Annotated in this window: 45 protein-coding genes, 1 tRNA gene and 5 pseudogenes (2 of these 51 running past the window's edge); 19 read left to right on the forward strand and 32 right to left on the reverse strand. The window is 70.6% G+C overall.

Features of this window, described 5'->3' with window-relative positions; genetic code table 11:
* From M2266_RS09005 to M2266_RS09015, 3 genes and pseudogenes are all read right to left on the reverse strand, one after another.
* Positions 1-196: pseudogene (locus tag M2266_RS09005) on the reverse strand (DUF3068 domain-containing protein) (its annotated part extends 749 nt beyond the left edge of the window); the annotation flags it as partial.
* Between the two features lie 56 nt (positions 197-252).
* The gene (locus M2266_RS09010) at positions 253-387 is read right to left on the reverse strand and encodes an SPW_0924 family protein (protein ID WP_269272374.1); all 135 of its coding nucleotides are present in this window, start codon (positions 385-387) and stop codon (positions 253-255) included.
* Between the two features lie 181 nt (positions 388-568).
* Positions 569-1,873: a hypothetical protein gene (locus M2266_RS09015; RefSeq protein ID WP_277437700.1), complete on the reverse strand. Its 1,305-nt coding sequence runs from the start codon at positions 1,871-1,873 to the stop codon at positions 569-571.
* A gap of 138 nt (positions 1,874-2,011) precedes the next feature.
* Here M2266_RS09015 and M2266_RS09020 point away from each other — a divergent pair, with 138 nt between their 5' ends.
* On the forward strand, positions 2,012-2,878 hold the full coding sequence (locus tag M2266_RS09020) for a DUF4184 family protein (protein WP_277437701.1): 867 nt from the start codon (positions 2,012-2,014) through the stop codon (positions 2,876-2,878).
* On the opposite strand, the gene polA is transcribed toward M2266_RS09020, so the two are convergent.
* Entirely contained in the window at positions 2,809-5,547 is a 2,739-nt protein-coding gene (gene polA / locus M2266_RS09025; protein ID WP_277437702.1) for a DNA polymerase I, read from the reverse strand. The two genes, M2266_RS09020 and polA, sit on opposite strands and share 70 nt — an antisense overlap.
* Before the next feature lie 124 nt (positions 5,548-5,671).
* Between polA and M2266_RS09030 the strand changes: the two genes are divergently transcribed.
* The 8 genes and pseudogenes from M2266_RS09030 to M2266_RS09065 all read left to right on the forward strand — a co-directional run bounded on the left by M2266_RS09030 (position 5,672) and on the right by M2266_RS09065 (position 15,321).
* Positions 5,672-7,960 (forward strand): FdhF/YdeP family oxidoreductase, encoded by a 2,289-nt coding sequence (locus M2266_RS09030; RefSeq protein WP_277437703.1) that lies wholly within the window; start codon positions 5,672-5,674, stop codon positions 7,958-7,960.
* A gap of 75 nt (positions 7,961-8,035) precedes the next feature.
* Positions 8,036-8,509, forward strand: coding sequence for a hotdog fold thioesterase (locus tag M2266_RS09035; RefSeq protein WP_277441117.1), 474 nt, complete (start codon positions 8,036-8,038; stop codon positions 8,507-8,509).
* A 198-nt stretch (positions 8,510-8,707) separates the two neighbouring features.
* On the forward strand, positions 8,708-9,340 hold the full coding sequence (locus M2266_RS09040) for a hypothetical protein (protein WP_277437704.1): 633 nt from the start codon (positions 8,708-8,710) through the stop codon (positions 9,338-9,340).
* Positions 9,341-9,613: 273 nt separating this feature from the next.
* Positions 9,614-10,846 carry a branched-chain amino acid ABC transporter substrate-binding protein gene (locus tag M2266_RS09045; RefSeq protein WP_277437705.1) on the forward strand — a complete coding sequence of 411 codons (1,233 nt, stop codon included), beginning with the start codon at positions 9,614-9,616 and terminating at the stop codon, positions 10,844-10,846.
* Positions 10,847-10,979: 133 nt separating this feature from the next.
* Positions 10,980-11,906, forward strand: a complete 927-nt coding sequence (locus M2266_RS09050) for a branched-chain amino acid ABC transporter permease (RefSeq protein ID WP_277437706.1) — start codon at positions 10,980-10,982, stop codon at positions 11,904-11,906.
* A gap of 5 nt (positions 11,907-11,911) precedes the next feature.
* Positions 11,912-13,694: pseudogene (locus M2266_RS09055) on the forward strand (branched-chain amino acid ABC transporter permease).
* An 8-nt stretch (positions 13,695-13,702) separates the two neighbouring features.
* Entirely contained in the window at positions 13,703-14,608 is a 906-nt protein-coding gene (locus M2266_RS09060; protein WP_277441118.1) for an ABC transporter ATP-binding protein, read from the forward strand.
* On the forward strand, positions 14,605-15,321 hold the full coding sequence (locus M2266_RS09065) for an ABC transporter ATP-binding protein (protein WP_277437707.1): 717 nt from the start codon (positions 14,605-14,607) through the stop codon (positions 15,319-15,321). Before M2266_RS09060 ends, M2266_RS09065 begins: the two co-directional genes overlap by 4 nt.
* A gap of 73 nt (positions 15,322-15,394) precedes the next feature.
* Here the strand turns inward: M2266_RS09065 and M2266_RS09070 are convergent.
* A pseudogene (locus M2266_RS09070) lies at positions 15,395-15,971 on the reverse strand (response regulator).
* Between the two features lie 138 nt (positions 15,972-16,109).
* On the opposite strand from M2266_RS09070, the gene M2266_RS09075 reads away from it, so the two are divergent.
* Both M2266_RS09075 and M2266_RS09080 read left to right on the forward strand, forming a co-directional pair.
* A tRNA-Leu gene (locus M2266_RS09075) sits at positions 16,110-16,192 on the forward strand.
* Positions 16,193-16,303: 111 nt separating this feature from the next.
* Positions 16,304-17,080, forward strand: coding sequence for a helix-turn-helix domain-containing protein (locus M2266_RS09080; protein WP_277437708.1), 777 nt, complete (start codon positions 16,304-16,306; stop codon positions 17,078-17,080).
* An 871-nt stretch (positions 17,081-17,951) separates the two neighbouring features.
* Here M2266_RS09080 and pyk read toward each other — a convergent pair.
* Both pyk and M2266_RS09090 read right to left on the reverse strand, forming a co-directional pair.
* Complete coding sequence (gene pyk / locus M2266_RS09085) at positions 17,952-19,385, reverse strand: pyruvate kinase (RefSeq protein WP_277437709.1); 1,434 nt, start codon at positions 19,383-19,385, stop codon at positions 17,952-17,954.
* 129 nt (positions 19,386-19,514) lie between these two features.
* Complete coding sequence (locus M2266_RS09090; RefSeq protein ID WP_277437710.1) at positions 19,515-20,225, reverse strand: SIMPL domain-containing protein; 711 nt, start codon at positions 20,223-20,225, stop codon at positions 19,515-19,517.
* Between the two features lie 131 nt (positions 20,226-20,356).
* Here M2266_RS09090 and M2266_RS09095 point away from each other — a divergent pair, with 131 nt between their 5' ends.
* On the forward strand, positions 20,357-22,183 hold the full coding sequence (locus tag M2266_RS09095; protein ID WP_277437711.1) for a 5'-nucleotidase C-terminal domain-containing protein: 1,827 nt from the start codon (positions 20,357-20,359) through the stop codon (positions 22,181-22,183).
* Here M2266_RS09095 and M2266_RS09100 read toward each other — a convergent pair.
* The 4 genes and pseudogenes from M2266_RS09100 to M2266_RS09115 all read right to left on the reverse strand — a co-directional run bounded on the left by M2266_RS09100 (position 22,155) and on the right by M2266_RS09115 (position 28,612).
* Positions 22,155-23,575, reverse strand: a pseudogene (locus M2266_RS09100) (SidA/IucD/PvdA family monooxygenase). The gene M2266_RS09095 and the pseudogene M2266_RS09100 sit on opposite strands and share 29 nt — an antisense overlap.
* Entirely contained in the window at positions 23,572-24,957 is a 1,386-nt protein-coding gene (locus tag M2266_RS09105; RefSeq protein ID WP_277437712.1) for an aminotransferase class V-fold PLP-dependent enzyme, read from the reverse strand. The pseudogene M2266_RS09100 and the gene M2266_RS09105 overlap by 4 nt, the downstream one beginning before the upstream one ends.
* Positions 24,958-25,138: 181 nt before the next feature.
* Positions 25,139-27,655 carry an aminopeptidase N gene (gene pepN / locus M2266_RS09110; RefSeq protein WP_277437713.1) on the reverse strand — a complete coding sequence of 839 codons (2,517 nt, stop codon included), beginning with the start codon at positions 27,653-27,655 and terminating at the stop codon, positions 25,139-25,141.
* Between the two features lie 63 nt (positions 27,656-27,718).
* Positions 27,719-28,612 carry an AraC family transcriptional regulator gene (locus tag M2266_RS09115; protein ID WP_277441119.1) on the reverse strand — a complete coding sequence of 298 codons (894 nt, stop codon included), beginning with the start codon at positions 28,610-28,612 and terminating at the stop codon, positions 27,719-27,721.
* Between the two features lie 204 nt (positions 28,613-28,816).
* Between M2266_RS09115 and M2266_RS09120 the strand changes: the two genes are divergently transcribed.
* Entirely contained in the window at positions 28,817-29,704 is an 888-nt protein-coding gene (locus tag M2266_RS09120) for a hypothetical protein (RefSeq protein ID WP_277437714.1), read from the forward strand.
* Between the two features lie 116 nt (positions 29,705-29,820).
* On the opposite strand, the gene M2266_RS09125 is transcribed toward M2266_RS09120, so the two are convergent.
* The 11 genes and pseudogenes from M2266_RS09125 to M2266_RS09175 all read right to left on the reverse strand — a co-directional run bounded on the left by M2266_RS09125 (position 29,821) and on the right by M2266_RS09175 (position 44,067).
* A complete protein-coding gene (locus M2266_RS09125; protein ID WP_277437715.1) occupies positions 29,821-31,281 on the reverse strand; it encodes a glutamate synthase subunit beta in 1,461 nt (486 codons plus the stop codon).
* A pseudogene (gene gltB, locus M2266_RS09130) lies at positions 31,274-35,816 on the reverse strand (glutamate synthase large subunit). Before gltB ends, M2266_RS09125 begins: the two are co-directional and overlap by 8 nt.
* A 308-nt stretch (positions 35,817-36,124) precedes the next feature.
* Positions 36,125-36,859, reverse strand: coding sequence for a VIT1/CCC1 transporter family protein (locus tag M2266_RS09135; protein ID WP_277437716.1), 735 nt, complete (start codon positions 36,857-36,859; stop codon positions 36,125-36,127).
* 172 nt (positions 36,860-37,031) lie between these two features.
* Entirely contained in the window at positions 37,032-38,021 is a 990-nt protein-coding gene (gene lgt, locus M2266_RS09140; RefSeq protein WP_277437717.1) for a prolipoprotein diacylglyceryl transferase, read from the reverse strand.
* A gap of 74 nt (positions 38,022-38,095) precedes the next feature.
* Positions 38,096-38,902 carry a thioredoxin domain-containing protein gene (locus tag M2266_RS09145; protein ID WP_277437718.1) on the reverse strand — a complete coding sequence of 269 codons (807 nt, stop codon included), beginning with the start codon at positions 38,900-38,902 and terminating at the stop codon, positions 38,096-38,098.
* A 160-nt stretch (positions 38,903-39,062) separates the two neighbouring features.
* A complete protein-coding gene (gene trpA, locus M2266_RS09150; protein WP_277437719.1) occupies positions 39,063-39,878 on the reverse strand; it encodes a tryptophan synthase subunit alpha in 816 nt (271 codons plus the stop codon).
* The gene (gene trpB, locus M2266_RS09155) at positions 39,875-41,122 is read right to left on the reverse strand and encodes a tryptophan synthase subunit beta (protein WP_277437720.1); all 1,248 of its coding nucleotides are present in this window, start codon (positions 41,120-41,122) and stop codon (positions 39,875-39,877) included. Before trpB ends, trpA begins: the two co-directional genes overlap by 4 nt.
* 205 nt (positions 41,123-41,327) lie before the next feature.
* Positions 41,328-42,137: an indole-3-glycerol phosphate synthase TrpC gene (gene trpC, locus M2266_RS09160; protein WP_277437721.1), complete on the reverse strand. Its 810-nt coding sequence runs from the start codon at positions 42,135-42,137 to the stop codon at positions 41,328-41,330.
* A gap of 189 nt (positions 42,138-42,326) precedes the next feature.
* Complete coding sequence (locus M2266_RS09165; protein WP_346780943.1) at positions 42,327-42,716, reverse strand: DUF2752 domain-containing protein; 390 nt, start codon at positions 42,714-42,716, stop codon at positions 42,327-42,329.
* Positions 42,717-42,999: 283 nt separating this feature from the next.
* Complete coding sequence (locus M2266_RS09170; RefSeq protein WP_277441121.1) at positions 43,000-43,209, reverse strand: HGxxPAAW family protein; 210 nt, start codon at positions 43,207-43,209, stop codon at positions 43,000-43,002.
* Positions 43,210-43,311: 102 nt separating this feature from the next.
* Positions 43,312-44,067, reverse strand: a complete 756-nt coding sequence (locus M2266_RS09175) for a TIGR02234 family membrane protein (RefSeq protein WP_277437722.1) — start codon at positions 44,065-44,067, stop codon at positions 43,312-43,314.
* Positions 44,068-44,353: 286 nt separating this feature from the next.
* Between M2266_RS09175 and M2266_RS09180 the strand changes: the two genes are divergently transcribed.
* On the forward strand, positions 44,354-45,655 hold the full coding sequence (locus M2266_RS09180) for a peptidase S8 (RefSeq protein ID WP_277437723.1): 1,302 nt from the start codon (positions 44,354-44,356) through the stop codon (positions 45,653-45,655).
* 47 nt (positions 45,656-45,702) lie between these two features.
* Here M2266_RS09180 and M2266_RS09185 read toward each other — a convergent pair whose 3' ends face one another.
* Entirely contained in the window at positions 45,703-47,220 is a 1,518-nt protein-coding gene (locus tag M2266_RS09185; protein WP_277437724.1) for an anthranilate synthase component I, read from the reverse strand.
* A 72-nt stretch (positions 47,221-47,292) separates the two neighbouring features.
* Positions 47,293-47,667, reverse strand: a complete 375-nt coding sequence (hisI, locus tag M2266_RS09190) for a phosphoribosyl-AMP cyclohydrolase (RefSeq protein ID WP_277437725.1) — start codon at positions 47,665-47,667, stop codon at positions 47,293-47,295.
* A gap of 135 nt (positions 47,668-47,802) precedes the next feature.
* On the opposite strand from hisI, the gene M2266_RS09195 reads away from it, so the two are divergent.
* On the forward strand, positions 47,803-48,693 hold the full coding sequence (locus tag M2266_RS09195; protein ID WP_277437726.1) for a hypothetical protein: 891 nt from the start codon (positions 47,803-47,805) through the stop codon (positions 48,691-48,693).
* Between the two features lie 33 nt (positions 48,694-48,726).
* On the forward strand, positions 48,727-49,359 hold the full coding sequence (locus M2266_RS09200; RefSeq protein WP_277437727.1) for a TIGR03085 family metal-binding protein: 633 nt from the start codon (positions 48,727-48,729) through the stop codon (positions 49,357-49,359).
* A 49-nt stretch (positions 49,360-49,408) separates the two neighbouring features.
* Here the strand turns inward: M2266_RS09200 and M2266_RS09205 are convergent, their stop codons facing one another.
* The gene (locus tag M2266_RS09205) at positions 49,409-50,296 is read right to left on the reverse strand and encodes a LysR substrate-binding domain-containing protein (protein WP_277437728.1); all 888 of its coding nucleotides are present in this window, start codon (positions 50,294-50,296) and stop codon (positions 49,409-49,411) included.
* A 95-nt stretch (positions 50,297-50,391) separates the two neighbouring features.
* Here M2266_RS09205 and M2266_RS09210 point away from each other — a divergent pair, with 95 nt between their 5' ends.
* From M2266_RS09210 to M2266_RS09220, 3 genes are read left to right on the forward strand one after another with little or no spacing between them, the layout of a single operon-like run.
* On the forward strand, positions 50,392-51,096 hold the full coding sequence (locus tag M2266_RS09210) for a succinate dehydrogenase cytochrome b subunit (RefSeq protein WP_277437729.1): 705 nt from the start codon (positions 50,392-50,394) through the stop codon (positions 51,094-51,096).
* A 1-nt stretch (position 51,097) separates the two neighbouring features.
* Positions 51,098-53,044 (forward strand): fumarate reductase/succinate dehydrogenase flavoprotein subunit, encoded by a 1,947-nt coding sequence (locus M2266_RS09215; RefSeq protein WP_277437730.1) that lies wholly within the window; start codon positions 51,098-51,100, stop codon positions 53,042-53,044.
* A complete protein-coding gene (locus tag M2266_RS09220) occupies positions 53,041-53,784 on the forward strand; it encodes a succinate dehydrogenase/fumarate reductase iron-sulfur subunit (RefSeq protein WP_277437731.1) in 744 nt (247 codons plus the stop codon). Before M2266_RS09215 ends, M2266_RS09220 begins: the two co-directional genes overlap by 4 nt.
* A gap of 46 nt (positions 53,785-53,830) precedes the next feature.
* On the opposite strand, the gene hisF is transcribed toward M2266_RS09220, so the two are convergent.
* The 7 genes in view from hisF to M2266_RS09255 are tightly spaced (at most 37 nt apart) and all read right to left on the reverse strand, a layout consistent with a single transcriptional unit that may run on beyond the window.
* Positions 53,831-54,586 carry an imidazole glycerol phosphate synthase subunit HisF gene (hisF, locus tag M2266_RS09225; RefSeq protein WP_277437732.1) on the reverse strand — a complete coding sequence of 252 codons (756 nt, stop codon included), beginning with the start codon at positions 54,584-54,586 and terminating at the stop codon, positions 53,831-53,833.
* Positions 54,583-54,990 (reverse strand): Rid family hydrolase, encoded by a 408-nt coding sequence (locus M2266_RS09230; protein WP_277437733.1) that lies wholly within the window; start codon positions 54,988-54,990, stop codon positions 54,583-54,585. The genes hisF and M2266_RS09230 overlap by 4 nt, the downstream gene beginning before the upstream one ends.
* The gene (priA, locus tag M2266_RS09235) at positions 54,987-55,712 is read right to left on the reverse strand and encodes a bifunctional 1-(5-phosphoribosyl)-5-((5-phosphoribosylamino)methylideneamino)imidazole-4-carboxamide isomerase/phosphoribosylanthranilate isomerase PriA (protein ID WP_277441122.1); all 726 of its coding nucleotides are present in this window, start codon (positions 55,710-55,712) and stop codon (positions 54,987-54,989) included. Before priA ends, M2266_RS09230 begins: the two co-directional genes overlap by 4 nt.
* A gap of 37 nt (positions 55,713-55,749) precedes the next feature.
* A complete protein-coding gene (gene hisH / locus M2266_RS09240; protein WP_269279261.1) occupies positions 55,750-56,385 on the reverse strand; it encodes an imidazole glycerol phosphate synthase subunit HisH in 636 nt (211 codons plus the stop codon).
* A 9-nt stretch (positions 56,386-56,394) separates the two neighbouring features.
* Positions 56,395-56,547 carry a hypothetical protein gene (locus M2266_RS09245; protein ID WP_277437734.1) on the reverse strand — a complete coding sequence of 51 codons (153 nt, stop codon included), beginning with the start codon at positions 56,545-56,547 and terminating at the stop codon, positions 56,395-56,397.
* Positions 56,544-57,137 carry an imidazoleglycerol-phosphate dehydratase HisB gene (hisB, locus tag M2266_RS09250; protein ID WP_277437735.1) on the reverse strand — a complete coding sequence of 198 codons (594 nt, stop codon included), beginning with the start codon at positions 57,135-57,137 and terminating at the stop codon, positions 56,544-56,546. The genes M2266_RS09245 and hisB overlap by 4 nt, the downstream gene beginning before the upstream one ends.
* On the reverse strand, positions 57,134-57,671 hold the 3' end of the coding sequence (locus M2266_RS09255) for a histidinol-phosphate transaminase (RefSeq protein ID WP_277437736.1). The gene runs 566 nt beyond the window's last position; 538 of the gene's 1,104 nt are visible here — the last part of the coding sequence; the start codon falls outside the window, past its right edge; the stop codon is at positions 57,134-57,136. Before M2266_RS09255 ends, hisB begins: the two co-directional genes overlap by 4 nt.

Raw genomic sequence — 57,671 nt, forward strand, 5'->3', positions numbered from 1 at the left:
GCTTGGGGACGATCTGCGGCTTGAGCGAGAGGTAGTCGACGAGGAGGGTGGCGTTCCTCGCCTCCAGGACCACCGACTGGTACTCGTTGGCCGGCACCTTGGCCAGCCGCGGGAAGGCGTACCAGCGCATCAGGGGCGACAGGGTCGCGAAGAAGACGGCGAAGGCGAGCAGCACCAGGCTGGACTTGCGGCGCATCGGGACGCTTCCCCTCCTTTGTGGCTGTGGGTGACGAGCTCGGGTCGCGGCCGGTGTTACGGGTGGCTCGGAATCGTGGTCAGCAGCGGCTTCGGTGAGGTCTTGCCGGCGGGAGACCCGACCAGGGTCATCCCGAAGACACACACGAGAGCAACGGCGAGTCCGATGGCTGCGGCGATCAGAGCGCGCACGGCGGACCTCCTGGTGGACGACGACGTCGGCTGGGCCGGGGCACCGTAGCAATCCGGGGATCAGATGAGAACAGGTTCTACCGATCGAATGCGGCCACGCCGGGAACGGGTGGGGTCGCGACGCGAACGAGCCCGGTCCCGCCGTGAAGGCGGGGCCGGGCTCGGGGTGTTCGCAGAACGGTCAGCCGGCCGCGGGGGCCGCCGGGCTCGTCGACGCAACCGCGCTCGGACTCGCGGCCGCCGTCGTGGGAGTCGCGGTCGGGGTGGGCGTCGGGGACGTGCTGGGTGTGGGGCAGGTGCCGTCGGTCGGCGAGGGAGTCGGCGTCGGGGTGCCGGTCGGCGTGGGCGTCGGGGAGGCGGACCCGCTCGGAGTGGGCGTCGGCGTCGGGCAGCCCGGGGTGGGGGTCCCGGTCGGTGTCGGGGTGGGCGTGCCGGTCGGCTTGGGTGTGCCGGTCGGCTTGGGCGACGGCGAGGCGGTGCCGCTCGGCGTGCCGGTGGGCGTGCCGGTGGGTGTCCCGGGGCGGGTGGTCGGCGGGGCCTGCGGGACGGTGGCGGTCGGCGACGGCGAGGCGGAGCCGGTGGCCGTGGGGGACGGACTCGTACCCGGCTTCGGCCCGGTGGTGGCGGGCGGCGGGGTTCTCGGGCCGGCGCCGGTGCCCGGTGTGCGGCCGCTGTTCGGGACCGCGACGGCCCCCTGGTCCTTGAAGTGCTGGTACCAGGCCCTGACGGTGTGCAGGTAGTCCTGGGAGTGGTTGTAGCCGAGGATCGCGCGGTCGATGTCCACGGAGACCGACAGGTCGCGGCCGTCGGCGCACAGGTAGTGGCCCGCGGCGAGGGCGGCGTCGTAGACGTTGTTCGGGTTCTTCACGCCGTCCGCGTTGCCGTCGGCTCCCCAGCTGGCCCAGGTGGACGGTATGAACTGCATGGGGCCGACCGCGCGGTCGTGGACGGTGTCCCCGTCGTAGGCGCCACCGTCGGTGTCCGAGATGTTCGCGAAGCCGACACCGTTCAGCACCGGACCGAGGATCGGCTTGTACGTGGTGCCCCGTGCGTCGACGGCTCCGCCGTCGGCCTGGCCGGACTCGACCTGCCCGATCGCGGCGAGCAGTTCCCACGGCAGCTTGCACCCGGGGTCGGAGGCCGCGACGGACAGCTGCGCCCTGCGGTAGGCGTCCAGCACCGTGCCGGGCAGGCCCGTGCCGCCGGTGTCGATGGCGGTGCCGGTGGAGCCGGTGGGTGTGGGGGCCGTGGTGCCGCCGGCGGCCAGGCCGCTGGGGTCCTCGGGCGGCAGGGCGCTGTAGAACGGCGACCCGCCGTCGATCTGCGGGCCGGGTGGCGGCTCGACCGCGGTGCGCGCGAGGCGCTCCGCCTGGGCGAAGCCGGGTGCCTGTGAGGCGCTGAGCGCCGCGACCGCCAGCGCGGCGACCGCCGTGCCCGCCGCGCCGCGGCGCATCGCGCGCAGGCGCCGTCCGTATCGCGCTGCCATGTTCGCGGTCCCTCCCACGTACGTGATGAGCGCGTCACCGCGCCGCAACCCCACGGACCCTACGGGAACTTTTCGCGCGCATCCACCGTGCGTTACTCCGCATACTGGACGGCAGGGAAGACGTCACGAGGGGGATTGATGCCGTTCACCTTGAGCCACGCGGCAGCGGTACTGCCGGTGCTGCGCCGGAACGGAACCGCCCGGGGGCCGCTGCTCGCGGGGGCGCTCGTCACGGGTTCCTTCTCCCCGGACATGCCGTACTTCGCCGCTTCTGTGGTGTCCGGAGTCTTCCGGTTCGGCCGGGTGACGCACGCGCCGGTCGCGGTCCCGACGCTCGATCCGCTGATCGCCGCGGCGCTGGTGGGCGTCTGGCTCTTCCTGCGCGACCCGCTGCTGGCACTGCTGCCCGAACGGTGGCAGGGGCGGGCCGGGACGCTGTTCGGCGGGGAGCGCCGGCCGTGGTCGGCGCGGGTGGTGGTCTGGTTCTGGCTCTCCGCGACGATCGGCGCGGCCACCCACGTCGCGTGGGACGCCTTCACCCACCACGACCGGTGGGGGGTGCGGATGCTGCCGGTGCTGGACACCGTGGTGCACGAGGAGCCGCTGTACCAGTGGCTGCAGTACGGCAGTTCGGCGGCGGCGCTGCTGGTGCTGGCCGTCTTCACCGTCCTGGCGCTGCGCGCCGCCCCCCAGGGGCCGCCGCCCGCGCGCCTGCCGCGGCTGACGGCCGGCGGACGCTGGGGCGCGGTCGCGCTGATGGCCGGCTGCGCGGTGGCGGGCTCGACCGTGCGCCTGCTGCGCGAGTACGCCCACAGGACGCCGGAGTCCCTCCCGGAGATGATCCCCACGGCGGCGTTCGGCGCGGGAGCGGGGCTGGCGGGCGGCGCGCTGCTGTACGCGGCCGCCGCCCGTCTGCGCCACCGCAGGCGGCTCCGTCAGTGGGCCGCGGACTCCCAGTCCCTGCCGACGCCCACCGAGACGTCGAGCGGAGCGCGCAGCGGGTAGGCGCCTGCCATCTCGCGGCGCACCAGCTCCTCGACGCGCGTCCGTTCGCCCGGCGCGACCTCCACCACGATTTCGTCGTGCACCTGGAGAAGCATCCGCGAGGTCAGCTTCTCCTCGGTGAGCGCCTCGCCGACCCGGAGCATCGCGAGCTTGACGATGTCGGCGGCCGAGCCCTGGATCGGCGCGTTGAGCGCCATCCGCTCGGCCATCTCGCGGCGCTGCCGGTTGTCGCTGTTGAGGTCGGGCAGGTAGCGGCGGCGGCCCAGGAGCGTCTCGGTGTAGCCGGTGCCGCGTGCCTCCTCGACGACGCGCTGCAGATAGTCCCGCACACCGCCGAACCGCTCGAAGTACGTCTCCATCAGCGCGCTCGCCTCACCCGGGGTGATGGCCAGCTGCTGCGACAGGCCGAACGCGGACAGCCCGTAGGCCAGCCCGTACGACATCGCCTTGATCTTGCGGCGCATCTCGGCGTCCACCGCGTCCTTGGGAACGCTGAAGACGTGCGAGCCGACGGTGGTGTGCAGGTCCTCGCCGGTGTTGAACGCGTCGATCAGGCCCGCGTCCTCCGACAGGTGGGCCATCACCCGCAGTTCGATCTGGCTGTAGTCCGCGGTCAGCAGCGACTCGAAGCCCTCGCCGACGACGAAGCCCCGGCGGATCTCGCGGCCCTCGTCCGTGCGGACCGGCACGTTCTGCAGGTTGGGGTCGGTGGACGACAGCCGGCCGGTGGCGGCCACGGTCTGGCTGAACGAGGTGTGGATCCGCCCGTCGGGCGCGACCGTCTTGATCAGGCCCTCGACCGTCACCCGCAGCTTGGCCTGCTCCCGGTGCCGCAGCATGATCACCGGCAGCTCGTGGTCGGTCTGCGCGGCCAGCCACGCCAGAGCGTCGGCGTCCGTGGTGAACCCGGTCTTGGTCTTCTTCGTCTTCGGCAGGCCCAGCTCCCCGAACAGCACCTCCTGGAGCTGCTTGGGCGAGCCGAGGTTGAACTCGTGGCCCACCGCCGCGTGCGCCTCGGCCACCGCCTGCTGCACGGCGTCGGCGAAGCGCTGCTCCAGCCGCTCCAGATGGGCGCGGTCGGCCGCGATCCCGGACCGCTCCATCTGGGCGAGCAGCGCCGACGTCGGCAGCTCCACGTCCCGCAGCAGCCCCGTCGCCCCGTCCTGCTCCAGCCGGCCGATGAACGCCGCGCCGAGGTCCAGGACCGTGCGCGCCTGCACCATCAGCGCGTCCAGCGCGGCGGAGTCCTCCTCCTCGTCGCCGAACGCCAACTGCCCGCTCACCGCGCCGGGGGGCGCCAGCTCACGGCCCAGGTACTCCACCGACAGCGCGTCCAGGGCGAACGAGCGGCGGCCGGGCTTGATCAGGTACGCGGCGAGCGCGGTGTCCATGCTGACGCCCGCGACCGTCCAGCCGTGCTCGGCGAAGACCCGCATCACGTTCTTCGCGTTGTGCAGCACCTTGGGGCGGGCGGCGTCCGCGATCCAGGCCGCGAACACCTGCTCGTCCGCCTCGCCGAGGCGCGCCGGGTCGAACCACAGCGCGGGACCCTCGGCCCCGGCCAGCGCGACCTGGGTGACGGTGCCGCTGCCCAGCGCCCACGTGTCGACGGTGGCCATGCCGAGCGGCTCGTCGGCGTGCCCTTCCAGCCACACGCCCAAGGCGCCGTCGACGAGCTGCGCGCCCTCCACGGCGACGCCCTCGGCGACCTCGGCCTCTTCCTCCTTGGCGCCCGGATCCGCCGCGAACAGCCGGTCGCGGAAGTTCTGGTTACGGAACTCCAGGGTCTCCAGCACGATGTTCAGCGCGTCGCGGTCGTACGCCACGCGCTCCAGCTCCGCCGGGCCGCACGGCAGCTCGACGTCACGCACCATCTCCGTCAACCGGCGGTTGAGCTTGACCGCGTCCAGGTGCGCGCGCAGGTTCTCCCCCGCCTTGCCCTTGACCTCGTCCGCCCGTTCCATCAGCGCCGCGAACGACCCGAACTGGGTGATCCACTTGGTGGCGGTCTTCTCCCCCACCCCGGGGATGCCGGGCAGGTTGTCCGACGGGTCGCCGCGCAGCGCCGCGAAGTCCGGGTACTGCGACGGCGACAGGCCGTACTTCTCCTCGACCTTCGCGGGCGTGAACCGGGTCAGCTCCGAGACGCCCTTCGTCGGGTACAGCACCGTCGTGTGCTCGCTGACGAGCTGGAACGCGTCCCGGTCGCCGGTCACGATGAGGACGTCGAACCCCGCGGCCTCCGCCTGCGTGGCCAGCGTGGCGATGATGTCGTCCGCCTCGTACTTCTCCACCGCGAAACGCTGGACGCCCATCGCGTCCAGCAGCTCGCCGATCAGCTCCACCTGGCTGCGGAACTCGTCGGGAGTCTTGGAGCGGGTCGCCTTGTACTCGGGGAACTCGTCGAACCGCCACGTCTTGCGGGAGACGTCGAAGGCGACGCCCAGGTGCGTCGGCTTCTCGTCACGCAACGTGTTGGCCAGCATCGACGTGAAGCCGTACACGGCGTTCGTCGGCTGGCCGGTGGCGGTGTTGAAGTTCTCCACCGGCAGGGCGTAGAACGCCCGGTACGCCAGGGAGTGCCCGTCGAGCAGGAGCAGCCGCGGCCGTCCTCCCGCCGCGGGTGCCGTGCCGGTCGCTTCGCTCGTCTTCGATGCCTTTGCTGCCACGTCCTCGATACTCCCACGCCCCACTGACAAGCCCCGCCAGCCCCCGCCGGCCCCCGTCACGGCCCGGCACCCGCTCCGCGACGCGCCGGCTCGCGTGTCCGCGCGGCGTGGCAGGATCGGACACATGGCAGCGAAACCCCCCGCGGGCGACCCCGTACAGGACGCACCCGACGTCACAGCGCCGCAGCACTCGGCCGCGGGCCTGCCCGCGGTCGCGCACACCCTGCGGATGGCCCGGCAGCAGATGGGGGTGCGCCGCACCGCGCTCACCCTGCTCAAGGTCAACCAGAAGGACGGCTTCGACTGCCCCGGCTGCGCCTGGCCCGAGCCCGAGCACCGCCACAAGGCCGAGTTCTGCGAGAACGGCGCCAAGGCCGTCGCCGAGGAGGCGACGCTGCGCCGGGTCACGCCCGACTTCTTCGCCGAGCACCCGGTCTCCGACCTGGCGCGGCGCAGCGGCTACTGGCTGGGCCAGCAGGGCCGCCTCACCCAGCCCATGTACCTGGCCGAGGGCGCCGACCACTACGTGCCGGTGCCCTGGGAGCGGGCCTTCGACATCGTCGCCCAGGAGCTGCACGCGCTCGGATCACCCGACGAGGCGGTGTTCTACACCTCCGGGCGCACCAGCAACGAGGCCGCCTTCCTCTACCAGCTCTTCGCCCGCCGGCTGGGCACCAACAACCTGCCGGACTGCTCCAACATGTGCCACGAGTCCTCGGGCTCCGCGCTCACCGAGACCATCGGCGTCGGCAAGGGCAGCGTGCTGCTGGAGGACCTGTACCGCGCCGACCTCATCATCGTCGCCGGGCAGAACCCGGGCACCAACCACCCCCGGATGCTCTCCGCCCTGGAGAAGGCCAAGCAGCGGGGCGCGCGGATCGTCACCGTCAACCCGCTGCCCGAGGCCGGCCTGGAGCGTTTCAAGAACCCGCAGAACGCCCGTGGCCTGGCCGGCTCCGGCACCGCGCTGACCGACCTGTTCCTGCAGATCCGGCTCGGCGGGGACCAGGCGCTCTTCCGCGCCCTGAACCGGATGATCGTCGAAGCCGGCGCCGTCGACCGCCCCTTCATCGACGAGCACACGCACGGCTACGAGGACTTTGCCGCCGCCGCGCGCACCACCGACTGGGACGAGGTGCTGCGCGCCACCGGCCTGGAACGCGCCGACATCGACCGGCTGCTCGCCATGGTGCTGGACGCGAAGAGCGTCGTCGTGTGCTGGGCGATGGGCCTGACCCAGCACAAGCACGCCGTCCCCACCATCAAGGAGGTCGTCAACTTCCTCCTGCTGCGCGGCAACATCGGCCGCCCCGGCGCCGGGGTGTGCCCGGTGCGCGGCCACAGCAACGTGCAGGGCGACCGCACCATGGGCATCTTCGAACGCCCCGCCCCCGCGTTCCTGGACGCGCTGGAGAAGGAGTTCGGCTTCGCCCCGCCCCGCGAGCACGGCCTGGACGTCGTGCGCGCCATCCGCGCGCTGCGCGACGGCACCGCGAAGGTCTTCTTCGCCATGGGCGGCAACTTCGTGTCCGCCTCCCCCGACACCGCCGTCACCGAAGCCGCGATGCGCAACGCGGCCCTGACCGTGCACGTGTCGACGAAGCTCAACCGCTCGCACGTCATCACCGGGTCGCGCGCCCTGATCCTGCCCACCCTGGGACGCACCGAGAAGGACACCCGGGCAGGCCGCGAGCAGTTCGTCACCGTCGAGGACTCCATGGGCATGGTGCACGCCTCCCACGGCTCCCTGCGGCCCGCCTCCCCGCACCTGCTGTCGGAGACCGCGATCGTCTGCCGCCTCGCCCGCGCCACCTTCGGCGACGACACCGCCGTCCCATGGGCCGCCCTCGAAACCGACTACGACCTGATACGCGAGCGAATATCCCGCGTCGTGCCGGGCTTCGACGACTTCAACACCAAGGTCCGCCACCCCGGCGGCTTCACCCTGCCGCACGCCCCGCGCGACACCCGCACCTTCCCCACCGCCACCGGCAAGGCCAACTTCACCACGTCGCCCGTCGAGTACCCGGCCGTCCCCGAGGGCCGGCTGCTGCTGCAGACGCTGCGCTCGCACGACCAGTACAACACCACGATCTACGGGCTCGACGACCGCTACCGGGGCATCAAGGGCGGCCGCCGCGTCGTCATGGTCAACCCCGCCGACGCGGACGCCCTCGGCCTGCCCGACGGCTGCTACGCCGACCTCGTCGGCGAGTGGACCGACGGCACGCAACGCCGCGCCGAGGGCTTCCGCGTCGTGCACTACCCCACCCCGCGCGGCTGCGCCGCCGCCTACTACCCGGAGACGAACGTCCTGGTGCCGCTCGACCACACGGCCGACATCAGCAACACCCCGGCGTCGAAATCGGTGGTCGTCCGCCTGGAGCGGACCGCCCCGGTGCACGGATCATGACTACCGTCAGGTAGAAAGTTGACCAGTACACCGATTGACCGACCCCACCGAACGATGACGATCGGAGCCGGCCGCATGGGCGAGCAGACGAGCACGCAGTTCCCACAGGAGATCCTGGCGCAGTGGTCCGGCCTCGGCCTCGACCTGCCCGCCCTCTTCTCGGCCGGCCACCTCGGCGACCGCATGGGCATCCAGATCACCGAGGCCTCCCCCGACCGCGTCGTCGGCACGATGCCCGTCGAGGGCAACACCCAGCCCTACGGCCTGCTGCACGGCGGCGCCTCCGCCGTCCTCGCCGAGACGCTCGGATCCGTCGGCGCGATGCTGCACGGCGGCCCCGGCAAGCTCGCCGTCGGCGTGGACCTCAACGCCACGCACCACCGCGGCATCCGCTCCGGCAACGTCACCGGCGTCGCCACCCCCGTCCACCGCGGCCGCTCCTCGGCCACCTACGAGATCGTCATCACCGACGAGAACGACAAGCGGGTCTGTACCGCCCGCCTCACCTGCATGCTGCGCCCCGCCAGCCCCGGCGCCACCACGGTCTGACCCACCGGCCGGGCCCGCACCGTTGTCGCGCGGGCCCGGAGGCCCTAGCGTTTTCTGCAGGGGGTCGGCCATGGCGGCAGCAGGGATCCGGCACGCGCCGCACCCGCGTGCGCCCGCCCGCGCCCCGGCACCGTCCGCCCCGCCACATCCGCCCGCCCCCGCACCCGGGCCGCCCGATCGCACCAGGGCCGGCGCCCGGTGAGCGGCATCGGCCCGGTGGAAGGCCCCGGCGGCGGTGCACCCAGCGTCAACCCCCCGCTCCCGTCCGGCCGTTGGGCCCATCACTGGCAAGTGCGCCGGGCGGCGCTGTCCGTCCGCGGGCGGCGTACGCTCACGGCCGCCACCGCGGCCCTGGCGGCCATCGCGGTCGTCAGCCTCGGTCACGCGCTGCGCACCCCCGAGCCGGTTCCCGACCCCGGCCCGTGGCCCGCCCAGGTCACCTACATCGCCTACGAGTCGGGCCGCCTGCAGCCCAAACCCGCCGTCGGTTCCGGGGAGTTCGGATTCGTGGTGAGCGTGCGGGACGGAACTCCGGTGACGATTCTCAGCGTTACCCCCTCATTCGAGGGACTCGGCGCCGAAATCGGCCCCTCGGTGCCTTTAACGGTGAAGCAGGGAACAAGCAGGCACATCACGATAAAGATGTTCGTTCGTAAATGTTCCGGACTACCGCTCGACGTCGATCTGCCCGTTCTGGACGTAACGCTGCGTAACACGCGCGCAATACAGAATCAGAGCTTCATCTTCGGCGGCGGCTACCCCCGCGACCTTTCCGCTTTCCTGCACCGAATCTGCCGCCCGACGCCCGCCGACGGCTCGTCCGCGCCGTAGCGGAAGTGCGGATTCTCGATATCCGAACATCGACGTGAAACATGCGGACAGGGTGACAAACCCACCCAAACACCCCACGTAACCTCAACAAAAGCTCAAGAGTTTCCATCCGGCATAACAAGACAGTCACACTCTTCCCGCACCGCTGCCCGAGTTCCCCACACAGGCCTAGAGTCACGGCCAGTCACCGCGCCACCGGATTCGCCAGTTCGGGTTCCAGCGCACGACTCGGCCTCTCACCAGAGCAGGCCGCGCCTGGGGAAAGGACTGATCGTGCGACACCGTTCCTTGCTGCTACTGACCTCCGTGCTCACCACTGGGGCCCTCACACTTACCGCCTGCGGCTCCCGCAGCGACGACAGCAAGAAGGGCGACGACGGCGCCGCCACCACCGTCGTCATCGGAGTCGACGCTCCGCTCACCGGCGACCTGTCCGCACTGGGCCAAGGCATCAAGAACTCCGTCGAGCTCGCCGCCAACACGGCGAACAAGACCAAAGAGGTGCCCGGCGTCACGTTCAAGATCCAGGCGCTGGACGACCAGGGCAAGCCCGGCCCCGGCCAGCAGAACGCCACCAAGCTCGTCGGTGACAAGACCGTCGTCGGAGTCGTCGGCCCGCTGAACTCCTCCGTCGCCCAGTCGATGCAGAAGATCTTCGACGGCGCGAACCTCGTCGAGGTCTCCCCGGCCAACACCAACCCCTCCCTGACCCAGGGCGAGAAGTGGGCGACGGGCACCAAGGCCCGCACGTTCAAGTCGTACTTCCGCACCGCGACCACGGACGCCATCCAGGGCCCGTTCGCCGCGCAGTACCTCTTCGGCGAAGCGAAGAAGTCCAAGGTCTACGTCATCGACGACCAGAAGACCTACGGGGCCGGCCTCGCCGCCACCTTCACCGGCGAGTTCACCAAGCTCGGCGGCAAGGTCGTCGGCACCGCCCACGTCAACCCCGACGACCGCGACTTCAACGCCATCGTCACCAAGGTCAAGGCCGCCGGCGCCGACGCGGTCTACTACGGCGGCGAGTACCCCGCCGCCGGTCCGCTGAGCCAGCAGCTCAAGGACAACGGCGTCAACATCCCGCTCATGGGCGGCGACGGCATGTACAGCGCCGACTACATCTCGCTGAACAAGAAGGCCGAAGGCGACCTCGCCACCTCCGTCGGCGCGCCCGTCGAGACCCTCCCGTCCGCGAAGAAGTTCGTCGCCGACTACGCGGCCGCAGGCTACAAGCAGGCCTTCGAAGCGTACGGCGGCTACTCCTACGACTCCGCCTGGGCCATCATCCAGGCCGTCAAGACGGTCATCAACGACAACGGCGGCAAGCTCCCGACGGACGCCCGCGCGAAGATCACCACGGCCATGTCCAAGGTCTCCTTCAACGGCGTGACCGGCACCGTCTCCTTCGACGAGTTCGGTGACACCACCAACAAGCAGCTCACCGTGTACCAGGTCAAGGGCGGCAAGTGGGCGCCGATCAAGAGCGGCGTGTTCAACCAGAGCTGACCACCCGCCGAACGACACCAACCCGCACCTGACCCACCGCAGTACCCCCCTGTAAGTACGCAACCGGCCGCGCGGTCCCTCATCAGAGCCCGCGCGGCCGGGCGTATCCGTCCCACTCCACGGAGGCCCTGCGGTGCACGAACTGCCGCAACAGCTGGCCAACGGCCTGATCCTCGGCGCGTTGTACGGACTGATAGCAATCGGCTACACGATGGTCTACGGCATCGTCCAGCTGATCAACTTCGCCCATGGCGAGATCTTCATGATCGGGGGGTTCGGCGCCCTCACCGCCTTCCTCGTCCTTCCCAGCGGCACCGCCCTCTGGGTCGCACTCCCCCTCATGATCGTCGGAGGCGTCGTCTGCTCCGTCGCCGTCGCCGTCGCCGCCGAACGGTTCGCCTACCGGCCACTGCGCAACGCGCCCCGGCTGGCACCCCTCATCACCGCGATCGGCCTGTCCATCGCCCTCCAGCAGGCCATCTGGAAGTGGTACCCGGACGCGAACAAGGACCACCCCTTCCCGCGCTTCGCCGGTGAACCCTTCCACCTCGGCAGCGTCACCATCCAGCGCGGCACGATCTTCCTGCTCATCGCCGCCCCGGTCTGCATGCTCGCCCTCGGCCTGTTCGTCGCCAAGACCCGCATGGGCCGCGGCATGCAGGCGACCAGCCAGGACCCCGACACCGCCAAGCTGATGGGCATCAACACCGACCGCATCATCGTCATGGCCTTCGCCATCGGTGCCGCGTTCGCAGCCGTCGCAGCCGTCGCCTACGGGCTCAAGGACGGCCAGATCAGCTACCGCATGGGCTTCCTCATGGGCCTCAAGGCCTTCACCGCGGCAGTACTCGGCGGCATCGGCAACATCTACGGCGCCATGCTCGGCGGCATCACCCTCGGCATCGCAGAAGCCCTCGCCACCGGCTACATCGACAACATCCCCGGCATGGGCGAATTCGGCTCCGCCTGGAAAGACGTCTGGGCCTTCGTCCTGCTCATTCTCGTACTGCTGATCCGGCCCCAGGGCCTGCTCGGCGAACGCGTCGCGGATCGGGCGTGATCCACATGACCACAGACACCATCCCCCGGCAGCAGGGGATCATCCCCCTCCCGGAGAAGACCGCCCGCGCACTCGTCGCCATCGGCGCCGCCGCCACCGCGGTCTCCACCTTCCTCCCCTGGACCTGGACCTCCGAATACCCCGGCGACCTCACCGTCGCCGGCTACCCCGGCGGCCTCCAGGTGCTCGCCCTCGTCGGCGCGCTCCTCACGCTGCTCTACGCCGCCGCGTCCTACGGCGTACGCGGACTGCGCTGGCTGAACCCCGCCGGCACCGACAGCCCCCTCTTCCTGCTCACCCGCGGACTGTTCGGCGTCGTCGGCTACACGGTCGTCAGCATCACCGTGGAACTCAACGGCATCGTCAACCTCGAACCCGGTGCCTACGTCGCGATCGCCGCCGCCCTCGCCACGCTCATCGGAGCCCTCGCCCTACCCAGCCGTGGCGCCGCACCCGTCAACGTCTGGAAGGCTGTCTGGGGCGCGCTCGACACGGACCCGCCCCCCAAGCCCGCCCGCACCCTCCCCTCCTGGGCGGAACTCCTCGTCATCGTGGCCGCGTTCGGCGTCGGCCTCTACGTCTTCACGTACGGCATCGACACCGCATACGCGGAACTCTTCGTCGGCTTCCTGATCGTCGTCGCCTTCAGCTTCGCCGCCCTCATCAAAAGCGGCCTGATCGCCCGACTGACCATCCTCACCACGAAGCACCGCAACGTCACCATCGCCGCCGCCTTCACCGCAGCGGCCGCCTTCCCCTTCACCCAGGACAACGACGCCTACACCTCCGTCGGCGTCAACATCCTGGTCTTCGCCACCGTCGCCCTCGGCCTCAACGTCGTCGTCGGCCTCGCAGGGCCTCCTCGACCTCGGATACGTCGCCTTCCTCGGCGTCGGCGCCTACACCGCCGCCCTGGTATCCGGCTCCACCTCCTCCGCGCTCGGCATCCAGTTCCCCTTCTGGGCCGCAGCCCTCGCGGGCGCCGCCGCCTCCCTGGTCTTCGGCGTCCTCATCGGAGCACCCACCCTGCGGCTGCGCGGCGACTACCTCGCCATCGTCACCCTCGGCTTCGGTGAAATCTTCCGCATCACCATGAACAACCTCAACGGCACCACCGGGCCCGACATCACCAACGGACCCAACGGCATCTCCAACGTCCCCGACCTCGACATGTTCGGGTTCAACTTCGGAGACAGCCACGACACCGGCATCAACAGCCTCGGCAGGTTCGGCAACTACTACCTGCTGATGCTCGTCTTCACCGCCATCGTCGTCCTCGTCTTCCGACGCGCCGGAGAATCCCGCATCGGCCGCGCCTGGGTCGCCATCCGTGAAGACGAAACCGCCGCCACCGCCATGGGCATCAACGGCTTCCGCCTCAAACTCATGGCCTTCGCACTCGGCGCCAGCCTCGCCGGACTCGCCGGAGCCGTACAGGCCCACGTGACCTACAGCGTCACGCCCGACCAGTTCGAGTTCGCCGGGACCGCACCGCCCAACTCCGCGTTCCTCCTCGCCGCCGTCATCCTCGGTGGCATGGGAACCGTCAGCGGCCCCCTCATCGGCGCCTCACTGCTCTACCTCATCCCGGTCAAACTGCAGTTCATGCACGACTACCAGCTCCTCCTCTTCGGCCTCGCGCTCATCCTCCTGATGCGCTTCCGCCCCGAAGGCCTGGTCGTCAACCGCCGGTCCAAACTCGAATACCACGAGACCGACCAGCTCTCCATCCCCGAACAACTCACGCTCTCCGACGCCAACGTCGGCACCAGCAAGACAGGGGCGTGAGCGGCACCATGACCACCGACACCACCACCCCCGAAGCCGGCCCCGCACCCACCACCGGCACCCCCCTGCTGCACGCCTCCGGCGTCACCATGCGATTCGGCGGCCTCACCGCCGTCCGATCCGTCGACCTCACCGTCAACACCGGAGAGATCGTCGGCCTCATCGGCCCCAACGGCGCCGGCAAGACCACCTTCTTCAACTGCCTCACCGGCCTGTACGTCCCCACCGAGGGCACCGTCAGCTACCGCGGCAAGGTCCTGCCACCCAAACCCCACCTCGTCACCCAGGCCGGCATCGCCCGCACCTTCCAGAACATCCGGCTCTTCGCCAACATGACCGTCCTGGAAAACGTGCTCGTCGGCCGCCACACCCGCACCAAAGAAGGCCTGTTCTCCGCACTCCTGCGCGGCCCCGGCTTCAAACGCGCCGAAACCGCCTCCCGAGACCGCGCCATGGAACTCCTCGCCTTCATCGGCCTCGAATCCAAAGCCGAACACCTGGCGCGCAACCTCCCCTACGGCGACCAGCGCAAGCTGGAGATCGCCCGCGCGCTGGCCAGCGACCCGGGCCTCCTGCTCCTCGACGAGCCCACGGCGGGTATGAACCCGCAGGAGACCCGCACCACCGAAGAACTCGTCTTCGCCATCCGCGACATGGGCATCGCCGTCCTCGTCATCGAGCACGACATGCGCTTCATCTTCAACCTCTGCGACCGCGTCTCCGTACTGGTCCAGGGCGAGAAACTCGTCGAAGGCACCAGCGAGGTCGTCCAGCGCGACGACCGCGTCATCGCCGCCTACCTCGGCGAACCCTTCGAAGGCGCCCCGGGCGACGAAGAACTCGCCGAGGTCGAGGCAGCGGAAACCGCGACCGGCAGCACCACCAGCACCACAGGTACGGAGGGCGAACGATGACCGCACTGCTCGAAGTCGAGGACCTGCGCGTCGCCTACGGCAAGATCGAGGCTGTCAAGGGCATCTCGTTCAGCGTCGAAGAAGGCCAGGTCGTCACCCTCATCGGCACCAACGGCGCGGGCAAGACCACCACCCTGCGCACGCTGTCCGGGCTCATCAAACCGCTCAGCGGCAAGATCAGCTTCGGCGGCCAGTCGCTGGACAAGGTGCCGGCACACAAGATCGTGGCACTGGGCCTGGCCCACTCCCCCGAAGGCCGCCACATCTTCCCCCGCCTCACCATCGAGAACAACCTGCAGCTCGGCGCCTACCTGCGCAACGACAAAGCAGCCATCGCCCAGGACATCAAGCGCGCCTACGACCTCTTCCCCATCCTCGGGGAACGCAGGAAGCAGGCCGCGGGAACGCTCTCCGGCGGTGAACAGCAGATGCTCGCCATGGGCCGCGCGCTGATGTCGCGACCCAAACTGCTCATGCTCGACGAGCCCTCCATGGGCCTCTCCCCGATCATGATGCAGAAGATCATGCACACGATCGCCGAGCTCAAATCCCAGGGCACCACGATCCTGCTCGTCGAACAGAACGCGCAAGCCGCGCTCTCCCTCGCCGACCAGGGCCATGTCATGGAAATCGGCAAGATCGTCCTCAAGGGAACCGGCGCGGACCTGCTCCACGACGAATCCGTGCGGAAGGCGTACCTCGGCGAGGACTGACGGCCTCGCGCCACGCCACGTCGAAGGGCCGCACCGTTGTCACGGTGCGGCCCTTCGTCACATCGCTCCCCGGCTACTTCTCCGGAACCTCGTCGATCACGGCCCTGCGCCACCTGCTGCATCGACATCCGGCGATCCATCGACGTCTTCTGGATCCAGCGGAACGCCGCCGGCTCCGACAGGCCGTACTTCGTCTGCAGCACACTCTTCGCCCGGTCCACCAGCTTCCGGGTCTCCAACCGCAACGACAGATCCGCGACCTCGAGCTCCAGCGCCCGCAACTCCTGGAACCGGCTCACGGCCATCTCTATGGCCGGCACCAGATCGCTCTTGCTGAACGGCTTCACGAGATACGCCATCGCCCCGGCATCCCGCGCCCGCTCGACCAGCTCCCGCTGGGAGAACGCGGTCAGCATCAGCACGGGCGCGATCTTCGCCTTCGCGATCTGCTCGGCGGCGGAGATCCCGTCCAGGATGGGCATCTTCACATCCAGGATCACCAGATCCGGCCGGTGCTCCTCCGCCAGCTTGACGGCGGTCTCGCCGTCGCCGCAGTCACCGACGACGGAGTAGCCCTCCTCCTCCAGCATCTCCTTGAGATCGAGCCGGATCAGCGCCTCGTCCTCGGCGATGACGACACGGGTCGTCATCGGCGGTACGTGCGACTGCTCGTCTATGGGCTCGGCGGCGCTCAACGGGACTCCTCGATCACGGCGGGGGTACTGCCCCCAGAGCCTACCTAGCGACACCTGCGCGCGCCGACCCGGTACACTGCTGACCATCACCTAGCCGGGTTGGTGGAAGGGTATACACGGAGGTCTCAAACACCTCTGCCCGAGAGGGCTTGCGGGTTCGAATCCCGCACCCGGTACATATTACGCCTTCGATTCCAAGGTAAGCGTTTCTTGCTAAAGAACGCTGAAGATGGTGAACCGTTACTTAAACGGCCCCTACCGTCCCGTACGCCGCACATGCTCGGCCTATGCACGATCTCGAGATTCGCCATCGGGCCGGCCGCCTCGTCCGCTCCAGCATAGCCAACGCCGAGGTCGGCCGACGTCTCAACGTCCCGCTGGGCAGCGTCTCCTATTGGGTGCACATGGACCGCGCCAAGCGCGGCGAGTGCCCCGGCGCGCACAATCCGCTGTGCCCACGATGCGACGGGCGCGCGCTGGACGAGGCGGCGTATTCGTACCTGCTAGGGCTCTACCTCGGGGACGGCCACATCAGCCACTACGCCAGGGTGCCAAGCCTGATGATCTCCTGCGATGACGCGTGGCCCGGCTTGATGGACGCTGCGGAAGCGGCCCTTCGTTCGGTCTTCCCGAGCAACGCCACATGCCGTGTACGGAGCAAGGGATCGCACAACGTCAAGGTGTACTCCAAGCACCTCGACTGCTTCTTCCCGCAACACGGAACCGGCAAGAAGCACGACCGCCATATCGCGCTGGCGCCTTGGCAGCATGACATCGTCGAGGAGTACCCCTGGGAATTGATTCGCGGACTCATCCATTCCGATGGATGCCGGATCATCAACTGGACCGAAAAGACGGTCGGAGGAGTGCGGAAGCGCTACGAGTACCCGCGGTACCTGTTCGCCAACAAGTCGGACGACATCCGGAAGATCCATACCAACACCCTCAACGCTGTCGGCGTTGAGTGGTCGACGCCGGCACGGGGCTGCGACCCCTTCAACGTCTCCGTGGCCCGCCGCGCCTCCGTCGCGCTCATGGACCTGCAGGTGGGGCCCACGTACTGAGTGCCCGCTCCCGGGGACAGTTTGTGATCTTCGTTTGGCTGGCTGATCCGGGTTGCGACGGGGTCCGGGGGTCGCCTGGCGCACGGGCAACAGGCGGCCACGCGCTGCGGTTTGCCCGCCCACGCCTCACGGACCCGTTTCGTCCGGCAGGCACCACGTGGCACACATCACATTGCACCCTGTTCACAGCACCATCCACAGAACCGTCCTAACCTTGCATCACAGTAATCCGCTCCTGCCACACCGAACTTCCCCTCGTTGGAGGAACGTTGAAGAAGCTCCGTGCCGCCGTTGCGGCTGTCCTGGTCTCTGGCGCCGTCGTGGCCGCCACGGCTGGCGCAGCGGCTCCCGCGTACGCTCAGGATCGCCAGCCCATAGCCACCCCAGCCAGTGCTGCGGCTGCTTGGCAATTCACTGGGAACGTTTACGCGTACAAATCAGCCTGCGTGGATGCTGGTCAGGAGTATCAGCGTGAAGGCTTTCCGTACCAATGCCGTTATCAGTGGTTTCCGCAGACCAGTCAGTACTTGTACTACCTCTACATCTGGAACTGAGGTCGGCAGGGCGTCCTTTGGTCTGGGTCAGCCGGAGGGTCGGAACCGCACCTGCTCACCCTTTGCAGTGGGTCAAGCGGCCAGTAGGTAATCACGGTCCGTCAGCGGCCTGCCGGATCACGCGTCCGGCAGGCCTCCCCCTGCGGCGTGGCGAATCGCGCCTCTATGCGCTTGAGTCCGCTGCGCCGGTGCGGGTGGGGGCCTTGCCTGTGGTGCCGCCGGCTCCGACCCACCGCACGCCGCAGGCGAGATCATCCAGTCAAACAGGGATCACGAGCAGTCGAAGCCAGACCTGAGCTCCCACGGAGTGCCTCCTGCTACTTCGGGGAGTCGTCCTCGCCGATGTGGTGGACGCGTACCAGGTTCGTGGTGCCGGGGACGCCCGGCGGGGAGCCGGCCGTGATGACGACGATGTCGCCCTTCTGGCACTTGCCGACGCGGAGCAGTTGTTCGTCGACCTGGTCGACCATTTCGTCGGTGGTCTGGACCATGGGGCCGAGGAGGGTTTCGACGCCCCAGGTGAGGTTGAGTTGGGAGCGGGTGGCGGGTTCGGGGGTGAAGGCGAGGAGGGGGATCGGGGAGCGGTAGCGGCTGAGGCGGCGGACGGTGTCGCCTGATTGAGTGAACGCGACGAGGTATTTCGCGCCGAGGAAGTCGCCCATTTCGGCGGCGGCTCGGGCGACGGCTCCGCCTTGGGTGCGGGGTTTGTTGCGTTCGGTGAGTGGGGGGAGGCCGGAGGAGAGGATCTCTTCTTCGGAGGCGCAGATGATGCGGCCCATGACTTTGACGGTTTCGATGGGGTATTTGCCGACGCTGGTTTCGCCGGAGAGCATGACGGCGTCGGTGCCGTCCATGATGGCGTTGGCGACGTCGGAGGCTTCGGCGCGGGTGGGGCGGGATGCGTCGATCATGGAGTCGAGCATCTGGGTGGCGACGATGACGGGTTTGGCGTTGCGCTTGGCGAGTTTGATGGCGCGCTTCTGGACCATGGGGACGGCTTCGAGGGGCATTTCGACGCCGAGGTCGCCGCGGGCGACCATGATGCCGTCGAAGGCGTCGACGATCTCTTCGAGGTTGTCGACGGCCTGCGGCTTTTCGATCTTGGCGATGACGGGGACGCGGCGTCCCTCTTCCTTCATGATGCGGTGGACGTCGATGACGTCCTGGGCGCTGCGGACGAAGGAGAGGGCGATGATGTCGGCGCCGATGCGCAGGGCCCAGCGGAGGTCTTGGATGTCCTTTTCGGAGAGGGCGGGGACGGAGACCGCGACGCCTGGGAGGTTGAGTCCCTTGTTGTCGGAGACCATGCCGCCTTCGATGACGATGGTGTGGACGCGGGAGCCTTGGACTTCGGTGACTTCGAGGGTGACGCGGCCGTCGTCGACGAGGATGCGTTCGCCTTTGCTGACGTCTGCGGCGAGGCCTTTGTAGGTGGTTCCGCAGGTTTGGCGGTCGCCTTCGACGTCTTCGACGGTGATGGTGAATTCGTCGCCGCGTTCAAGGAGTACGGGGCCTTCGGTGAATCGGCCGAGGCGGATCTTCGGGCCTTGGAGGTCGGCGAGGATGCCGATGCTGCGTCCGGTCTCTTCGGAGGCTTTGCGTACGTGGTGGTAGCGGCTCTCGTGGTCGGTGTAGGAGCCGTGGCTGAGGTTGAGGCGGGCGACGTCCATTCCGGCTTCGACAAGTGCTTTGATCTGGTCGTAGTTGTCGGTGGCGGGGCCCAGGGTGCAGACAATTTTTGCTCGGCGCATGTTTCGAGCCTATGACTTACTGACGGGTAGACAGATGGGCGGAGGCGACTGTCCAACGTCGGCTGGATTAACGGTTGTTGACAAGTGTCGAACGTGCATGGGAATGCTCATGTGAGCAGTGTTGCGGGGTCAGGTGAGGACGGGTGGAGTCATGGTGAAGTGTGCGGTGACTTGCGCGTGGACGTTCTGGCGTTCGGGTTCGAGGTCGAGGGACGGCGGGGCGGCTGTGTCGGCGGAGTAGCCGCCGGCGCGGGCGCTCATGACGAAGGCCGCCTGCTGGGGGTAGGGGGTCGCTTGGTGGACGCCGTCGTCGGCGAGTTCGATGAGGGCGGTGAGGGTGGCGCCGAGGGCTTCGGCGTATTCGCGGCCGCGCTGGACTGCGTCGCGAACGGCTTGCTGGCGGGCTTCGCGGTAGACGGGCGACTGGGGGCGCAGTGACCACCAGGGGCCGTCGACGGCGGTGAGTTCGAGGTCGGCGAGGCGGGTGGTGAGTTCGCCGAGTGCGGTGAAGTCGGTGAGGGTGGCGCCGATGCGGACGACGCCGTGGTAGGCGCGGATCTTCTCGCCTCGGTCGCGGCCTTTGTCGCGGAGTTCGGGGGTCAGGCCGATGGTTCCGGTTTCGAGTTTTTCGACGGCGTCGCCGTAGCTCTTGATGAGGTCGAGGGCTTGGGTGTTGCGGCGGGTGAGGTCGTCGAGGGTGTGGCGGCGGTCGGCGCCGCGGGATCGGACGGTGACGGTGATGCGGGCGAGTTCGGGTTCGACTTCGATGGTGGCTTCGCCGCGGACGCCGACGCGGGGAGCTTCGAGGGGACGGGGGGTCCTGTCCGTTTCCGGGGTCATGTGCCCCACTGTGGCAGGCGGCTCATTTCCCGGCGGGACATCTGATGGAAACGCCTGGGGGGTGTTGCGGGGTGGGGTTCCTGCGCCAGAATCTACGCGCGTTACCTCACCAGCACAGACCGGGAGCCGACATGCCGCTCAACCGAAGGACCTTCCTCAACCGTTCCGCCGCCACGGGGGCGGGCATGGCGCTCGCGGGCGCGGGGACCGTCGCGGCCGCCGCGCCGGCGCAGGCGCACGACGCGGGGCACGGGCCCGGCCCGAAGACGTACTCGCTGCGGGTGCTGGGCACGACGGATCTGCACGGGCATGTCTTCAACTGGGACTACTTCACGGACAAGGAGTACGACGACAGCACCCACAACGACGTGGGCCTGGCGAAGATCTCCACGCTGGTGGAGCAGGCGCGTGCCGAGAAGGGCTGCGACCGCACCCTGTTGATCGACGCGGGCGACATCATCCAGGGCACGCAGTTGTCGTACTACTACGCGCGGGTGGAGCCGATCACCGGCACCCCCGGCAAGCACACGAAGCCGCCCGTCCACCCGATGGCGCTGGCGATGAACCACATGCGCTACGACGCGGCGGCGCTGGGCAACCACGAGTTCAACTACGGCATCCCGGTGCTGCGCAGGTTTCAGGAGCAGTGCGACTTCCCGCTGCTGGCGGCGAACGCGGTGGACGCGAAGACGCTGAAGCCGGCGTTCCCGCCGTACACGATCAAGCGGATCAAGGTGCACGGCGGGCCGGACATCAAGGTGGGGATCCTGGGGCTGACGAACCCGGGGATCGCGATCTGGGACAAGGCGAACGTGCAGGGGAAGATGGCGTTCCCGGGTCTGGTGGAGCAGGCGAAGATCTATGTGCCGAAGTTGCGGGCGCTGGGCTGTGACGTGGTGATCTGCACGGATCACTCGGGTCTTGACGGCAGTACGTCGTACGGGGACGCGCTGCCGTATCCGGAGAACGCGTCGTCGCTGGTGGCGGAGCAGGTGCCGGGGATCGACGCGATCCTGGTGGGGCACACCCACAAGGAGGTCGCGTCGCGCACGGTCGTCAACACCGTGTCGGGGAAGAACGTGGTGCTGTCGGAGCCGTTGATGTGGGGGATGCGGCTGAGTGTCTTCGACATCGGGCTGGAGTTCCGCCGAGGCCGCTGGTCGGTGACGTCGGTGGTGGCGGAGGTCCGCAACGCGAACGCGGTGGCGGAGGACCCGCATGTGGTGAAGCTGGTGAAGGCGGAGCACGACAAGGTCGTGGCGTACGTGAACCAGGTGGTGGGCACGTGTGCGGTCGCGATGGCGGCGAAGGAGGCCCCGTACAAGGACACGCCGATCATCGACTTCATCAACGCGGTGCAGATGCAGACGGTGAAGGCGGCGTTGGCGGGGACGGAGTACGCGGCCCTGCCGGTGCTGTCGCAGGCGGCGTGTTTCTCGCGGACGGCGGCGATTCCGGCGGGTCAGGTGTCGCTGCGGGATGTGGCGGGGCTGTACGTGTACGAGAACACGCTGGACGCGCGGGTGCTCACGGGTGCGCAGGTGAAGGACTATCTGGAGTTCTCGGCGAAGTACTTCGTGCAGACGGCGCCGGACGCGGTGGTGGACGTGTCGAAGCTGACGAACGCGGACAGCACGCCGGACTACAACTACGACGTGGTGGGCGGGGTGTCGTACGAGATCGACATCGCGAAGCCGGTGGGTTCGCGGATCGTGAACCTGACGTTCCAGGGCGCGCCGCTGGATCCGGCGGCGAAGTTCGTGCTGGCGGTGAACAACTACCGGGCGAACGGGGGCGGCAACTTCCCGCATGTGGCGGCGACGCCGTCGGTCTGGGCGAACTCGGACGAGATCCGGAACACGATCATCGCGTGGGTGAAGGCGCAGGGTTCGATCGACCCGTCCGCCTTCGGTGCTGACAGCTGGAAGCTCACGCGCGACGGAGTGCCGCTGTTCTAGTCGGCACGTTGGATGCGGCCGTCCCGTCGAGGCCGAACGTGGTGAACGCGGTTCTGACCGGCAGGGGGGGTAGTGCTCCTTGCCGGTCAGTGCGTTGAGGATGACGGCGGAGCGCCAGGCGACGAGGCCCAGGTCGGGGGCGCCGACGCCGTGGGTGTGGCGGTTGGCGTTCTGGACGTGGACGGCGCCGCTGATGGAGGGGTCGAGGGCGAGGCGGTGGTCGGCGTCGATGCGGGGCCGGCCGGCGGCGTCGCGGCGCAGGTAGGGGTGGAGGGGGGCGAGGAGTTGTTCGATGGGGCGTTCGCGGTAGCCGGTGGCGAGGACGACGGCGCTGGTGTGGAGGCGGCTGCGGGTGCCTTGTTGTTCGTGTTCGAGGTGGAGTTCGATGCCGGTGCCGCCGAGGCGTCCGGCGGTGCGGACGCTGACGCCGGGGGTGAGGGTGGCGTCGGGCCAGCCGCCGTCGAGGGTGCGGCGGTAGAGCTCGTCGTGGATGGCGTTGATGGTGTCGTGATCGATGCCTTTGTGGAGTTGCCACTGCTGGGGGACGAGCTGGTCGCGGACGGGTTCGGCGAGGCCGTGGAAGTAGCGGGTGTAGTCGGGGGTGAACTGTTCGAGGCCGAGTTTGCTGTATTCCATGGGGGCGAAGGCGGGGGTACGGGCGATCCAGGTGAGGCGTTCGCGGCCGGCGGGTCGGGCGCGGAGCAGGTCGAGGAAGACCTCGGCGCCGGATTGTCCTGAGCCGACGACGGTGATGTGGTCGGCGGCCAGCAGGCGGGCGCGTTGTTCGACGTAGTCGGCGGAGTGGATGACGGGGACGGTGGGGGCGTCGGCGAGGGGGCGCAGGGGTTCGGGGACGTAGGGGCTGGTGCCGATGCCGATGACGAGGTTGCGGGCGTGGGTGCGGCCGAGGGCTTCGGCTTCGCCGTTGCGGTCGAGGTGGGTGTGGTCGACTTCGAACAGGGCGCGGGCGGGGTTCCAGCGGACGGTGTCGACCTGTTGGCCGAAGTGGGTGGTGGGGAGGGTTTCGGCGACCCAGCGGCAGTAGGTGTCGTATTCGGCGCGGTGGATGTGGAAGCGCTCGGCGAAGTAGAAGGGAAAGAGCCGGTCGCGGGTTTTGAGGTGGTTGAGGAAGGACCAGCGGCTGGTGGGGTCGGCGAGGGTGACGAGGTCGGCGAGGAAGGGGACCTGGAGGGTGGCGCCGTCGATGAGCAGACCGGGGTGCCACTGGAAGGTGGGCCGCTGGTCGTAGAAGGCGGCGGTGAGGTCGGGGATGCCGTCGGCGAGGGCGGCGAGGGAGAGGTTGAAGGGGCCGATGCCGATGCCGAGGAGGTCGAGGGGTTCTTCCGGGGGGGCGGGTTCGCCTGCGGGTGGGTTGGGGGGCGTGGTCGTCATCGGGCCGTGCCTTCCGTGGTGAGGTGCAGGAGCGCTGTGAGGTCGGCGGGCCGGGTGTGGGGGTTGAGCAGGGTCGCTTTGAGCCAGAGGCGTCCGTCGGCGTGGGCGCGGCCGAGTACGGCGTGGCCGTCGTGCAGGAGGCGGCGGCGCAATGCGGCGACCTGGGCGTCGTCTGCGTGGGTGGGGCGGAACAGGACGGTGCTGATCTCGGGGCGGCCGCGCAGGGTGAGGGCGGGGTGGGCGTCGATGAGGTCGGCGAGGTGCTGGGCCTGGTCGCAGACGGTGTCGATGAGGGCGCCGAGTCCTTCGCGGCCCAGTGCCCGCAGGGTGACGGCGATCTTGAACACGTCGGGTCGGCGGGTGGTGCGCAGGGAGCGGCCGAGGAGGTCGGGCAGGCCCGCTTCGGTGTCGTCGTCCGCGTTGAGGTAGTCGGTCTGGTGGTCCAGCGGCCGTAGTGCGGAGGTGTCGCGTACGGCGAGGAGGCCGGCGGCGACGGGTTGCCAGCCGAGTTTGTGCAGGTCCAGGGTGACGGAGTCGGCGAACGGCAGACCGTCGAGGCGGTGTGCTTCGCGGTCGCTGAACAGCAGGGGTCCGCCGTAGGCGGCGTCGATGTGGAGTTCGGCACCGTGGGCGGCGGTGAGGTGGGCGATTTCGGGGAGGGGGTCGATGGCGCCGGTGTCGGTGGTTCCGGCGGTCGCCACGACGAGTACGGGGCCGGCGTTGGTCAGCTCACCGAGAGCGGTGTGGAGGGTGGCGGGGTCGAGGATGCCGGCGGGGGTGGGCAGGACGAGGGCCGGTGGCAGGCCGAGGAGCCAACCGGCGCGTTGGATGCTGTGGTGGGCGTTGGCTCCGCACAGCACCCGCAGGGCGGGGGCGCCGGGTTGGCGTTCGCGGGCGAGCAGCAGGGCGAGGTGGTTGGACTCGGTGCCGCCGGTGGTGATCAGCGCGTCGGGGGCGCGGTGGCCGGGGTAGACGAGGGCGGCGAGCGCGGCGGTGGTCTCGGCTTCGAGGGCCGCGGCGGCGGGGGCCTGGTCCCAGGAGTCGAGGGACGGGTTGAGGGCGCCGGCGGCGAGGTCGGCGGCGACGGCGAGGGCCAGCGGTGGGCAGTGCAGATGGGCGACGCAGCGCGGATGCGCGGGGTCGGCCGCTCCGGCGGCGAAGGCGTGTACGAGGGTGCGCAGCGCGTGCTCGGCGCCCGTTCCGGTGTGCGGGATGACGGGGGTGCACGCGTCGCGTACGTGGCGGGTGACGGCGTCGGGGCCGCCGGCCGGGAGGGGGCCGCCGCGGGCGGTGGCTCCGGTGGTGAGTGCGTCGAGGACCGTGTCCAGCAGGGGGCGCAGGTGGGCGGGTCCTGTGATCCCTCCGGCGAGCTGGGGTGGCATGAGGTGGCCCCTTCGCGGTCGCTGCCTGTCGAGCGGGCGGTTCCGCCCGGTGTGCTCAACGAGGGCCACCGGTCAGGGGTATCGCGGGGTGGTACGGAGGATCGGAATCCGGCCGATGAGGACGCGGCGGGCCGCGGTCCGGGGTGCCCGCGCGGTCGTGGGCACCCCGGCTCACAAGCGGTTACGGGTAGGTCGCCCGGATCTTCAACGCGCGCTGCAGGTCGTGGAGTTGGTCGGCGAGCTGGCGGCGCAGCGCCGGCACCGGGTTGGCGTCGCGCAGGCATTCGCCGCCCAGGCGCAGGGTGGAGGGGTCGGTGGCCGTGGTGGGGAACGCGTACCGGCCGGCGGCGGTGGCGAGGGCGGGGCCGCGGCGGGCGGCGACCGCGGTGGCCGCGGCGAAGTAGAGCGGCACGTATCCGTGCAGCAGTTCGTGCTGTTCGGGCTGCCAGAAGCCCTGGGCGGTGGCGGTGAACAGGTAGGCCGACAGGGAGTCGTCCTCGAACATCGAGGTCCAGGCGGCGTGTTTGGCCCGCGGGTCGGGCAGCGCGGCGCGGCAGCGGGCGGCGCCCTCCTCGCCGGAGGCGCTGGGGTCGCGGGCGAGTTCCGCGGCGATGTCGTCGGGGGTGGCGGCGCCGAGGACGGTGAGCCGCAGCAACAGCCGCCAGCGCAGTTCGGGGTCGAGGGCGGGTCCGTCGGTGGTGCGGCCGTCGGTGGTGCGTCGGTCGGTGATGCGCCCGTCGGTGAGCCAGTCGCGCAGCCGTGCGGTGTCGGCCCCGGGGGTGGCGCAGTCGATCAGGGTGCGGGCGGCGCTGAGGTGCAGGGCGGCGGAGTCGCCGGCCAGGAAGGTGTGGCAGACCCCGGCGAGCAGGCCCAGGTCGGTGCTGCGGCGGGCGGGGTCGCGGTAGCGGTCGACGATCTGGCCGCGGGTGAAGGTGAGGACGCCCTGGACGATGGCGGGGTCCGTTTCGGCGGGGAGGTGGCGCAGGACCAGGCCGAGGTAGTCGCCGGGCGGCAGTTCGCCGTCGCGCACCAGGTCGCGGGCGGCGTTCCAGACCACGGCGCGGGAGAGCGGGTCGGGCAGGCCGCTGAGGCATTCGGTGACGGTGGTCCACGACTGGTCGTCGAAGCGGATCTTGGTGTAGCTGAGGTCGCCGTCGTTGAGCAGGACCAGGTCGGGGCGGACGGGCCGGCCTTCGGGCAGCAGCGGGACGCGGGGGGCGGCGAGGTCCACCGCGAGGCGTTCGCGCAGCACGAGCCGGCAGGTGTCGGTCACCGCGCGGTCGTACAGGCCGACGTTGATGTGGTGCGGGCGGCTGCCGGTTCTGGCGATGAACGGTGCGGCCGGGGTGTCGAAGTGCGGCTGGAGGGTGTCGACGCCGGTGGTGCGCAGCCACTGTGCGGCCCATTTGCGGACGTCGCGGCCGGTGGCGCCGCCGAGGGAGTCGATGAAGTCGTCGAGGGTGGCGTTGCCGAAGCGGTGCCGGGCGATGTGGGCGTTGACGCCCGCGAGGAATTCCTTGGTGCCGAGCCAGGCGACGAGTTGGCGCAGCGCCGAGGCGCCCTTGGCGTAGGAGATGCCGTCGAAGTTCAGCAGCGCGGAGGCGGTGTCGGGGACGGCTTCGGGGGCGACGGGGTGGGTGGAGGGGCGCTGGTCGGCGTCGTAGCCGAAGACCTTGCGGGCGATGGCGAAGTCGGTCCAGGTGGTGGTGAAGCCGGTGGCTTCGGCGAGGACCTGGTAGCCCAGGTACTCGGCGAAGGACTCGTTGAGCCAGATGTCGTCCCACCAGCGCAGGGTGACGAGGTTGCCGAACCACATGTGGGCCATCTCGTGGGCGACGACGACGGCCCGCTGCTGGCGTTCGGGGAGGGTGACGGCGGAGCGGTAGACGTACTCGTCGCGGAAGGTGACCAGGCCGGGGCTCTCCATGGCGCCCCAGTTGAACTCCGGGACGAACGCCTGGTCGTAGGAGTCGAACGGGTAGGGCTCGTCGAATATCTCGTGGTACCGGTCGAAGCAGCGGCGGGTGGTGTCGAGGAGTTCGGCCGCGTTGCCGTCGAGGTGCGGTGCCAGGCTCTTGCGGGCGTGCAGGCCGAAGGGCAGTCCGGCGTGCTCGGTGCGGATGCTGTGCCAGGGTCCGGCCGCGACCGCGAGGAGGTAGCTGCTGATGGGCGGTGTCGGGGCGATCTGCCAGTGCCCTTCGCCGGTGCGCTGCGCCGTGCCGTTGCCGAGGACCTTCCAGGCGGGCGGGGCGGTGACGGTGACGTCGAAGACGGCCTTGAGGTCGGGCTGGTCGAAGGTGGCGGTGAGCGCGGGGCAGATGTCGAGGCCGAGCTGGGTGTACGTGTAGACCTCGCCGTCGGCGGGGTCGGTGAAGCGGTGCATGCCTTCGCCGGTGCGGGAGTAGCGCATGTCCGCGTCGATCCGCAGTTCGTTGTCGGTGCGCAGCCCGGGGAGCGGGAGCCGGCCGTCGTCGAGGGTGCCGGGGTCGAGCGGGCGGCCGTTGAGTTCGGCGCTGTGCAGGGCGGCGGGCCGTAGCTCGATGAAGGTGGCGGCGCCGTCTTCGCGGGCGGTGAAGCGGATCACCGAGGTGGAGCGGAAGGTCGCGTCCCCGCAGGTGAGGTCCAGATGGATCGCGTAGTGGTCGACGTCGATCAGGCGGGCGCGGGTCTCGGCCTCGGCGCGAGTCAGGGCTGGCATGCCGGACATGCTGCCGTACGGCGGAGCGTCGTCAAAGTGCCGGCCTCGTGTCCGGCGCGCCGGTCACGTGCCGGGGTGGTCCGCCGACTGCCGGATGATGCGGCGGGGGTCCAGCTGGTCGGTGGAGAAGCCGCCGGGCACGGTGCGGTACTGCTGTTCGCGGAAGCGCACGGGGGCGGCGCCGACCCGGCGGGTGAACAGCCGGCTGAAGTAGGCGGGGTCCTCGTAGCCGACGCGGCGGGCGACGGCGGCGACCGGCAGGTCGGTGGCGGCGAGGAGTTCCTTGGCGCGGCCGAGCCGGATGCCGAGCAGGTAGTCCTTGGGGCTGCAGCCGGCGCTGCTGCGGACCGCGGCACGCAGTTCGGCCAGGGTCATGCCGTGCCGGGTGGCGTGTTCCGCGATGGTCAGTGACAGGAACGCGTCGCGGGCGAGGGCGTCGAGCACCCGGTCGCCGTCGCCGGTGGTGTCGGCGCGGGCCCGGCGCAGGGCGACGAGGAGTTCGTGGACGGCGGCGGAGCTCTCGACTTCCAGCAGGGGGTTTCCCGGGCGGGCGGCGCGGGCTATGCGGGCGATGACGGCGCGCGGTCCTGTGGTGTCGCTGAGCGGGACGATGGGCCGGTCGGGCTCGATGTAGCCGAGTTCGGTGTAGGTGGCGGCGGCCGGTCCGGTGAAGTCGACGAAGCTCTCGTCCCAGCCGCTGCCGGGGTGCGGCGCGTAGTGGTGTTCGGCGTCGGGGGTGAGCCAGAGCAGGGTGGGCGCGGTGATCTCGACGGCGTCGCCGCCGCGGTGCCGGAACCAGCCGGTGCCGGCGCTGATGACGACGGCGACGTGGTGGTCGATGGTGCGCGGCCCGACGGTGGGCAGCGCCCCGTGCTGCATGCCGACGCCGAGGCATACCAGGCCGAGCCGGTGGTGGACCGGGTTCGGGGTGAAGTAGCGCATCCATGTATGGAACATCGAGGACCGATCTTCGCTCATGGAGTGCGGTGGTGGCCAGGGGGCGGGGGCCCGCCCGCGCGCTGTGGGGGCGGCCGGTGTGGTCCCGCGATCCCGGGGTCCTCCTATGGAGGCACCACCAGTGGTTTTGGCGTCCAACCGGGTGTTGACGCGTAATCTCGAAAGGTCACCGGTCCGCACGGGTGGCCGGCGGGGGAGGTGGTTGTGACCGAGATCGAGCACGGGTTCCCGCACCTCGCCACGGTCCGGAGGTCGCTCACCGCGCTGTACCGGCGGCTGTCGGCCGACACGGTCGGGCAGTACGCGGCGAGCGTGCGTCCGGAGTCGGTGGAGTTCCCGCCGGACGAGGACCCGTATCTGGGGGCGCAGCGCGTGGCGCGCGTCATGCTGCAGCACTTCCGGCTGCCGGACGCCCGGATGGTGGTGGGGTTCCGCGACATGGTGCACGCGGGCAATGTCGAGCTGACGGCGGGTCCCGAGTACTTCGTCGAGCTGCACTCGCGGTTCAAGACGGACCGCCGTGACGTGGGCGCCGCGCTGGCGCACGAGGTGATGCACGTCTACCTGCACCGTCTGGGACTGGAGCTGCCCGGCACCCGGGACAACGAGATCCTGACCGACACCGCGACCGCGTTCCTGGGGGCGGGGTGGCTGCTGCTGGACTCGTACCGGGAGGAGCCGGCGATCCGGGAGGACCGGTTGATGATGTCGGCGTACAAGCTGGGGTATCTGACGCCGGAGGAGTACGGCTATGTGCTCGCGAAGCGGGCGCTGGTCTTCGGGGACGACATCGAGCCGTGGTTCAGCAGTCCGCTGGCGCGCGACGCCTACCGGGCCGGGCTGGTCCTCGCCGAGCAGGAGCGGCGGCAGCCGCCGCTGCTCGCGGCGGGGTGGGCGGCCCGGCGGCGCTACGCCAAGGACCGGCGGGCGGGTACCCCCTCCCCCGAAGCGGGCTACGCGTTCGAGACGGCCGCCCCACGGCGCGTCTCGTTCCCGTGCCCGACCTGCCACCAGCGCATCCGGGTGCCGGTGCGGGGACGTGTCACCGTGCGCTGCGCGCTGTGCCGGACGCTCCTGGAGTGCGACACCTGACCGTCTCCGTGAGGTGCGCGGAAAGGGCGACGCGACGCCTGCCCCCGTGGTCGGGGTGGGCAGGCGCCGCGTCTTGTTCCGCACTTCGTTGTACGGGACAGCTGGGGTGGTGCGGGTCAGACGGTGAGCGGGCGGTCCGTCGGCCGGACCGGGGCGTGCAGGGTGCTGTGGCCGGTCAGGAAGCGGTCCACCGCGCTGGCGGCCGAACGGCCTTCGGCGATGGCCCACACGATGAGCGACTGGCCGCGGCCCGCGTCTCCGGCGACGAACACGCCGTTGACGTTGGTCGCGTACTGCTGGTCGCGGGCGATGTTGCCGCGCGCGTCCAGGGCCAGGCCGAGCTGGTCGATCAGGCCGTTCTTCTGGTCGGTGCCGGTGAAGCCCATGGCCAGCGTGACGAGCTGGGCCGGGATGGTGCGCTCGGTGCCCGGCTGCTGCACGAACTTCCCGTCCTGGAACGCCACCTCGACCAGGTGCAGCGACTGGACGTTGCCGTCCTCGTCGCCCTCGAACTTCATCGTGTTGACGGCGTAGACCCGCTCGCCGCCCTCCTCGTGCGCCGAGGTGACCTTGTACGTCATCGGCATCGTCGGCCAGGGCTGGTTGTCCGGGCGGTCCTCGGTCGGCCGCGGCATGATCTCCAGCTGGGTGACCGAGGCCGCGCCCTGGCGGTGGGCGGTGCCGACGCAGTCGGCGCCGGTGTCGCCGCCGCCGATGACGACCACGTGCTTGCCCGCGGCGGTGATCGGAGGGGCGACGAAGTCGCCCTCCTGCACCTTGTTGGCGAGCGGCAGGTACTCCATCGCCTGGTGGATGCCGCCGAGCTCGCGGCCCGGCACCGGCAGGTCGCGGGCCTGGGTGGCGCCGGCGGCGATGACGACCGCGTCATAGCGCTTCTTGAGCTTGTCGCCCAGCAGGTCGGTGCCGATCTGGACACCGGTGCGGAACTTGGTGCCCTCCGCGCGCATCTGCTCGATGCGGCGGTTGATGTGCCGCTTCTCCATCTTGAACTCGGGGATGCCGTAGCGCAGCAGGCCGCCGATGCGGTCGGCGCGCTCGTACACCGCGACCGTGTGGCCGGCGCGGGTCAGCTGCTGGGCGGCGGCGAGTCCCGCCGGGCCCGAGCCGATGACGGCGACGGTCTTGCCGGACAGCCGCTCGGGCGGCTGCGGGGTCACGTCGCCGCTGTCCCACGCCTTGTCGATGATGGTGACTTCGACGTTCTTGATGGTGACGGCGTCCTGGTTGATGCCCAGCACGCAGGCGGACTCGCAGGGCGCGGGGCACAGCCGGCCGGTGAACTCCGGGAAGTTGTTGGTCGCGTGCAGCCGCTCGCTGGCCGCGGTCCAGTCCTCGCGGTAGGCGTAGTCGTTCCACTCGGGGATGAGGTTTCCGAGCGGGCAGCCGTTGTGGCAGAACGGGATGCCGCAGTCCATGCAGCGGCCGGCCTGCTTGCTGATGATCGGCAACAGCCCGCCGGGGATGTAGACCTCGTTCCAGTCCTGCTTGCGCTCCTCGACGGGACGCCGGTCGCACAGCTGGCGGGGCGTGGTGAGGAAGCCCTTGGGGTCAGCCATTAGCCGCCTCCATCATCTTCGCGGTGGTCTCGGACTCGGAGAGTCCGGCCTGCTCGGCGGCGTTCTTGGCGGCGAGCACTGCCTTGTAGTCCCTCGGCATGACCTTGCCGAAGCGGGTGAGGGTGGTTCCCCAGTCGGCGAGCAGCTTCTCGGCGACGGTGGAGCCGGTCTCCTCCTGGTGGCGGCGCACGACATCGTGCAGCCACGTGATGTCCTCGGCGTCGAGCGACTCGACGTTGACCATGCCGGTGTTGACGTTGTCCGGGTCGAGGTCCAGGACGTAGGCGATGCCGCCGGACATGCCGGCCGCGAAGTTGCGGCCGGTCTCGCCCAGGACGACGGCCCGGCCGCCGGTCATGTACTCGCAGCCGTGGTCGCCCACGCCTTCCGAGACGACGGTGGCGCCGGAGTTGCGGACGCAGAACCGTTCGCCGGTCCGGCCGCGCAGGAACAGCTCGCCGCCGGTCGCACCGTACGCGATGGTGTTGCCCGCGATGGTGGAGAACTCGGCGAGGTGGTCGGCGCCGCGGTCCGGGCGGACGATGACGCGCCCGCCGGACAGGCCCCTTGCCGACGTAGTCGTTGGCGTCGCCCTCCAGGCGGAGCGTGATGCCCCGGGGCAGGAAGGCGCCGAACGACTGGCCGGCGGATCCGGTCAGGGTGATGTCGATGGTGTCCTCGGGCAGGCCCGCGCCGCCGTACTTCTTCGTCACCTCGTGGCCGAGCATGGTGCCGACCGTGCGGTTGACGTTGCGGATCGGGAGCTGGACGCGGACGGGGGCGCCGGTGGTCAGCGCCTCCTCGGCGAGCTGGATCAGCGTGTTGTCGAGCGCCTTCTCCAGGCCGTGGTCCTGCACCGTGGTCTGGTGGAGGACCGCGCCCTCGGGCAGTTCCGGCACGTACAGCAGCGGGGCCAGGTCCAGGCCCTGCGCCTTCCAGTGGTCGACGGCACGCCCTGCGTCGATGAGCTCGGCGTGGCCGACTGCCTCCTCGAGGGAGCGGAAGCCCAGCTCCGCGAGGATCTCGCGGACCTCTTCCGCGATGAACTCGAAGAAGTTGACGATGTACTCGGCCTTGCCGCTGAACCGCTCGCGCAGCACCGGGTTCTGGGTGGCGACGCCGACCGGGCAGGTGTCCAGGTGGCAGACGCGCATCATGATGCAGCCCGACACGACCAGCGGGGCGGTCGCGAAGCCGAACTCCTCGGCGCCCAGCAGGGCGGCGATGACGACGTCGCGGCCGGTCTTGAGCTGGCCGTCGGTCTGCACGACGATCCGGTCGCGCAGGCCGTTGAGCAGCAGCGTCTGCTGGGTCTCGGCCAGGCCGAGCTCCCAGGGGCCGCCCGCGTGCTTGAGCGAGGTGAGCGGCGAGGCGCCCGTTCCGCCGTCGTGGCCGGAGATCAGGACGACGTCCGCGTGGGCCTTGGAGACACCGGCGGCGACGGTGCCGACGCCGACCTCGGAGACCAGCTTGACGTGAATGCGCGCCTTGGGGTTGGCGTTCTTCAGGTCGTGGATCAGCTGGGCGAGGTCCTCGATCGAGTAGATGTCGTGGTGCGGGGGCGGCGAGATCAGGCCGACGCCGGGGGTGGAGTGCCGGGTCTTGGCGACCCAGGGGTAGACCTTGTGGCCGGGCAGCTGACCGCCCTCGCCGGGCTTGGCGCCCTGCGCCATCTTGATCTGGATGTCGTCGGAGTTGACCAGGTATTCGCTGGTCACGCCGAAGCGGCCGGAGGCGACCTGCTTGATGGCGCTGCGCCGGGCCGGGTCGTAGAGCCGCTCGGCGTCCTCGCCGCCCTCACCGGTGTTGGACTTGCCGCCCAGCTGGTTCATAGCGATGGCGAGGGTTTCGTGCGCCTCCATGGAGATGGAGCCGTACGACATGGCGCCGGTGGAGAAGCGCTTGACGATCGCGGAGACCGGCTCGACCTCGTCGATGGAGATCGGGGTGCGCTCGCCCTCCTTGAAGGCGAACAGGCCGCGCAGCGTCATCAGACGCTCCGACTGCTCGTCGACGCGGCTGGTGTACTGCTTGAAGATGTCGTAGCGGCGGGTCCGCGTGGAGTGCTGCAGCCGGAAGACCGTGTCCGGGTCGAACAGGTGCGGCTCGCCCTCGCGGCGCCACTGGTACTCGCCGCCGATGTCGAGCCGGCGGTGCGCGGCGGCGATGCCGGAGGCCGGGTAGGCCTTGGCGTGCCGGGCGGCGACCTCCTGGGCGACGACGTCGAGGCCGGAGCCGCCGAGCTTGGTGTCGGTGCCGTGGAAGTAGGTGTCCACGAACTCCTTGTCCAGGCCGATGGCCTCGAAGACCTGCGCGCCGCGGTAGGAGGCGACGGTGGAGATGCCCATCTTGGACATGACCTTCAGGACGCCCTTGCCGAGCGCCTTGATGAGGTTGCGGATCGCGTCCTCGGCCTCGATGCCCTGCAGGAAGGTGTCCGCGCGGGCCAGGTCCTCGACCGACTCCATGGCCAGGTACGGGTTGACGGCCGCGGCGCCGTAGCCGATGAGCAGCGCGACGTGGTGCACCTCGCGCACGTCGCCGGCCTCGACGATCAGGCCGACCTGGGTGCGCTGCTTGGTGCGGATGAGGTGGTGGTGGACGGCCGAGGTGAGCAGCAGCGACGGGATCGGGGCGTGCTCGGCGTCGGAGTGCCGGTCGGACAGCACGATGAGGCGTGCGCCGTCTTCCATCGCGGTGTCGACCTCGGCGCAGATCTCGGTGAGGCGTGCGGCGAGGGAGTCGCCGCCGCCCGCGACCCGGTACAGGCCGGACAGGGTCGCGGCGCCGAGGCCGGGCAGGTCGCCGTCGGCGTTGATGTGGATGAGCTTGGCCAGCTCGTCGTTGTCTATCACCGGGAAGGGCAGCACGACGTTGCGACAGGAGGCCGGCGACGGCTCCAGCAGGTTGCCGCCGGGGCCGACCGTGGAGATCAGCGAGGTGACGAGCTCCTCGCGGATGGCGTCCAGCGGCGGATTGGTGACCTGCGCGAACAGCTGGGTGAAGTAGTCGAAGAGCAGCCGGGGGCGCTCGGACAGCGCCGCGATCGGCGAGTCGGTGCCCATGGAGCCGAGCGGCTCGCCGCCGGTCTTGGCCATCGGGGCGAGGATGACGCGCAGCTCTTCCTCGGTGTAGCCGAAGGTCTGCTGGCGGCGGGTGACCGAGGCGTGGGTGTGCACGATGTGCTCACGCTCGGGCAGGTCCTCCAGGGCGATCAGCCCGGCGTCGAGCCACTCCGCGTACGGGTGCTCGGCGGCCAGCGCCGTCTTGATCTCGTCGTCCTCGATGATGCGGTGCTCGGCGGTGTCGACGAGGAACATCTTGCCGGGCTGCAGCCGCCCCTTGCGGACGATCTTGCCGGGCTCGATGTCCAGGACACCGGACTCCGAGGCGAGCACCACGAGGCCGTCGTCGGTCACCCAGTAGCGGCCGGGGCGCAGACCATTGCGGTCCAGGACCGCGCCGACCTGGGTGCCGTCGGTGAAGGTGACGCAGGCCGGCCCGTCCCAGGGCTCGATGATCGTGGAGTGGTACTGGTAGAAGGCGCGGCGGGCCGGTTCCATCGAGGCGTGGTTCTCCCACGCCTCGGGGATCATCATCAGCACGCTGTGGGGCAGCGAGCGGCCGCCGAGGTGCAGGAGTTCCAGCACCTCGTCGAAGGACGCGGTGTCCGAGGCGCCGGGGGTGCAGACCGGGAAGACCCGCTCCAGGCTGCCGTCGAACAGGTCGCTGTGGAGCTGCGACTCGCGGGCCCGCATCCAGTTGCGGTTGCCCTTGACGGTGTTGATCTCACCGTTGTGCGCCACGAACCGGTACGGGTGTGCCAGCGGCCAGCTCGGGAAGGTGTTGGTGGAGAAGCGGGAGTGCACCAGGGCGATGGCGGTGGCGATCCGCCGGTCCGACAGGTCCGGGAAGAACGGCTCCAGCTGCCCGGTGGTGAGCATGCCCTTGTAGATGATCGTGCGCGCGGACAGCGACGGGAAGTAGACGTCGGCCTCGCGCTCGGCGCGCTTGCGCAGCACGAAGGCGGGACGGTCCAGCGCCAGGCCGGACCGGGTGCCCGTGGGGTCGGCGACGAAGAGCTGCGCGAAGTGCGGCATCGTCGAGCGGGCCGTGGCGCCCAGCAGCTGCGGCGCGACCGGGACCTCGCGCCAGCCGAGGACGCTGAGGCCCTCTTCGGCGGCGATCCGCTCGATCGCGTCGACCGCCTTGGTGCGGTCCTCGGTGTCGACGGGGAGGAATCCGATGCCCACGGCGTAGTGGCCGGCCTCGGGGAGGGTGAACCCGGCGGCATCGCGCAGGAACGCGTCCGGGACCTGGAGGAGGATGCCCGCGCCGTCACCCGAGTCGGGTTCGGAACCGGTGGCACCGCGGTGCTCCAGATTGCGCAGAACGGTCAGTGCCTGCTCGACCAGCGCGTGGCTGGCCTCGCCCGTCAGGGTGGCCACGAAACCGACGCCACAGGCGTCGTGCTCGTTGCGGGGGTCGTACAGTCCCTGCGGGGCGGGTCGCCCGTCCATGAACGCGGAACGCATCGGCTCTCCCGTCGTCGTCATCATTGGCATATATGCAGTGCCTGTCATAGGCATGCGCAATAGGGACGACGTTGGCCCTCTGCGATTTCGTGCAGGTTACATGATGACCGAGTGTTCGAGAAGCGGATACTCAGTTCCATCATGTGGACAAGGCGCGGTGTATGCAGGCAGTACGCAGCACTTACGGACCATGTCGTTACAGAGTCGCCCGAGGCGGATCCCACCCGGCGCCACGGTCTGATGCCCGTTGGCGCGGCTCCTGAAACGAGGGAGAAACAACAGGAGGCTTGTGGCCTCGATCACCTGGCTCAGCCGACGGCGGTACCGATGAATGAACCCAATACGAAGGTAACCCCGGCAGCCGCTCCGCCCAACAGGAGCTGCCGGATTCCGCTGAACCACCAGGAGCGGGCCGTGACCCGCGCCACCGCGGCGCCGCAGCCGAACAGCCCGATCAGCGCCAGTACCAGCGCGGGCCACAGCGCGGTGGCACCCAGCAGGTACGGCAGCACGGGCAGCAGCGCGCCGAGCGCGAAGGACACGAACGAGGAGCCGGCCGCCACCAACGGGGACGGCAGGTCGGCCGGGTCGATGCCCAGTTCCTCGCGGGCGTGTATCTCCAGTGCCTGCTCGGGGTCGGCCGACAACTGCCGGGCGACCTCCATCGCCAGCTCGGGCTCCACACCGCGCGAGACGTAGAGCGCGGCGAGCTCCCGCAGCTCGTCCTTGGGGTGCCGGCTCAGTTCCAGCCGTTCGATGTCCAGCTCCGCCTCGACCAGCTCGCGCTGCGAGGCCACCGAGGTGTACTCCCCCGCCGCCATCGAGAACGCGCCTGCCGCCAGCCCGGCGAGACCGGTGACCACGATCACCTTCGTGTCGACGTCGCCGCCGGCGACACCGGTCATCAGCGCGAGGTTCGAGACCAGACCGTCCATCGCCCCGAACACCGCGGGCCGCAGCCAGCCACCGCTGACGTCGCGGTGCGTGTGGTGCGCGACGTGGTACGGCGCGGGCTTCTCTTCGGTCTCGACGGCCGACGACATGATGGCGCTGCTCCCTCCGACCGGGGCACTCGCCCCGGTTCCCTCCCTGCGAACATCCCGAAGGTACGCGCGAATTCCGTCGCATTCCAGCTAGGAAAGGCTGCCCTAGCTGCGAAAACACCGCGGCCGCCGGACTCGGGAGAGTCGGCGGCCGCGGGAGGAACGGGGAGGATCAGGAGGATTTGGACGCCTCCGCGCCATCGTTCTTCGCACTGTCCTTCTCCGCGCCGGACGTGTCCTTGGCCTCGGGCGCGTCCTTCGCGCCGGACCTGGTGCTGCCGGAGGCCGCGACGTCCTCGGCGTCCCCGCCGGCGGAGTCCTTGTCCAGGCTCACGTCGGCGCCGGCCGCTGCCGGCTCCACGTTCGTCTCGACGCCCGGGTGCCGCTTCGCCGACACCACCATGCCGACCACCGCGCCGATGAAGACGACGACCGCGGTCCAGCAGTTCAGCCGCAGGCCCAGCACGTGGTGCGCGTCGTCGACCCGCATGTACTCGATCCAGAAGCGGCCCACACAGTAGGACGCGACGTACAGCGCGAACGCGCGGCCGTGTCCCAGGCCGAACCTGCGGTCCGCCCAGATCACCAGCAGCGCTACACCGACGCACCACAGCGACTCGTACAGGAACGTCGGGTGGTAGGTGCCCGCCGGGTGCTGGTCGGTGGCGCTGATCTTCAGCCCCCACGGCAGGTCGGTGGCGCGCCCGTAGAGCTCCTGGTTGAACCAGTTGCCCCAGCGGCCGCAGGCCTGCGCCAGGGCGATGCCCGGTGCGAGGGCGTCCGCCCAGGCCGGCAGCGGGATGCCCCGGCGGTGGCAGCCGATCCAGGCGCCGACCGCGCCGAGCGCGATCGCGCCCCAGATGCCGAGGCCGCCCTCCCAGATCTTGAACGCGTTGACCCAGTTCCGGCCCTCACCGAAGTACAGCTCGTAGTCGGTGATGACGTGGTAGAGCCGGCCGCCGACGAGTCCGAAGGGCACCGCCCACACGGCGATGTCCGCGACGGTCCCCTTCTGGCCGCCGCGGGCCACCCACCGCTTGTTTCCGAGCCAGACGGCTACGAAGACGCCGATGATGATGCAGAACGCGTAGCCGCGGAGCGGAATGGGTCCGAGGTACACCACACCGCTGGACGGACTGGGAATGAAAGCGAGGTTCTCCATAGCAGGGCCGACGCTACCGTGCCGGGCGGGCGCAGTGGCACCCAGCCCGGCTACGGACGCGTAACGGCCTTCCGTCAGGAGGTGGGGGTGGGCGTGACCGTGCCCGCCTTCTTGCCCTTGTTGGCTGCCGCGACCTGCTGCTTGAGCTTGGCCGGGGTCAGTGGGTCGGACTGGTTTCCGTAGACGCTCTTGCCGTTGAGCAGGACGGTCGGCGTGGAGCTGAACCCGGAGGAGCTGAAGGCGGCGGCCGACTTCTTGATCCAGCCGTCGTACGTGCCGTTGTTCACACACGCGGTGAAGGTGTCGGTCTTCAGCCCCGGCACCTTGCCGGCGAGCTCCAGCAGGTACGCCTTGTCCCCGAACTTGTCCTCCCGCTCGTCGGGCTGGTTCTCGTAGAGGACGTCGTGGAACGCCCGGAACTTCCCGGCGTCCTGGGCGCAGACGGCGGCGTTGCCCGCGTTCAGCGATCCGGTCCCGCCCATATTGCCGTCGATGATCGTCACGAGGTGGTACTCGGTCTTCAGCGCGCCGCTGTCCTCCAGGGAGTGCACGGTGTCGCGGAAGGTCTTCTCGAACATGCCGCAGCCGGGGCAGCGGAAGTCCTCGTAGACGGTCAGCGTCGACGGCGCGTCGGCCGCGCCGGTCGGGATGACGAGGTTGTCCTTGCCGGTCGCGCCCTTGGGGGACGCCAGCGGCTTGTCCGGTTCGCTCTTGTGGTTGGCGACGACCGCGGCGATCGTCCCCGCAATCGCCAGGACGACGATGACGGCGCCGCCGACGATCCACGTCCTCTTGCGTTTCTCGCGCGCCTTGTCCTTCTCGCGCTGTTCGTACATCGCCTCACGGGCGGTGCGCTTACCCTCACGGTTCTTCTGGCTCACACCCCTGGACAACGAACGGGGGAGGCGCGACGGCGCGGTGGACCGCGGGATTCGCCCGAACGAGGGAGGCCGGGCCGGGGACCACGCCCCGGGTTCGGGCTCCGGGTGCGCACCTCGGGCCGGGCGGGCTGTTCGGCCCGCCCGGCCCGAGGGCAGGCGGCTACGCGCGGCTGCGTACGCCCGCCGCGAGCGCGGTCGCGAGCTCGCGCACCCCGTCCAGGCCCGTTTCCAGGTCCGGTGCATCGAGGAGCCGCTTGACGAACGCGGAGCCGACGATGACGCCGTCCGCGAAGGCGGCGACCTCGGCGGCCTGCTCGGGGTTGGAGACGCCCAGGCCGACGCAGACCGGCAGTTCGGTGGTGGCGCGGGTGCGCCGTACGAGGTCGGCCGCCTGCGCGCCGACGCTCACCCGGGTGCCGGTGACGCCCATCAGCGACGCCGCGTAGACGAAGCCGGTGCCCACCGCGGTGATCTTGGCGAGCCGTTCGTCGCGGCTGCTCGGCGCGACCACGAAGACGGTGGCCAGCCCGTGCAGCTCGGCGGCCTTGCGCCACACCTCGGACTCCTCGACCGGCAGGTCCGGCAGGATGCAGCCGGCGCCGCCCGCCTCGGCGAGGTCGGCGGCGAACCGCTCGGTGCCGTACCGGTCGACCGGGTTCCAGTACGTCATCACCAGCACCGGCGCCCCGGTGGCGGCGTGCGCCTCGCGGACGGTGCGCAGCACGTCCTTGATCCGGACGCCGCCGCGCAGCGCGATGTCGTCGGCGGTCTGGATGACCGGTCCGTCGAGCACCGGGTCGCTGTGCGGCAGGCCGACCTCGACGACGTCGCAGCCGCCTTCGAACATGGCCTTGACGGCCGCGATACCGCCGTCGACCGAGGGGAATCCGGCCGGGAGGTAGCCGACCAGCGCGGCCCGGTTCTCGGCCTTCGCCGCGGCCAGGACGCCGTTCAACAGCTCGATGTTGCCGCTCACTTGGCTTCCCCCTGCTCGTTCCCGTTCTCGTACAGACCGAAGTAGCGGGCCGCGGTGTCCATGTCCTTGTCGCCGCGGCCGGAGAGGTTCACCAGGAGCAGGGCGTCCGGGCCCAGCTCGCGGCCGATCTCCAGCGCCCCGGCGAGGGCGTGCGCGCTCTCGATCGCGGGGATGATGCCCTCGGTCCGCGACAGGAGGCGCAGCGCCTGCATCGCGTGGTCGTCGGTGACCGCGCGGTACTCGGCGCGGCCGCTGTCCTTGAGGTAGGAGTGCTCCGGGCCGACGCCCGGGTAGTCCAGTCCCGCCGAGATCGAGTAGGGCTCGGTGATCTGCCCCTCGTCGTTCTGCAGGACATAGGAGCGGGAGCCGTGCAGGATGCCGGGCTCGCCCTGGCTGAGGGTGGCGGCGTGCTCGCCGGTCTCCACTCCGTGCCCCGCGGGTTCGCAGCCGACGAGGCGTACGTCCGCGTCGGGGAGGAACGCGTGGAAGAGCCCGATGGCGTTCGATCCGCCGCCGACGCAGGCGATGGCGGCATCCGGGAGCCGTCCGGTGCGCTCCAGGATCTGCCGGCGGGCCTCGACGCCGATGACCCGGTGGAAGTCGCGGACCAGCGCCGGGAAGGGGTGCGGCCCCGCGACCGTGCCGAAGAGGTAGTGGGTGCGGTCGACGTTGGCGACCCAGTCGCGGAACGCCTCGTTGATGGCGTCCTTGAGCGTGCGGCTGCCGGACTTTACCGACACGACCTCGGCGCCGAGCATGCGCATGCGGGCGACGTTCAGCGCCTGGCGCTGGGTGTCGACCTCGCCCATGTAGATGGTGCACTCGAGGCCGAAGAGCGCGCACGCGGTGGCGGTGGCGACGCCGTGCTGGCCGGCTCCGGTCTCGGCGATGACGCGGGTCTTGCCCATCCGCTTGGTGAGCAGCGCCTGGCCCAACACGTTGTTGATCTTGTGTGAACCGGTGTGGTTGAGGTCCTCGCGCTTGAGGAACACTCGGGCGCCGCCCGCGTGCTCGGCGAACCGCGCGACCTCGGTGAGCGCGCTCGGCCGGCCGGTGTAGTTGACCATCAGGTCGTTCAGCTCGGCGGCGAAGGCCGGATCGGCCTTGGCCTTCTCATACTCGGCGGCGACCTCGTCCACGGCGGCGACCAGCGCCTCCGGGATGAACTTGCCGCCGAACGCGCCGAAGTAGCCCTCGGCGGTCGGGATCCGGCCCTCGGGGTCGGGAATGAAGAATTCGGGCATGGCAGACACAGGAGTCCCCTGACAGTGAAATGCGGTGGCTGATGGAGGTGTCGCGGCTCAGCCGCGACGCCATCGCATTCCGTTGACCTGTCCGGGCTCGCCGCCGATCACGTACCGTACGCGCCGGCCGAGCACGCGACGCGCAGGCGCGCGGCAGCCGCGGGGGCGGCAGCCGGGGGCGAGGCGGGTCGCGATGGACATGCGGTCAGTTCCGTCCGAACCGGAGGGCGGGGTGGGCGCCGGCGGCCACGAGGTCGGCGACGGCCGCCCGCGGGTCCTTGCCGGTCACCAGGGACTCTCCGACCAGGACCGCGTCGGCGCCGTCGTTGGCGTACGCGATGAGGTCGTGCGGGCCGCGGACCCCGGACTCGGCGATCTTCACGATCTCGTCCGGGATCTCGGGGGCGATCCGCGCGAAGTTGCCGCGGTCGACCTCGAGGGTCTTGAGGTTCCGGGCGTTGACGCCGATGATCCGGGCGCCGGCGTCGACCGCGCGGGCGACCTCCTCCTCGTCGTGCACCTCGACGATCGGGGTGAGCCCGATCGAGGTGGCACGCTCGATGAGCGAGACCAGCGCGTCCTGCTCCAGGGCGGCGACGATCAGCAGGGCGAGGTCGGCACCGTAGGCGCGCGCCTCCCACAGCTGGTACGCGGTGACGATGAAGTCCTTGCGGAGGACCGGGATGTCGACCTTGGCGCGGACCGCTTCCAGGTCGGCGAGCGAGCCGCCGAACTTGCGCTGCTCCGTGAGGACGCTGATGACCGCGGCGCCGCCCGCCTCGTAGTCGGCGGCGAGTCCCGCCGGGTCGGCGATGGCGGCCAGCGCGCCCTTGGAGGGGCTGGAGCGCTTGACCTCGCAGATGACCTTGACGCTGTCACCGCGCAGGGCGGCGACTCCGTCCATCGCTTCGCGTGCCTTGCCGGCCAGCTCCCTGAGCTCGTCGATGGAGACCTGGGCCTGCCGGTCGGCGAGGTCGGCGCGGACTCCGTCGATGATCTCGTCGAGCACACTCACGCGAGCGGTCCCCTTCCGGGCTGGGTGGTGGAGCACGGTCCGTACACCGGGACGATCAAGCCAGTTAATGCTCGCTCCGGCTCACTGATGGTATCCGGCCGAGGGCGGAGGGCGCGCATCCGGTCGATCGCGGTCCCACTACCTGGACAAATGCCGCTGCTCCGTCCGGGGGACCGCGGCGAGGCGGGTCTACGGAGCGAGGGCCGATCCGAACGGCAGGTTCCGGGCCACGCCGAAGAACAGCACCACCGCGCCGATCGCCCACCAGTACGCGGGATGCAGCCGGATCGTGAACGCGCGGCCGCGCAGCGTCCGCGACAGCCACACCGTCCAGACCACGGCGAAGAGCACATATCCGGCCACGGCCAGTGCGTTCAGACCGAGGGCCGCACCGAGGTCTCCGTGCGCGAACGCGTGGGCGCTGCGCAGCCCGCCGCAGCCGGGGCAGTAGATCCCGGAGTACCGCAGCAGCGGGCAGACCGGGTAGTGGCCGGGGGTGTTCGGGTCGACGGTACCGACGTAAGCGAACGCGGCGACGACTCCCGCGAGCACCCCGAGCGGTACGGCGGCCCGCCGCAGCCGGCCGGCGGGCGGCGCGGGCTCGGGAGCGGGCCACGAGCGGGGGCCGGACCACGACCGGGCGTCGGCCTCCGGCTCGGCCGCGGACCGCGGCTCGCGGTGCGGCGCGGCGGTACCGGTCGTCGGCTGCGGCGCGGCGGTCAGCTTGTCGGTCACGTGCCTGATTGTGCCCCGGGACGCACGAGGGCGCAGCCCCGGACCAGCCGGGGCCGCGCCCTGTGTCGTGCCGTCGCGTGCCGTCGCGTGCCGTTGTGCGCCGCTCCGTGACCGTGATGGTCGGAGGTCAGCTGTGGGCGGGCTTCCGCGGCTGGCCCAGGCCCATCGTCCGCATCACGAGGCCGACGACGCCGCCGAGCAGGACCACGACCAGGCCCGCCCAGAAGCCGAGCGGCTCGGCCATCACCATGAAGGCACCCGAGACGCAGAATCCGATGAACGCGATTATGACGCCGGTCCAGGCGGCAGGGGTGTGGCCGTGGTTGTTGCCCGCCATGAGTGCTCCCATATGTTCTCGGTCGGGGAAGTTTTCCTCGACCATTCTTGCGCGTTCCGGCAGCGCCTCACGCACGGGGGTACGGCGCGGCAGGAGCGGGGGTCAGCGCCCGGTCGGGTCCTCGCCGCGGTCGAGGGCCTTCCACAGTTCCTCGGGGCGTTCGGGGTCCGCGGCGACGCGCTGTGGCTTCCGGGACGGCAGGCCGGTGGCCCCGTCCCGGTCGTAGCGGTTGGACATCCCCGGCCAGTGGCGGCCGCGCAGCACGGCGAGCACCCCTGCCGCGAGCAGCAGCGCTCCCCCGGCGGCGGCGGCCCAAGGCCATGTGGTGGAACTCTCACCGACGACGGTCGTACTGGTGAGCGTCGTGACGGCCTTGGCGGCCGCGCCCAGGGCGGAGCCGGGACCTTCCGTGAGGGAGGTGGTGACGATGCCCGCGCCGCACATCACGAGCAGGCCCGAGACCACGGAGCGGGTGACACCGCGGACGGCGAACACGGCGACGAGGGCGGCGAGGCCGACGAGGGCGAGCGCGCCGGGCACGCCGGTGACGTCGCCGCCGGAGACCGCGAGCGGTAGGGAGCCCTCTGCGTACCTGGCGGTCCCGTGCGCCCAGGTCTTGCTCGCCGCGAGGAGGGTGAGGGCGGCGCCGGCGACGCCGAACAGCAGCGCGAGGGCCAGGCTGCGGCGGCCCGCGGCGCGGGCGCGCCGCGGCGGCCCCGTCACCACGGGGTCGGCGGCCGGGTCCGGGGCGGGCACGGGGGCGGCCGAGGGGGTCACGGCGGGGTCCGGGGCGGTCGCGGTGGGGCTCGCGGTGGTCGCGGATTCGTCAGCGGGGCGGGGCGGGGGCACGGCAGTCACGTAGACCACTATCGCGCGTCGGCCCACGAGCGGCACAGGCGGGGGACCGTTCACGGACAGATCACCACGAGTCGATTTCATGCGCCGACCAGGCCATGAGTGAGCAACTTTTCGCCCATGTGATCACTACCGAAAGCAAAGCGGAGGTAGAGAGTCCGTCTGCCGTCTTGTTGACGTGTGCTCGTCACCCATACGTTCGCGGCCGATCCCCCTCGCGAGCACCCTCGCGACGGCGGGTCGACTCCCCCCGCACAGCCCCCGGTTCACAGCCACAGGAGGCAGTACGTTGCGCACAACCCTCTCCCCGGCGTCGCTTCGGCGCGCCGGACTCTCCCTCACCGCCGTCGCGGGACTGGCTCTGGCGGGCTTCGCCATCGCCCCCACCGCCGACGCGCAGCCGGTCGCGCGGACCGCCGCGAACGCGGCGCTCAGCGCGGACCAGCCCGTCCACACCGCGCGGGCCTGCGCGGTGCCCAAGGCGGGCGAGATGGCCTGCAAGGCGCTCCGCGTCACCAGCGGCACCGTGCACACCACCAACGTCCGAGGCACGACGATCACGCCGAACGCGGCCGCCGCCACCCCCACAGGTTACGGCCCCAGTGACCTTCAGAAGGCGTACGGACTGACCTCCGCGGCGGCGGCGAACGGCGCCGGGCGGACGATCGCGATCGTCGACGCGTACGACGACCCCAACGCCGAGTCGGACCTCGCCGTCTACCGCGCGCACTACGGACTGCCGGCCTGCACCACGGCCAACGGCTGCTTCAAGAAGGTCAGCCAGACCGGCAGCACCACCGCGCTGCCCACCTCCGACGCCGGCTGGTCCGAGGAGATATCGCTCGACCTCGACATGGCCAGCGCGATCTGCCCCAAGTGCAAGATCCTGCTCGTCGAGGCCAAGACCCCGTCCATGACCAACCTCGGCACCGCGGTGAACCGCGCGGTGACCCTGGGCGCGAAGTACGTCTCGAACAGCTACGGCGGCGGGGAGTCCTCCTCCGACGCGTCCTACGACAGCAGCTACTTCAACCACCCGGGCGTGGCCATCACGGTCAGCGCCGGTGACTCCGCCTACGGCGCCGAGTACCCGGCCGCCTCCAAGTACGTGACGTCGGTCGGCGGCACCGCCCTGAAGACCGCGTCCAACACCCGCGGCTGGACCGAGACGGTCTGGTCCACGAACAGCACCGAGGGCACCGGCTCCGGCTGCTCCGCCTACGACGCCAAGCAGTCCTGGCAGAAGGACACCGGCTGCGCCAAGCGGACCATCTCCGACGTCTCCGCGGTCGCCGACCCGGCCACCGGCGTCGCGATCTACGACTCCTTCGGGATCACCGCCGGGTACTACACCTTCGGTGGCACCAGCGCCTCGGCGCCGATCATCGCGGGCGTGTACGCCATCGCGGGCGCCCCGTCGTCCGGTTCGTACCCGACCTCGTTCCCGTACGCCCACACCTCCGCGCTCAACGACGTGGTCAGCGGCTCCAACGGCAGCTGCTCGGGCTCGTACCTGTGCACCGCCAAGGCCGGCTACGACGGCCCGACGGGACTCGGTACCCCGAACGGCACCTCGGCCTTCACCGGCTGACGCTCCGTGCGGAACGGCGGGGCGGCCCGGTGCGGGCCGCCCCGCCTTCACGCGTCCGTGTGCAGCCGGTTCGCGGTCGCCACCGCGCGCAGCACCGCCGCCGCCTTGTTGCGGCACTCGGTGTCCTCGGCGACGGGGTCCGAGTCGGCGACGACGCCGGCGCCCGCCTGGACGTACGCCGTGCCGTCGCGCAGCAGCGCGGTGCGGATGGCGATCGCGGTGTCGGAGTCGCCGGCGAAGTCCAGATAGCCGACGCAACCGCCGTACAGGCCGCGGCGGACCGGCTCCAGCTCGTCGATGATCTGCATCGCGCGCGGCTTGGGGGCGCCCGAGAGCGTGCCGGCCGGGAAGCAGGCGGTCAGCACGTCGAAGGCGGTACGGCCCTCGGCGACCCGTCCGGTGACGGTCGAGACGATGTGCATGACGTGGCTGTAGCGCTCGACGGACATGAAGTCCACGACCTCGACGCTGCCCGGTTCGCACACCCGCCCCAGGTCGTTGCGGCCCAGGTCCACCAGCATCAAGTGCTCGGCGCGCTCCTTGGGGTCGGCCATCAGCTCCTCGCCGAGCGCCGCGTCCTCCTGCGGGGTGGCGCCGCGCGGCCGGGTGCCGGCGATCGGGTGCACCAGCGCCCGGCCGTCCTCGACCTTGACCAGCGCCTCGGGGCTGGAGCCCACGACGTCGAAGCCGTCGAAGCGGAACAGGTACATGTACGGGCTCGGGTTGGTGGCCCGCAGCACCCGGTACACGTCCAGCGCGCTCGCCGGGCAGGGGGTCTCGAACCGCTGCGAGGGCACCACCTGGAACGCCTCGCCCGCCCGGATCCGCTCCTTGATGTCCTCGACGGCCGCCTGGTAGGCCGCAGAACCCCAGCGCCCGGTGAACTCCGGCAGTTGTGACGCGGGCAGCTCGACGGCCGCCGACGCGGCGGGCCTGGCCAAGTCGGCCGCCATCGCGTCCAGCCGGGCGACGGCGTCGGCGTAGGCCTCGTCGATGCCGGTGTCCAGGTCGTTGTGGTTGATCGCGTTCGCGATCAGCAGCACGCTGCCGTCCCAGTGGTCGAGCACCGCCAGGTCCGAGGTGAGCAGCATCGTCAGCTCGGGCAGCCGCAGTTCGTCCTCGCCGTGGTCGCCGATCTTCTCCAGGCGGCGCACGACGTCGTAGCCGAGGTAGCCGACCATCCCGCCGGTGAACGGCGGCAGCGCGCCGCCCGCGTGCAGGTCGCGCGGGGTGTGCAGCGTCTCGACCGTGGCCCGCAGCGCCTCCAGCGGGTCGCCGCCGGTCGGCACGCCCACCGGCGGGGTCCCCTGCCAGTGCGCCCGGCCGTCACGCTCGGTCAGCGTCGCGGCGCTGCGCACCCCGACGAAGGAGTACCGGGACCAGGAGCGGCCGTTCTCCGCCGACTCCAGCAGGAACGTCCCCGGCCGCTCGCCCGCGAGTTTGCGGTACAGCCCCACGGGGGTGTCGCCGTCCGCCAGCAGCCTGCGGCTGACGGGGATCACCCGGCGGTCCTGCGCCAGCTTGCGGAACGTCTCGAGGTCGGGCGCGACAGTAGCGGTGGTCATAGCGGCAGCGTAGTGGCCCCTCGACCGGGCTCCGTGTCCTGTCGGCCGCCGGCTCGATCCCGCTCGTCCGCTTCAGCGGCCCAGCGGCAGCTGGTCGGCGTCGAAGCAGGTGCGGTCGCCGGTGTGGCAGGCGGCGCCGGTCTGGTCGACCTTGACGAGCAGGGTGTCGCCGTCGCAGTCGAGGGCGACGGACTTGACGTGCTGAACGTGCCCCGAGGTGTCGCCCTTGACCCAGTACTCGCCGCGGCTGCGGCTCCAGTACGTGCAGCGGCCGGTGGTGAGGGTGCGGTGCAGCGCCTCGTCGTCCATCCAGCCGAGCATCAGCACCTCGCCGGTGTCGTACTGCTGCGCGATGGCGGGCACGAGCCCGTCGGCGGTGCGCTTGAGCCGGGCGGCCACGGCCGGGTCGAGCGGTGAGGCAGGCGGTGTAGCGGGGGTGTCGGGCATGCCTCTATTGTGCAGCCGCCACTTATCACGTTTCGCGCATTCCAAAAGGGGTGTTCGGTGAGGAACACCGCACTTCGGCCGGGCTTGATTCCCTAGTCGCTCGCCGTTGTCACCCGTATGGGGCATCCTTCGTGCATGGGTTTTCCTCCGCCTCCGCCGAACGGTCAGCCGCCACCAGGGCAAGGTGGCGGCTTCGGTCCGCCGCAGAACTTTGGTCCGCCGACACCACCTCCTCCGCCGGGTGACGGCGGCTACGGCTATCCGCAAGGCGGCCAGGGCGGTTACGGGTATCCGCAGGGCGGCCAGGGTGGCCAGGGCGGCTACGGCCCGCCCGGACCTCCCGGACCGCCGGCGCCTCCCGGTGGCGGCTACGGCTACCCGCAGGGTGGCGGTTATCCGCCGCCGCCCGGCAACAACAACGGGCGCAACGCGGCGATAGCGATCGGCGCCGTGGTCGTCGTCGGGGCGATCATCGGCGGCATCGTGCTGGCCTCCGGCGGGGACGGCGACAAGAAGCCGGACGCGCTGACGAGCTCCAGCTCGCCCCCGTCCACCTCCGCGTTCCCGACGCCCACGGTGACGCTGCCGACCGACCTGCCGACGTTGACCATCCCCACCGACCTGCCGACCACCGGCTCCTCCAGCAGCTCCCCGACGTCGGACCTGGTGCCGTACGTCGTGCTGAATCCCGGCAAGTGCTTCGACCACCCGGGCCTGGACAGCAGCGTGTCCGTCGTCACGACCCGCTCGTGCAGTTCCCCGCACGACGGCGAGGTCGTCGCGAACGAGACCCTGACCGGCACCTTCACCACCGAGTCCGAGCTCCAGACCAAGGTGCTGAAGCTGTGCGAGCCGGACGCCAAGAAGCGTCTCGCCCGTATCCCGGCCGACGGGAAGACCTATTACTACTACGCGCTCTACCCGTCGCTGATGACGTACCAGATCCAGAAGAAGGACACGATCTCCTGCTCGCTGACCCTCAGCAACAAGGTCGACGGGAAGAAGCTCAGCAAGGCCCTGCCGTAGCCGCGCGGCGAGGGGTGGACCTAACCTGACGTCATGTCGACTCATGCGCAGCGTGAACGTCTGCTCCTCGCCGATCTGCTGGAGAACGCCGGGGCGGGTGCCCCGACGCTCTGCGACGGCTGGACCGCCCGCGATCTGGCCGCTCACGTCGTCGTCCGTGAGCGCCGCAGCGACGCCGCCGCCGGGATCGTGATCCCGCAGCTCGCGGCCCGGATGGAGCGCGTGCGGCGGGAGTTCGCGCGCAAGCCGTTCGAGGAGCTGGTGCAGCTCATCAGGACCGGGCCGCCGCGGATGTCGCCGTTCGCCCTGAAGCAGATCGACGAGGCGGCCAACACCGTCGAGTTCTTCGTCCACGCCGAGGACGTCCGCCGTGCCCAGCCGGACTGGACGCCCCGCGAGCTGGACGGCGTCTTCTCCGACACCCTGTGGAAGCGCCTGGAGCGCATGGCCAGGGTCGCCGGCCGCCGATCCCCTGTCGGGCTGGTGCTGCGCCGCCCCGACGGCCAGACCGCCGTCGCCCACCGGGGCACCCCGGTCGTGACGGTCACCGGCGAACCCGCCGAGCTGACGATCTTCGCCTTCGGCCGCCAGGACGCGGCACGGGTCGAGACCGAGGGCGACAAGGCCGCGGTGGCGAAGGTGTACGAGGCCAAGCTCGGCCTGTGAGCCGGGCCGTTCGCCCGCTCCACCCGCACGCCCCGCCCTCGCGCGCCCGTCAGCGGCCTCGCGTGGCCTCCAGCAGGATGCGGCGCAGTTCGCGGGCCGCGCGGGGTGGGGAGACGTCGCCGCGGTGGGCGATGGAGATGGTGCGGTGCAGGCCGGGCGGTGCGAACGGGGTGACGCGCAGGCCCGAGCGCTCCGCGACCATGCTCGGGACCACGGCCGGGCCGAGCCCGGCGCGGACGAAGCCGAGGACCGCGTCCATCTCGCCGCCCTCCACCGAGAAGGACGGTTCGAAACCGGCCGCGCGGCAGGCCGCGAGGGTGTGCTCCCGCAGGTCGTAGCCGCGCCGGAACATCACCAGCGGACGACCGCGCAGCTCCTCGATCCGCAGGCCCTCGCGGCGCACCGGAGCGGGCTCGGACGGCGCCGAGACCACCACCAGTTCCTCGCGCAGCAGCTCCTCGGTGGCCAGGGCGGGGGCCTGGACGGGCAGCGGGGTGATGATCAGGGCGAGGTCGAGCTCCCCGGCGGCCAGCACCCGCACGAGGTCCTGCGAGCCGTCCTCGTGGACCATCAGCTCGACTCCGGGGTACCGCCGGTGGAAGTCCTTCAGGACGTCGGGCACCAGGCTGGCGCACAGGCTCGGCGGCGCCCCGAGCCGCACCCGGCCGCGCCGCAGCTGCGCCACCTCCTGGACCTCGCGGCGCGCGGTCTCGGTGTCGGCCAGGATGCGGCGGGCCAGCGGCAGCAGGGCCTCCCCCGCGTCGGTGAGGGTGATGTGGCCGCGGGCGCGGTGGAACAGCTCGGCACCCAGCTCCCGCTCCAGCGCCCGGATCTGCTGCGACAGCGACGGCTGGGCCACGTGGACGCTCTCGGCGGCGCGGGTGAAGTGCCGCAGGTCCGCGACGGCGGCGAAGTACTGGAGCTGGTTCAGCTGCATACGTCCAGCCTAGGCCCCGTCATAGACATCGGCTATGGAAAGCAGCTGGATCATGTCTTGGACGAATGCCGCGGCCCGGGCCTAGCGTCCCTCCCATGGCTCTGGCGACACGTACCGAACGGCGACCCTCCCCCGCGGCGGCGCTCTGGCGCTCCACCGTCGGGAAGAAGGCCGTCATGGCCGTCACCGGGGTGGCGATGCTGCTGTACCTCGTCGCGCACATGCTCGGCAATCTGAAGATCTTCTTCGGCGCCACGGACTTCAACGGCTACGCGGGCTGGCTGCGCACCATCGGCGAGCCGGTGCTGCACCACGGCTGGTTCCTGTGGCTGGTCCGGGCAGGCCTGCTGGCGGCCGTCGTGCTGCACGGCGTCGCCGCGTACCAGCTCAGCCGGCGCGACCGGGCGGCCAGGCCCGCGAAATACGCCCACCGGCGGCAGCGCGCGAGCTACGCCACGCGCACCATGCGCTGGGGCGGGGTGATCCTCGCGCTCTTCCTCGTCTGGCACATCCTGGACCTGACGACGCTGACGGTGAATCCGCGCGGCCAGGCGCACCACCCCTACGAGAACATCGTCGCGGACTTCCGGAACTGGTACGCCGACGTCTTCTACATCGTGGCGATGCTCGCCCTCGGCCTGCACATCCGGCACGGGTTCTGGAGCGCGGCGCAGACCCTCGGCGCCAACAACGCCCGGCGGGACCGCGCGCTGAAAGCCGTGGCCAACGTTCTGGCACTCCTCCTGACCTGCGGATTCATCGCCGTGCCCGTTGCCGTCATGACTGGAGTCGTGAGCTGACATGACCGATTACCCGCACTGGACCACCGGCGAACCCGTCGTCGACACGAAGGCCCCCGAGGGTCCGATCGAGGAGCGCTGGGACCGCCGCCGCTTCGAGGCGAAGCTGGTGAACCCGGCCAACCGCCGCCGGCACACCGTCATCGTGGTCGGCACCGGCCTGGCCGGCGGCGCGGCCGGCGCCACGCTGGCCGAACAGGGCTACCACGTCGTGCAGTTCTGCTACCAGGATTCGCCGCGCCGGGCGCACTCCATCGCCGCGCAGGGCGGCATCAACGCGGCGAAGAACTACCGCAACGACGGCGACTCGGTGCGGCGGCTGTTCTACGACACCGTCAAGGGCGGTGACTTCCGCGCTCGCGAGTCCAACGTGCACCGTCTGGCGCAGGTGTCGGTGGAGATCATCGACCAGTGCGTCGCGCAGGGCGTCCCGTTCGCCCGGGAGTACGGCGGCCTGCTCGACACCCGCTCGTTCGGCGGCGTCCAGGTCTCGCGCACCTTCTACGCCCGCGGGCAGACCGGCCAGCAGCTGCTGCTCGGCGCGTACCAGGCGCTCAGCCGGCAGATCGCGGCCGGCACGGTCGAGATGCACGCGCGGACCGAGATGCTGGACCTGATCGTGGTCGACGGCCGGGCGCGCGGCATCGTCGCCCGCGACCTGGTCACCGGCCGTATCGACACCTGGTTCGCGGACGCGGTCGTGCTCGCCTCCGGCGGCTACGGCAACGTCTTCCACCTGTCGACCAACGCCAAGAACTCCAACGCCACGGCGATCTGGCGGGCCCACCGGCGCGGCGCGTACTTCGCCAACCCGTGCTTCACCCAGATCCACCCCACCTGCATCCCGCGCTCCGGGGACCACCAGTCGAAGCTGACGCTGATGAGCGAGTCGCTGCGCAACGACGGCCGGATCTGGGTCCCGAAGCAGCCCGGCGACGAACGCCCGCCGAACACGATCCCCGAGGACGAGCGGGACTACTACCTGGAGCGGATCTACCCGGCGTTCGGCAACCTGGTGCCCCGCGACATCGCCTCGCGCGCCGCCAAGAACGTCTGCGACGAGGGGCGCGGTGTCGGACCCGGCGGCCAGGGCGTCTACCTCGACTTCGCCAACGCCATCGCCCGGCTGGGCCGCAAGGCCGTCGAGGAGAGGTACGGCAACCTCTTCGAGATGTACGAGCGGATCACCGCCGAGGACCCCTACACCGTCCCGATGCGGATCTATCCCGCGATCCACTACACGATGGGCGGCCTGTGGGTCGACTACGACCTGCAGACCACGGTGCCCGGTCTGTTCGCCATCGGTGAGGCCAACTTCTCCGACCACGGCGCCAACCGGCTCGGCGCCAGCGCCCTCATGCAGGGCCTGGCCGACGGCTACTTCGTGCTGCCGGCCACCCTCAACGACTACCTGGCCCGGCACCCGCAGGACACCGTGGACCCCGCGCACCCGGCGGTCGCCGAGGCCGTCGCCGACACCGAGGACCGGCTCAACCTGCTGCTCGCCGTCAACGGCGACCGCACCCCCGAGTCGTTCCACCGCGAGCTGGGCGAGCTGCTCTGGGACGAGTGCGGCATGGCGCGCACCGAGGCCGGGCTGCGCAAGGCGCTGGACCGCATCCCGCAGCTGCGTGACGAGTTCTGGCGCCGGGTGAAGGTCCCCGGCTCCGGCGCCGACCTCAACCAGGCGCTGGAGCAGGCCAACCGCATCGCCGACCACCTGGAACTCGCCGAGCTGATGTGCCTGGACGCCCTGCACCGCGCCGAGTCGTGCGGCGGGCACTTCCGCGAGGAGAGCCAGACCGCGGACGGCGAGGCCGCCCGGGACGACGAGAGGTTCGCGTACGCCGCCGCCTGGGAGTTCACCGGCATCGGCCGCGCCCCCGTGCTGCACCGCGAGGAACTCGTCTTCGACCACGTCCACCCCACCCAGCGGAGCTACTCGTGAACCTGACCCTGCGCATCTGGCGGCAGGCCGGCCCCGCCGAGCCGGGCCGGATGACCACCTACGACGTCACCGGCATCTCCGCCGACATGTCGTTCCTGGAGATGCTGGACCACCTGAACGAGGAGCTGATCCTCGCCGGCGACGAGCCCGTCGCGTTCGACCACGACTGCCGCGAGGGCATCTGCGGCGCCTGCGGCATGGTCATCAACGGCCGGGCGCACGGGCCCGAGCGGACCACCACCTGCCAGCTGCACATGCGGCACTTCGCCGACGGCGACACCGTCGACGTCGAGCCGTGGCGCGCCGCCGCCTTCCCGGTGGTCAAGGACCTCGTCGTGGACCGGTCCGCCTTCGACCGCATCATCGGCTCCGGCGGCTACATCACCGCGCCCACCGGCGCCGCGCCGGAGGCGCACGCCACCGCGGTGCCCAAGCCGGTCGCCGACACCGCGTTCGAGCACGCCGAGTGCATCGGCTGTGGCGCGTGTGTGGCGGCCTGCCCCAACGGCTCGGCGATGCTCTTCACGTCGGCCAAGGTCGTCCACCTCAACGTGCTGCCACAAGGGGCTCCCGAACGCGAGTCCCGAGTCCTGGACATGGTCGGGACCATGGACGCCGAGGGCTTCGGCGGCTGCACCAACACCGGGGAATGCGCCACCGCGTGCCCGAAGGGCATCCCGCTGCCGTCCATCGCGGCGATGAACCGCGAGTACCTGCGGGCGCTGGCCAAGGGCCGGTGAACCGGCGGGCCCGGTCCCGGCGGACCGGGCCTCCGCCGGCCCGGCCTCAGCGGACCGGGTGCCCGGCCTCGCGCAGCGCGTTCTTGACGTCGCCGATGCGCAGGTCCCCGAAGTGGAAGACCGACGCCGCCAGCACCGCGTCGGCGCCGGCCGCCACCGCGGGGGCGAAGTCGGCGAGCCGGCCGGCGCCGCCGGAGGCGATGACGGGGACGCTGACGTGCTTGCGGACGGCCTCGATCATGTCGAGGTCGTAGCCGTCCTTGGTGCCGTCGGCGTCCATCGAGTTCAGCAGGATCTCCCCCGCGCCCAGCTCCGCGGCGCGGTGCGCCCACTCGACGGCGTCGATGCCGGTGCCCTGCCTGCCGCCGTGCGTGGTGACCTCGAAACCGCCGGTCGCGTTCCGCCGGGCGTCCACGGACAACACGAGCACCTGCCGCCCGAACCGCTCGGCGATCTCCCGGATGAGGTCCGGGCGGGCGATGGCGGCGGTGTTGACGCCCACCTTGTCCGCGCCGGCCCGCAGCAGTTTGTCGACGTCGTCCGCGGCCCGCACGCCGCCGCCGACGGTGAGCGGGATGAAGACCTGCTCGGCGGTGCGGCGCACCACGTCGTAGGTGGTCTCGCGGTCGCCCGAGGAGGCGGTGATGTCCAGGAACGTCAGCTCGTCCGCGCCCTCGGCGTCATAGAGCTTGGCCATCTCGACGGGGTCGCCCGCGTCGCGCAGGTTCTGGAAGTTGACACCCTTGACGACCCGGCCGTTGTCCACGTCCAGGCAGGGGATGACTCGGACCGCGAGGGTCATTCAGGGGCTCCTCGATACGCCTCGACCTCGACCTCGACCAGCACGCGGGAGTCGACGAAGCCGTTGACGACGACCATCGTCGCGGCCGGCCGCACCGCGCCGAACAGCTCCTTGTGGGCGCGGCCGACGTCCTCCGCGTCCCGGGCGTGGCTGAGGTACATCCGGGTGCGGATGACGCTGTCGGCGCCGAGGCCGAACGGTTCCAGCGCGGCGACCGCGTTGTTGAAGGCGAGCAGCGCCTGCTCGTACGGGCTGCCCTCGCCCCGCACCACGCCACCGACCAGCGGCATGGTGCCGGCGACGATGACCCGGTCCCCGGCCGCGACGGCACGGGCGAAGCCCATCGCCTCCTCCCAGGGGCTGTGGTCGGACTGCACGCGGCGTACTACGGGGGAATCGGTCATCGGGAAACTGCCTCCAGCGCCTCTTCCAAGGTGAATGCCTTGGCGTAAAGGGCCTTGCCCACGATGGCGCCTTCGACACCTTCGGGTACCAACGTGGCGATGGCGCGCAGGTCGTCGAGGGACGAGACGCCGCCGGACGCGACGACCGGCTTGTCGGTGGCCGCGCACACGTTCTTCAGCAGTTCCAGGTTGGGCCCCTGGAGGGTGCCGTCCTTGGCGATGTCGGTGACGACGTACCGGGCGCACCCCTCGGAGTCCAGCCGGGCGAGCGTCTCGAACAGGTCGCCGCCGTCGCGGGTCCAGCCGCGGCCGCGCAGGGTGGTGCCGCGGACGTCCAGGCCGACCGCGATGCGGTCGCCGAACTCGGCGATGACCTTCGCGACCCACTCGGGCGTCTCCAGGGCGGCGGTGCCGAGGTTGACGCGGGTGCAGCCGGTGGCGAGCGCCGCGGCGAGCGACGCGTCGTCGCGGATGCCGCCGGACAGCTCGACCTTGATGTCCATGGATTTCGCGACCTCGGCGATCCGCGCCCGGTTGTCACCGGTGCCGAAGGCCGCGTCCAGGTCCACCAGGTGCAGCCACTCGGCGCCCGCCTGCTGCCAGGCGAGGGCGGCGGCCAGCGGGTCGCCGTAGGACGTCTCGGAGCCGGACTCGCCATGGACGAGGCGGACGGCCTGGCCGTCGCGGACGTCGACGGCGGGAAGGAGTTCGAGGCGGTTCATAGCCAGGGGAGCCATAGGAAGTGACGTCCTAGAGGTTCTAGAGGTGGTCGAGCCAGTTGGTCAGCAGCTGGGCACCGGCGTCGCCGGACTTCTCGGGGTGGAACTGGGTCGCCCACAGCGGGCCGTTCTCCACGGCGGCGACGAACGGTTCGCCGTGGGTGGCCCAGGTGACCTTAGGGGAGCGGATGTGGGGGTTGGTGACCTCCAGCTCCCACTCCCGCACCGCGTACGAGTGCACGAAGTAGAAGCGGGCGTCGGCGTCGAGGCCCGCGAACTGCCGGCTGTCCTCGGGCGCCTTCACCGTGTTCCAGCCCATGTGCGGGACGATCGGCGCCCGCAGCGGCTCGACCGTACCGGGCCACTCGTCGCAGCCCTCGGTCTCGGTGCCGTGCTCCACGCCGCGTGCGAAGAGGATCTGCATGCCGACGCAGATCCCCATCACGGGCCGGCCGCCGGACAGCCGCCGGCCGATGATCCACTCACCGCGTACCGACTTCAGCCCGGTCATGCAGGCCTCGAACGCTCCGACGCCGGGGACCAGCAGCCCGTCGGCGTTCATGGCCCGGTCGAAGTCGCTGGTGATCTCGACGTCGGCGCCGACGTGCGCCAGCGCCCGCTCGGCCGAGCGGACGTTGCCGAATCCGTAGTCGAGGACGACCACACTCTTGCTCATGGCGGCCCCCTACAGCGACATCACGCCGGCACCGAACGCCATGAGCGCACCGATGCCGAGCAGGACGATGACGCCCGTCGGGAGCTTCTGCTTCCAGAAGGAGTAGACGCCGCCGGCGAGGAAGAGCCCGAGGACGATGTAGACGGTCGATGCGGTGTTCACAGTGCGCCCTTGGTCGAGGGGAGGATGCCGGCCGCGCGCGGGTCACGCTCGGAGGCGTACCGCAGGGCGCGGGCCAGCGCCTTGAACTGGCACTCCACGATGTGGTGCGCGTTGCGGCCGTACGGGACGTGGACGTGCAGGGCGATCTGCGCCTGCGCGACGAAGGACTCCAGGATGTGCCGGGTCATCGTCGTGTCGTACGAGCCGATCATGGGAGCCATGTTCTCGGGCTCGGAGTGCACCAGGTACGGACGGCCCGACAGGTCGACGGTGACCTGGGCGAGGGACTCGTCCAGCGGCACCGTGCAGTTGCCGAAGCGGTAGATGCCGACCTTGTCGCCGAGCGCCTGCCGAAAGGCGGCGCCGAGCGCGAGGGCGGTGTCCTCGATGGTGTGGTGGGTGTCGATGTGCAGGTCGCCCTCGGTCTTGACCGACAGGTCGAAGAGTCCGTGGCGGCCGAGCTGGTCGAGCATGTGGTCGTAGAAGCCGACACCGGTGGAGACGGAGACGTCGCCCCTGCCGTCCAGGTCGATCTCGACGACGACGGATGTCTCCTTGGTGGTGCGTTCCACACGGCCCACGCGGGTCATACGGTCTCCTTCAGCATTGCGCGAACCGCGTCCAGGAACGCGTCGTTCTCCTCCGGGGTGCCCGCGGTGACCCGCAGCCATCCCGGTACACCGTTGTCGCGGACGAGGACCCCGCGGTCGAGGATCGCCTGCCAGGCGGCGTGGCTGTCCGCGAACCGGCCGAACTGCACGAAGTTCGCGTCGGAGTCCGTGACCTCACAGCCCAGGGCGCGCAACTCGGTAACCAGGCGGTCCCGCTCGGCCTTGAGCTGCGCGACGTACCCCAGCAGCGTATCGGTGTGCTCCAGCGCGGCGAGCGCGGTGGCCTGGGTGACGGCCGACAGGTGGTACGGCAGGCGCACCAGCTGGACGGCGTCCACGACGGCCGGATCCGCGGCGAGGTAGCCCAGCCGCAGCCCGGCCGCGCCGAACGCCTTCGACATGGTGCGGCTGACCACCAGGTTCGGCCGGCCCTCGATGAGCGGCAGCAGCGACGGGCGGTGCGAGAACTCGACGTACGCCTCGTCCACGACGACCAGCGACGGCTTCGCGGCC

This window comes from Streptomyces sp. SPB162, from assembly GCF_029504575.1.
Taxonomy (GTDB): Bacteria; Actinomycetota; Actinomycetes; order Streptomycetales; family Streptomycetaceae; genus Actinacidiphila.

Coding starts and splice junctions, on each gene's coding strand:
- M2266_RS09195 (WP_277437726.1), top strand. CDS start 47,803: ATGGGTTTTCCTCCGCCTCCGCCGAACGGTCAGCCGCCACCAGGGCAA.
- M2266_RS09020 (WP_277437701.1), top strand. CDS start 2,012: ATGCCGTTCACCTTGAGCCACGCGGCAGCGGTACTGCCGGTGCTGCGC.
- M2266_RS09115 (WP_277441119.1), bottom strand. CDS start 28,612: ATGTTCCATACATGGATGCGCTACTTCACCCCGAACCCGGTCCACCAC.
- M2266_RS09065 (WP_277437707.1), top strand. CDS start 14,605: ATGACCGCACTGCTCGAAGTCGAGGACCTGCGCGTCGCCTACGGCAAG.
- hisI (WP_277437725.1), bottom strand. CDS start 47,667: ATGCCCGACACCCCCGCTACACCGCCTGCCTCACCGCTCGACCCGGCC.
- M2266_RS09015 (WP_277437700.1), bottom strand. CDS start 1,873: ATGGCAGCGCGATACGGACGGCGCCTGCGCGCGATGCGCCGCGGCGCG.
- pyk (WP_277437709.1), bottom strand. CDS start 19,385: ATGCGCCGAGCAAAAATTGTCTGCACCCTGGGCCCCGCCACCGACAAC.
- M2266_RS09230 (WP_277437733.1), bottom strand. CDS start 54,990: ATGACCGATTCCCCCGTAGTACGCCGCGTGCAGTCCGACCACAGCCCC.
- M2266_RS09125 (WP_277437715.1), bottom strand. CDS start 31,281: ATGGCTGACCCCAAGGGCTTCCTCACCACGCCCCGCCAGCTGTGCGAC.
- M2266_RS09095 (WP_277437711.1), top strand. CDS start 20,357: ATGCCGCTCAACCGAAGGACCTTCCTCAACCGTTCCGCCGCCACGGGG.
- M2266_RS09060 (WP_277441118.1), top strand. CDS start 13,703: ATGACCACCGACACCACCACCCCCGAAGCCGGCCCCGCACCCACCACC.
- M2266_RS09185 (WP_277437724.1), bottom strand. CDS start 47,220: ATGACCACCGCTACTGTCGCGCCCGACCTCGAGACGTTCCGCAAGCTG.
- hisF (WP_277437732.1), bottom strand. CDS start 54,586: ATGACCCTCGCGGTCCGAGTCATCCCCTGCCTGGACGTGGACAACGGC.
- M2266_RS09205 (WP_277437728.1), bottom strand. CDS start 50,296: ATGCAGCTGAACCAGCTCCAGTACTTCGCCGCCGTCGCGGACCTGCGG.
- hisB (WP_277437735.1), bottom strand. CDS start 57,137: ATGACCCGCGTGGGCCGTGTGGAACGCACCACCAAGGAGACATCCGTC.
- lgt (WP_277437717.1), bottom strand. CDS start 38,021: ATGGAGAACCTCGCTTTCATTCCCAGTCCGTCCAGCGGTGTGGTGTAC.
- hisH (WP_269279261.1), bottom strand. CDS start 56,385: ATGAGCAAGAGTGTGGTCGTCCTCGACTACGGATTCGGCAACGTCCGC.
- trpB (WP_277437720.1), bottom strand. CDS start 41,122: ATGCCCGAATTCTTCATTCCCGACCCCGAGGGCCGGATCCCGACCGCC.
- M2266_RS09090 (WP_277437710.1), bottom strand. CDS start 20,225: ATGACCCCGGAAACGGACAGGACCCCCCGTCCCCTCGAAGCTCCCCGC.
- pepN (WP_277437713.1), bottom strand. CDS start 27,655: ATGCCAGCCCTGACTCGCGCCGAGGCCGAGACCCGCGCCCGCCTGATC.
- M2266_RS09135 (WP_277437716.1), bottom strand. CDS start 36,859: ATGTCGTCGGCCGTCGAGACCGAAGAGAAGCCCGCGCCGTACCACGTC.
- M2266_RS09080 (WP_277437708.1), top strand. CDS start 16,304: ATGCACGATCTCGAGATTCGCCATCGGGCCGGCCGCCTCGTCCGCTCC.
- M2266_RS09035 (WP_277441117.1), top strand. CDS start 8,036: ATGGGCGAGCAGACGAGCACGCAGTTCCCACAGGAGATCCTGGCGCAG.
- M2266_RS09030 (WP_277437703.1), top strand. CDS start 5,672: ATGGCAGCGAAACCCCCCGCGGGCGACCCCGTACAGGACGCACCCGAC.
- priA (WP_277441122.1), bottom strand. CDS start 55,712: ATGAACCGCCTCGAACTCCTTCCCGCCGTCGACGTCCGCGACGGCCAG.
- M2266_RS09170 (WP_277441121.1), bottom strand. CDS start 43,209: ATGGCGGGCAACAACCACGGCCACACCCCTGCCGCCTGGACCGGCGTC.
- M2266_RS09200 (WP_277437727.1), top strand. CDS start 48,727: ATGTCGACTCATGCGCAGCGTGAACGTCTGCTCCTCGCCGATCTGCTG.
- M2266_RS09105 (WP_277437712.1), bottom strand. CDS start 24,957: ATGCCACCCCAGCTCGCCGGAGGGATCACAGGACCCGCCCACCTGCGC.
- M2266_RS09210 (WP_277437729.1), top strand. CDS start 50,392: ATGGCTCTGGCGACACGTACCGAACGGCGACCCTCCCCCGCGGCGGCG.
- M2266_RS09215 (WP_277437730.1), top strand. CDS start 51,098: ATGACCGATTACCCGCACTGGACCACCGGCGAACCCGTCGTCGACACG.